At 58.8% G+C, this 57671-nt stretch carries 49 protein-coding genes (1 of these 49 only partly in view); 25 read left to right on the forward strand and 24 right to left on the reverse strand.

Annotated elements, in window-relative coordinates; all coding sequences use genetic code 11:
• The first annotated feature begins 138 nt into the window (after positions 1-138).
• Positions 139-420, forward strand: coding sequence for a GNAT family N-acetyltransferase (locus AACX99_RS07990; RefSeq protein ID WP_339410836.1), 282 nt, complete (start codon positions 139-141; stop codon positions 418-420).
• A gap of 68 nt (positions 421-488) precedes the next feature.
• Here the strand turns inward: AACX99_RS07990 and AACX99_RS07995 are convergent, their stop codons facing one another.
• Positions 489-1223 carry a phosphoadenylyl-sulfate reductase gene (locus tag AACX99_RS07995; RefSeq protein WP_339410837.1) on the reverse strand — a complete coding sequence of 245 codons (735 nt, stop codon included), beginning with the start codon at positions 1221-1223 and terminating at the stop codon, positions 489-491.
• A gap of 190 nt (positions 1224-1413) precedes the next feature.
• Here AACX99_RS07995 and thrH point away from each other — a divergent pair, with 190 nt between their 5' ends.
• Complete coding sequence (gene thrH / locus AACX99_RS08000) at positions 1414-2031, forward strand: bifunctional phosphoserine phosphatase/homoserine phosphotransferase ThrH (RefSeq protein ID WP_339410838.1); 618 nt, start codon at positions 1414-1416, stop codon at positions 2029-2031.
• Positions 2032-2163: 132 nt separating this feature from the next.
• On the opposite strand, the gene pabB is transcribed toward thrH, so the two are convergent.
• Positions 2164-3513 (reverse strand): aminodeoxychorismate synthase component I, encoded by a 1350-nt coding sequence (gene pabB, locus AACX99_RS08005; protein WP_339410839.1) that lies wholly within the window; start codon positions 3511-3513, stop codon positions 2164-2166.
• A 165-nt stretch (positions 3514-3678) separates the two neighbouring features.
• Between pabB and AACX99_RS08010 the strand changes: the two genes are divergently transcribed.
• From AACX99_RS08010 to AACX99_RS08040, 7 genes are all read left to right on the forward strand, one after another.
• Positions 3679-6396 (forward strand): LuxR C-terminal-related transcriptional regulator, encoded by a 2718-nt coding sequence (locus AACX99_RS08010; RefSeq protein ID WP_339410840.1) that lies wholly within the window; start codon positions 3679-3681, stop codon positions 6394-6396.
• Positions 6389-9112 carry a helix-turn-helix transcriptional regulator gene (locus tag AACX99_RS08015; protein WP_339410842.1) on the forward strand — a complete coding sequence of 908 codons (2724 nt, stop codon included), beginning with the start codon at positions 6389-6391 and terminating at the stop codon, positions 9110-9112. Before AACX99_RS08010 ends, AACX99_RS08015 begins: the two co-directional genes overlap by 8 nt.
• A gap of 244 nt (positions 9113-9356) precedes the next feature.
• Complete coding sequence (locus AACX99_RS08020) at positions 9357-9791, forward strand: DUF6160 family protein (protein ID WP_339410844.1); 435 nt, start codon at positions 9357-9359, stop codon at positions 9789-9791.
• Between the two features lie 88 nt (positions 9792-9879).
• Complete coding sequence (locus AACX99_RS08025; protein ID WP_339410845.1) at positions 9880-10641, forward strand: C39 family peptidase; 762 nt, start codon at positions 9880-9882, stop codon at positions 10639-10641.
• Positions 10642-10679: 38 nt separating this feature from the next.
• Positions 10680-11687 carry a transporter gene (locus AACX99_RS08030; RefSeq protein ID WP_445261844.1) on the forward strand — a complete coding sequence of 336 codons (1008 nt, stop codon included), beginning with the start codon at positions 10680-10682 and terminating at the stop codon, positions 11685-11687.
• 18 nt (positions 11688-11705) lie between these two features.
• A complete protein-coding gene (locus tag AACX99_RS08035; protein WP_339410846.1) occupies positions 11706-13298 on the forward strand; it encodes an outer membrane protein transport protein in 1593 nt (530 codons plus the stop codon).
• A gap of 9 nt (positions 13299-13307) precedes the next feature.
• Entirely contained in the window at positions 13308-14456 is a 1149-nt protein-coding gene (locus AACX99_RS08040; RefSeq protein WP_339410847.1) for a MalM family protein, read from the forward strand.
• Positions 14457-14515: 59 nt separating this feature from the next.
• On the opposite strand, the gene AACX99_RS08045 is transcribed toward AACX99_RS08040, so the two are convergent.
• The 3 genes from AACX99_RS08045 to rloA are packed head-to-tail and all read right to left on the reverse strand — an operon-like array spanning position 14516 to position 17575.
• Entirely contained in the window at positions 14516-15502 is a 987-nt protein-coding gene (locus tag AACX99_RS08045) for an alpha-L-glutamate ligase-like protein (RefSeq protein ID WP_339410849.1), read from the reverse strand.
• Between the two features lie 4 nt (positions 15503-15506).
• Positions 15507-17033, reverse strand: coding sequence for an osmotic stress tolerance membrane protein RloB (rloB, locus tag AACX99_RS08050; RefSeq protein WP_339410851.1), 1527 nt, complete (start codon positions 17031-17033; stop codon positions 15507-15509).
• A 5-nt stretch (positions 17034-17038) separates the two neighbouring features.
• A complete protein-coding gene (gene rloA / locus AACX99_RS08055) occupies positions 17039-17575 on the reverse strand; it encodes a retropepsin-like aspartic peptidase RloA (protein WP_339410852.1) in 537 nt (178 codons plus the stop codon).
• Between the two features lie 308 nt (positions 17576-17883).
• On the opposite strand from rloA, the gene AACX99_RS08060 reads away from it, so the two are divergent.
• The 5 genes from AACX99_RS08060 (at position 17884) to prpF (ending at position 24654) form a co-directional block, all read left to right on the forward strand.
• Positions 17884-18621, forward strand: coding sequence for a GntR family transcriptional regulator (locus tag AACX99_RS08060; RefSeq protein ID WP_339410853.1), 738 nt, complete (start codon positions 17884-17886; stop codon positions 18619-18621).
• The gene (gene prpB / locus AACX99_RS08065) at positions 18618-19502 is read left to right on the forward strand and encodes a methylisocitrate lyase (RefSeq protein ID WP_339410855.1); all 885 of its coding nucleotides are present in this window, start codon (positions 18618-18620) and stop codon (positions 19500-19502) included. Before AACX99_RS08060 ends, prpB begins: the two co-directional genes overlap by 4 nt.
• Positions 19503-19571: 69 nt before the next feature.
• A complete protein-coding gene (gene prpC, locus AACX99_RS08070; protein WP_339410857.1) occupies positions 19572-20732 on the forward strand; it encodes a bifunctional 2-methylcitrate synthase/citrate synthase in 1161 nt (386 codons plus the stop codon).
• A 14-nt stretch (positions 20733-20746) separates the two neighbouring features.
• Positions 20747-23356: a Fe/S-dependent 2-methylisocitrate dehydratase AcnD gene (acnD, locus tag AACX99_RS08075; RefSeq protein ID WP_339411456.1), complete on the forward strand. Its 2610-nt coding sequence runs from the start codon at positions 20747-20749 to the stop codon at positions 23354-23356.
• Between the two features lie 110 nt (positions 23357-23466).
• Complete coding sequence (gene prpF / locus AACX99_RS08080) at positions 23467-24654, forward strand: 2-methylaconitate cis-trans isomerase PrpF (protein WP_339410859.1); 1188 nt, start codon at positions 23467-23469, stop codon at positions 24652-24654.
• 22 nt (positions 24655-24676) lie between these two features.
• Here prpF and ppsR read toward each other — a convergent pair whose 3' ends face one another.
• Positions 24677-25495: a posphoenolpyruvate synthetase regulatory kinase/phosphorylase PpsR gene (gene ppsR / locus AACX99_RS08085; protein ID WP_339410860.1), complete on the reverse strand. Its 819-nt coding sequence runs from the start codon at positions 25493-25495 to the stop codon at positions 24677-24679.
• 220 nt (positions 25496-25715) lie between these two features.
• Here ppsR and ppsA point away from each other — a divergent pair, with 220 nt between their 5' ends.
• The 8 genes from ppsA to AACX99_RS08125 all read left to right on the forward strand — a co-directional run bounded on the left by ppsA (position 25716) and on the right by AACX99_RS08125 (position 33683).
• Complete coding sequence (gene ppsA / locus AACX99_RS08090) at positions 25716-28091, forward strand: phosphoenolpyruvate synthase (RefSeq protein WP_339410861.1); 2376 nt, start codon at positions 25716-25718, stop codon at positions 28089-28091.
• Positions 28092-28234: 143 nt separating this feature from the next.
• Positions 28235-29242, forward strand: a complete 1008-nt coding sequence (locus tag AACX99_RS08095) for an alpha/beta fold hydrolase (protein WP_339410863.1) — start codon at positions 28235-28237, stop codon at positions 29240-29242.
• A gap of 65 nt (positions 29243-29307) precedes the next feature.
• Positions 29308-29796 carry a ribonuclease E activity regulator RraA gene (rraA, locus tag AACX99_RS08100; protein ID WP_339410865.1) on the forward strand — a complete coding sequence of 163 codons (489 nt, stop codon included), beginning with the start codon at positions 29308-29310 and terminating at the stop codon, positions 29794-29796.
• A gap of 20 nt (positions 29797-29816) precedes the next feature.
• Complete coding sequence (locus AACX99_RS08105) at positions 29817-30812, forward strand: zinc transporter ZntB (protein WP_339410867.1); 996 nt, start codon at positions 29817-29819, stop codon at positions 30810-30812.
• Between the two features lie 54 nt (positions 30813-30866).
• Entirely contained in the window at positions 30867-31112 is a 246-nt protein-coding gene (locus AACX99_RS08110) for a CrfX protein (protein ID WP_090255899.1), read from the forward strand.
• A 2-nt stretch (positions 31113-31114) separates the two neighbouring features.
• On the forward strand, positions 31115-31930 hold the full coding sequence (locus tag AACX99_RS08115) for a mechanosensitive ion channel family protein (protein WP_339410870.1): 816 nt from the start codon (positions 31115-31117) through the stop codon (positions 31928-31930).
• 88 nt (positions 31931-32018) lie between these two features.
• Positions 32019-32618, forward strand: a complete 600-nt coding sequence (gene sigX, locus AACX99_RS08120) for an RNA polymerase sigma factor SigX (RefSeq protein ID WP_339410872.1) — start codon at positions 32019-32021, stop codon at positions 32616-32618.
• A 99-nt stretch (positions 32619-32717) separates the two neighbouring features.
• Positions 32718-33683, forward strand: a complete 966-nt coding sequence (locus AACX99_RS08125; protein WP_339410873.1) for an OmpA family protein — start codon at positions 32718-32720, stop codon at positions 33681-33683.
• Positions 33684-33878: 195 nt separating this feature from the next.
• Here AACX99_RS08125 and cobA read toward each other — a convergent pair whose 3' ends face one another.
• The 9 genes from cobA to AACX99_RS08170 form a co-directional block, all read right to left on the reverse strand.
• Positions 33879-34616, reverse strand: a complete 738-nt coding sequence (gene cobA, locus AACX99_RS08130; protein WP_339410875.1) for a uroporphyrinogen-III C-methyltransferase — start codon at positions 34614-34616, stop codon at positions 33879-33881.
• 429 nt (positions 34617-35045) lie between these two features.
• Positions 35046-36713, reverse strand: a complete 1668-nt coding sequence (locus AACX99_RS08135; protein WP_339410878.1) for a bifunctional protein-serine/threonine kinase/phosphatase — start codon at positions 36711-36713, stop codon at positions 35046-35048.
• Positions 36714-36953: 240 nt separating this feature from the next.
• Complete coding sequence (locus tag AACX99_RS08140) at positions 36954-38165, reverse strand: nitrate/nitrite transporter (protein WP_339410879.1); 1212 nt, start codon at positions 38163-38165, stop codon at positions 36954-36956.
• A gap of 861 nt (positions 38166-39026) precedes the next feature.
• Positions 39027-39473 (reverse strand): thioesterase family protein, encoded by a 447-nt coding sequence (locus AACX99_RS08145; RefSeq protein WP_339410881.1) that lies wholly within the window; start codon positions 39471-39473, stop codon positions 39027-39029.
• Between the two features lie 117 nt (positions 39474-39590).
• Complete coding sequence (locus AACX99_RS08150; protein WP_339410882.1) at positions 39591-40280, reverse strand: polysaccharide lyase family 7 protein; 690 nt, start codon at positions 40278-40280, stop codon at positions 39591-39593.
• A gap of 145 nt (positions 40281-40425) precedes the next feature.
• Positions 40426-41220, reverse strand: coding sequence for an ABC transporter ATP-binding protein (locus tag AACX99_RS08155; RefSeq protein WP_339410883.1), 795 nt, complete (start codon positions 41218-41220; stop codon positions 40426-40428).
• Between the two features lie 27 nt (positions 41221-41247).
• Positions 41248-42237 carry an ABC transporter permease gene (locus tag AACX99_RS08160; RefSeq protein ID WP_339410885.1) on the reverse strand — a complete coding sequence of 330 codons (990 nt, stop codon included), beginning with the start codon at positions 42235-42237 and terminating at the stop codon, positions 41248-41250.
• A 58-nt stretch (positions 42238-42295) separates the two neighbouring features.
• Positions 42296-43684 carry a CmpA/NrtA family ABC transporter substrate-binding protein gene (locus AACX99_RS08165; RefSeq protein ID WP_339410887.1) on the reverse strand — a complete coding sequence of 463 codons (1389 nt, stop codon included), beginning with the start codon at positions 43682-43684 and terminating at the stop codon, positions 42296-42298.
• A gap of 447 nt (positions 43685-44131) precedes the next feature.
• Positions 44132-44449: a transcriptional regulator gene (locus AACX99_RS08170; RefSeq protein WP_339410889.1), complete on the reverse strand. Its 318-nt coding sequence runs from the start codon at positions 44447-44449 to the stop codon at positions 44132-44134.
• Positions 44450-44660: 211 nt separating this feature from the next.
• On the opposite strand from AACX99_RS08170, the gene AACX99_RS08175 reads away from it, so the two are divergent.
• A complete protein-coding gene (locus AACX99_RS08175) occupies positions 44661-45053 on the forward strand; it encodes a hypothetical protein (RefSeq protein ID WP_339410891.1) in 393 nt (130 codons plus the stop codon).
• 37 nt (positions 45054-45090) lie between these two features.
• Here AACX99_RS08175 and alaC read toward each other — a convergent pair whose 3' ends face one another.
• From alaC to acnB, 6 genes are all read right to left on the reverse strand, one after another.
• Positions 45091-46317: an alanine transaminase gene (gene alaC, locus AACX99_RS08180; RefSeq protein ID WP_339410892.1), complete on the reverse strand. Its 1227-nt coding sequence runs from the start codon at positions 46315-46317 to the stop codon at positions 45091-45093.
• A gap of 119 nt (positions 46318-46436) precedes the next feature.
• The gene (locus AACX99_RS08185) at positions 46437-47801 is read right to left on the reverse strand and encodes a pyridoxal phosphate-dependent decarboxylase family protein (RefSeq protein ID WP_339410893.1); all 1365 of its coding nucleotides are present in this window, start codon (positions 47799-47801) and stop codon (positions 46437-46439) included.
• 174 nt (positions 47802-47975) lie between these two features.
• Complete coding sequence (locus AACX99_RS08190) at positions 47976-48554, reverse strand: ANTAR domain-containing response regulator (protein ID WP_339410895.1); 579 nt, start codon at positions 48552-48554, stop codon at positions 47976-47978.
• Between the two features lies 1 nt (position 48555).
• Positions 48556-49752, reverse strand: coding sequence for a CmpA/NrtA family ABC transporter substrate-binding protein (locus AACX99_RS08195; RefSeq protein ID WP_339410896.1), 1197 nt, complete (start codon positions 49750-49752; stop codon positions 48556-48558).
• Between the two features lie 215 nt (positions 49753-49967).
• Positions 49968-50177 carry a YgdI/YgdR family lipoprotein gene (locus AACX99_RS08200; RefSeq protein WP_339410898.1) on the reverse strand — a complete coding sequence of 70 codons (210 nt, stop codon included), beginning with the start codon at positions 50175-50177 and terminating at the stop codon, positions 49968-49970.
• A 132-nt stretch (positions 50178-50309) separates the two neighbouring features.
• Positions 50310-52919: a bifunctional aconitate hydratase 2/2-methylisocitrate dehydratase gene (gene acnB / locus AACX99_RS08205; RefSeq protein WP_339411458.1), complete on the reverse strand. Its 2610-nt coding sequence runs from the start codon at positions 52917-52919 to the stop codon at positions 50310-50312.
• A gap of 551 nt (positions 52920-53470) precedes the next feature.
• Here acnB and AACX99_RS08210 point away from each other — a divergent pair.
• Positions 53471-53947 (forward strand): DUF1289 domain-containing protein, encoded by a 477-nt coding sequence (locus AACX99_RS08210; protein WP_339410899.1) that lies wholly within the window; start codon positions 53471-53473, stop codon positions 53945-53947.
• Between the two features lie 62 nt (positions 53948-54009).
• Here AACX99_RS08210 and AACX99_RS08215 read toward each other — a convergent pair whose 3' ends face one another.
• A complete protein-coding gene (locus AACX99_RS08215; protein ID WP_339410901.1) occupies positions 54010-54873 on the reverse strand; it encodes a universal stress protein in 864 nt (287 codons plus the stop codon).
• A gap of 243 nt (positions 54874-55116) precedes the next feature.
• Between AACX99_RS08215 and AACX99_RS08220 the strand changes: the two genes are divergently transcribed.
• The gene (locus AACX99_RS08220) at positions 55117-55722 is read left to right on the forward strand and encodes a tRNA-(ms[2]io[6]A)-hydroxylase (RefSeq protein WP_339410903.1); all 606 of its coding nucleotides are present in this window, start codon (positions 55117-55119) and stop codon (positions 55720-55722) included.
• A 49-nt stretch (positions 55723-55771) separates the two neighbouring features.
• Here the strand turns inward: AACX99_RS08220 and AACX99_RS08225 are convergent, their stop codons facing one another.
• Together AACX99_RS08225 and lpxH are read right to left on the reverse strand one after the other, a co-directional pair.
• Positions 55772-57106, reverse strand: a complete 1335-nt coding sequence (locus AACX99_RS08225) for an SPFH domain-containing protein (RefSeq protein ID WP_339410904.1) — start codon at positions 57104-57106, stop codon at positions 55772-55774.
• Positions 57107-57214: 108 nt separating this feature from the next.
• Positions 57215-57671, reverse strand: partial view of a UDP-2,3-diacylglucosamine diphosphatase gene (lpxH, locus tag AACX99_RS08230; RefSeq protein WP_339410906.1) — the 3' portion only. Its footprint extends 263 nt past the window's final position; the window shows 457 of its 720 coding nt (coding positions 264-720); its start codon lies beyond the right edge, outside the window; its stop codon occupies positions 57215-57217.

Here is a 57671-nt window from a genome sequence, read left to right on the forward strand (position 1 = left end):
AAGCCATTGATTCGCGTGGCCTCGCAGGTTTTGGCCTGATAAGCTCATGACAATTGGCTACAACTAAACAGGTACAAGACCCTGTAACCCGTTGCTGAAAGCCAAGGGCGGGTTGCATGAGTTGATAGAGGAGTTGCGATGAGCGAGGCGTTGTCCATTCACCATGACCTGGCAGGCCATCAATTCGAGACCACTGTGGATGGTGATCGGGCGTACCTGGCATATATGGATCTCGGGAAGCAAACCCTGGATATCTATCGCACCTTTGTGCCCAATTCGTTACGTGGGCGTGGGATTGCAGCTGAGTTGACCGAGCATGCCCTGCAGTATGCCGAGCGGCTGGGCTATACGGTGATTCCTTCGTGCTCCTACGTCGAGCGTTATATGGTGCGCCGTCAGCGCCCTGCGGATAAGAGCTGAGTGATGCGCACAAGAAAAAGGCCAGTCAATGACTGGCCTTTTTTATATCTGTTCTTACATCGTGGATATCAGATTTTGGTGATTAGATTGCCGGCATGCAGGCCGCACTCTTTCTGTGTGGCTTCCTCCCACCACCAGCGGCCTTCGCGCTCATGCTGATTCGGCAGTACTGGGCGCGTGCAGGGCTCGCAACCGATGCTGATAAAGCCGCGTTCATGCAGGCTGTTGTAGGGCAGTTCCAGCATGCGGATATAGGCCCAAACGTCTTCGCTGCTCATCTGCGCCAGCGGGTTGAACTTGTACAGGGTGTTGTCGGCAGTAGAAAAGGCACCGTCGACTTCTACGACCGCAACCTGGCTACGTGTGCCCGGGCTTTGGTCGCGGCGCTGGCCAGTGGCCCAAGCCTTTACCGTAGTAAGCTTGCGGCGTAGCGGGGCGGTCTTGCGGATGCCGCAGCACTCGCCATGGCCATCCTTGTAGAAGCTGAACAGGCCTTTCTCCTTGACCATCGCTTGCAGTGCAGAGGCGTCAGGGCTGAGTACTTCGATGCTAATGCCGTAATGCTCGCGCACCTGGTCGATAAAACGATAGGTTTCGGGGTGCAGGCGACCGGTGTCCAGGCTGAACACCTTGACGTTCTTGTTGAGTTTCCAAGCCATATCCACCAGTACCACGTCTTCGGCACCGCTGAAGGAAATCCACAAATCGTCGCCAAAATGTTCGAAGGCAAGTTTGAGAATGTCCTGTGGCGATTTGTTGGCGTAGGCTGCCGCCAGCTCGGCTACATCGAAGGGGTGGCTCATCGGGCTGAATTCCTAGTTATGGCGACGTCAGGCGTCTTGTGTGGCGATGGTAGCAAAAGCCGGTTATGCGACTAAATAACCAAGTGCGGCGTTAGACCTTTATTTGGGCATAAGCCCCTGCATTGCAGAGCTGGAGGGGAGTCGCTAGAGTGCCGCCTCTCAAATAATAAATCCAAGCTAGGAGTGTCCTGTGGAAATCGCGTGTCTCGACCTGGAAGGCGTATTGGTCCCGGAAATCTGGATCGCCTTCGCGGAAAAAACTGGCATCGAATCGCTGAAAGCGACCACCCGGGATATTCCGGACTATGACGTGCTGATGAAGCAGCGCCTGCGCATCTTGGACGAGCATGGCTTGAAGCTGTCCGATATCCAGGAAGTGATCGCCACCCTCACACCTCTAGAAGGTGCGGTGGAATTCGTCGACTGGCTGCGTGAGCGCTTTCAGGTGGTGATTCTCTCGGACACCTTCTACGAGTTTTCCCAGCCTCTGATGCGTCAGCTGGGTTTCCCGACTCTGCTATGCCACAAGCTGATTACCGATGAAACGGATCGAGTAGTGGATTATCAGCTGCGCCAGAAGGACCCCAAACGTCAGTCGGTCATCGCCTTAAAGAGCCTCTACTATCGCGTGATCGCGGCGGGTGACTCGTATAACGACACCACTATGCTTAGCGAAGCACACGCCGGCATTCTGTTCCATGCGCCGGACAACGTGATTCGCGAATTCCCGCAGTTCCCTGCAGTACACACCTATGAAGACCTCAAGCGCGAGTTCCTCAAGGCGTCCAATCGCGAGCTGAGTCTATAACAAGCTCTCTATTGAAAAAGCCCGCATTTGCGGGCTTTTTTGTGGCCTGCCATCCATGGCGGCCACCCTTCGGGCCGTCGCTGGGCTACGTCAAAAACTTCTTCCGGAAGTTTTTTGTGCTCGCCGTCCAGGTCAGTCGCAGAACTGTTCTAGGGTCTCCAGCAGCACTTTGACCTTAGTAATCGACTCCTGGTATTCGGCCTGGCCGTTGGAGTCGGCGACGATGCCACCGCCGCCCCAGCAGCTGATCTGTCCGTCCTTGGCCAGCAGGCTGCGGATGGCGATTGAGCTGTCCATTTCTCCCCGTACATCCAGGTACAGCAACGAGCCGCAATACAGGGCGCGGCGAGTGGGCTCCAGTTCATCGATGATCTGCATTGCACGGATCTTTGGCGCGCCAGTAATCGAGCCGCCGGGAAAACTGCCGGCGATTAAGTCCAGGGCATCTTTATCCGCTGCTAGCTCGCCGGTCACGACGCTGACCAGATGGTGCACGTTGGGGTAGCTTTCCAGGGCGAAAAGTTCCGGCACTCGCACCGAGCCGACTTGGCAGCTACGGCCTAGATCATTGCGCAGCAGGTCGACAATCATCAGGTTTTCCGCGCGATCCTTATGGCTGTCTAGCAGTGCATCGGCTTGCGCTTGGTCTTGCTCAGGGTCGGCATGCCGTGGGCGAGTGCCTTTGATTGGTCGTGTTTCCACTTGGCCTGCGCTGATGCGTAAGAAGCGTTCAGGCGACAGGCTGATGATCGCACCGCCTCCTGGCAACGTTTGATAACCCGAAAATGGCGTTGGGCAGGCGGCGCGCAAGGCTTGGTAAGCAGTCCATGGCGAGCCCTGATAGCCCGCGCGAAAGCGCTGAGCAAAATTCACCTGATAACAATCACCGGCCTGGATATACGCCTGAATGCGCGCAAAGCACTGCTGATACTCGGCTTCGCTGATGTCGGCTTGAAAATGCGTCAGCAGCCTGAAGGGTTGCGGCGCGGGGGCAGCCGGCAAAGTGAACAGGTCAGTCAGGCGTTGACGTTCGGCGTCGTCCAGGCTTGGGTGAAATATCAGTTGGCTGCGTTGCTGCTGGTGATCGCTGATCAGCGCCCAGGGGTAAATGCCAAAGCGGGCGTCGGCCAGATCGAGATCGTCGATGGCCTGAGCCGGCAGCTGTTCCAGTCTGCGGCCGAAGTCGTAACTCAAGTAGCCAATCAGCCCGCCGACGAATGGGAGCGGATTATCCGCCGGTGGTTGGCACTCGCCTAGGCTTGCAAGGCTCTGGCGTAGGCGTTGCAGGAAAGCGTTGGCCGTTTCGTCAGGCGTCGGCGCCAACTCTGCCAATGGCCAGGCGCTAATAAGGTCATAGCGTCCACGCTGCGCAGTTGGCCGCCCGGCATCCAGTAGAACGGCGCCGGGGGCATGCATGACGCAGCTGAAGTAACGCGAAGGATCTGCAAGGTAGGGCAGAGCCTGTACAAGGCAAGTAGGCATATGACACTTTCGAGGGTGCGCGGATGCCGATTGTAGAACGTCGCCAACATTCATCCTAGAGCTCTTGCGCATGGGTTTACTCGGGATGCTGCCGCTCATTAGTATGGAAAGGTCCCCGGATGTTCGATCTGTCTCATAAAACAATAATACTATGGGATCAAAGCCATGGATGAAGTAATGGATCCTGCCGCTGGTAGCCTTTTGCGCGCAAAACTGATGCCGCCTCAGGCTTCTACGGAATATCTGGTTAGGCCGCAGCTTGATGCTGCCTTGTGCGCCAACACCCATGCGCGCGTGCTGCTATTGGCTGCTCCGGCAGGCTTTGGCAAAACCAGTGCGTTAGCCGCGTTGGCCCACGCCCGTGAACAGAGTGGCCAGGCGGTGGCCTGGTTATCGCTCGGCCCTGGCGATGACGAGCCTTCGCGTTTTCTGCTGCAACTGACCGAGGCGCTTTCCCGTCAGTTGCCGGGTTTTGGCGCAGAAGCTCTGGCTTACCTGCAGAACACCATGCGTGTGCCGGTTTCTGCAGTCATGGAAAGCCTGTTAGTGGAACTGGCGCAGCTGGAAACCACGCTGCTTCTGGTGCTCGATGACCTGCACTTGATCCAAAACGCCGAACTGCTTAGCGCGCTCAATCGCCTGATTAGATTTGCCCCCGACGGTTTTACCCTGGCTATCGGCAGTCGCTCACAGCCGGCGCTGAACCTGGCCACCCTGCGCGCCAAAGATCTGCTGGTGGAGATCGGTGAGCAGGAATTGCGCCTAAGCAAGGCGGAAACCCGCGATTACCTGCAACGTTGCGGTCTGCAACTGGACGCCGTGGCGTTTTCCGCGTTGTACAGCCAGACCGAAGGCTGGATGGTCGGTGTGCATCTGGCCAGCCTGTGGTTACGCCATCAGCCCCAGGCTGCCGCGCAGATTGCCGATATGGGCACCGACCAGGCGGCGGTGGGCGCTTACCTGCTGCGCAGTGTGTTCGAGCAGCTGCCGGCCGATAAGCAGGAGCTATTACTGGCTCTGGGTGTGGCTCAGCAGCTCAGTGGTGACCTGGCCAATGCCTTGACCGGGCGGCATGACGGCCAGCAGTTGCTGGAAGAGCTGGAGGCCATGCAGCTGTTCCTCTTGCCGCTGGACCGCGAGCGCCAGTGGTATCGCTTTCACAACCTGTTTGCCGAATTCTTGCGCGGTCGCCTGAAAGAACGCGACCCCGAGCGTTTCAAACAGCTGCATTTCAACGCCAGCCTGTGGTTCACCAATCACCATATGCAGAACCTGGCCATTGAGCATGCTTGCCTCGCCGAAGACCCGGAAATGCTCGCAGCACTGGTCGATGGTTGCGGCCTGGAACTGATCAACCGCGGCCAGCTCAACCTGATCTACAAATGGCGCCAGCATGTGCCGGATGAGATTGCCGAGCGTTTCCCCGTGCTGGTACTCGCCGATGTCTGGACCCGTGCGGCTGAGCTGGGTTTGGTGGAGGCCAATCACATGCTCGATGAACTGCTTGAGCGTTGGACGGAGGCCAAGCCTGGGGCGCCGTTGAGCGACAAGCTGCTGGCGACCTTGGCGATCAAATCAGTTATCGCCTTGCAGAAGGATGATTTGCAGACCTGCATTGCCCTGGCACGGCGGGTTGAAGTGCAGTTGGGTCAGCACACCGCCTTTCTTGAAGTGGCGATGCTGATTATCGGTGCACTGGCCAATGTGATGATCGGCCAGCCCGATCAGGCCAAACGTTTGCTGGCCCTGGCGCAGCAGCGTAATCACTTTCTCGAAGGGCGCTACCTAGATATGCAGCTGGCCAATGTCGAGGTGCTGCTGTGCCTGGAACAAGGGCAGATCCGTCAGGCCGAGCTGCTGTTCGCGCAGTTGCGTGCGCGGGTGATTCCCTGGTTTGCCGACAGGTCGCGGGCCTTGGCACTGCCGACGATCACCGAGGCCCTGATTGCCTATAACCAGGGACGCCTGGACGGTATTGAGGAACGCCTGCGTTGGGCGCTGGCCACGGTTGATGTGATCAATCCGATTGATCTGTATGCCCAGGGCATGTTGTGCATGGCCCATGTGCAGCGCATGCAGGACAACTCCAAGGATGCTTACGCCAGTCTGGTGCTGATGCAGAACCTCGCTGCACGCAACCAGTCCTGGCGTTTTTACGCCCAGGCGGTGGCCGATGAGGTGGTACAGATTCTCCAGGAGCCAGCGGCGGACCGGCTCAAGCGCGCCGAGCAAAGGCTCAAAACGGTGGATTGGAACAAGCTGGCCGAGCACTACCAGCATATGCGCTTCAACCCGGTGCTATGGGTGCGTGGTCTGACCCGTATTCGCTTGCAGCAGGCACGCGGCCATTACAGCGAAGCGCTGCATGAAATCACCCAACTGCGCGGCATGCTGCTGGATAACTGGCATGGCCTGCAGCGCCTGCGCCTCGACCTGCTGGCCGCGCTGAGTTATCAGCGTCTGGGCTACCAGGAGCGTGCGCAAAGCCTGTTGGTGCAATGTTTGATCGGCGCCGAGCGCGAGGGTGTGCGCAGCCTGTTCGTCGAGGAGGGCGAGGCTATTCGGCTGTTGTTGCAGCAATTGGAAGCCGCCGAACGCCAGCCCGCGCTGCAGGGGTTTATTCGCGGTCTGCTGGCCATCTGGCCGGGCAATAGCGCGCGGCAATCGCTGGAAGTACTTGAGGAAGGGTTGACCGAGCGTGAGCGCGAGGTGGTCTGCCTGGCGGCTCAGGGCATGTCGAATGATGAGATCGGCCAGCAACTGTCATTGGCCCTTGGTACGGTCAAATGGCACCTGCACAACATTTACGAAAAGCTCAAGGTGCGTAACCGCACGCAAGCTATCCGTCGCGCCCGTGAACTGAGTCTTCTAGACCATGAATAGCCAATCGATGCCCCGCAAGGGCAAATTGCCGTTACTGCGCACCAAGCTGTTTCCTGCTGAGTCTGCCGGTCGTCCTTTGCTGGCTCGTTCCGCCTTGCTCGACCGCTTATTCAATGCCCGTGAGCAGCGCCTGATTTTGCTCAGCGCGCCGGCCGGTTTCGGCAAGAGCACGGTGCTTAGTCAGTTTCGTCTGCGTTTGCTGGAAACCGGTGCGCGGGTGGCCTGGTTATCCTGCGATGAAGCCGATAGTGAGCCGCAACGTCTGCTGCACTACCTGATCGCGGCCATTGAAGCGCAGCTGCCGGGCTTTGGCGCGAGCACCGCACGCCTGTTGCGTGATGACCTGAGCGTGCCAAATGAGCTGCTGCTGGATTCGTTTATTGGCGACCTGAAGAGGGTCCAGGGCGACCTATACCTGATCTTCGATGACTTTCACCGGGTGCGGCATGCGGAGCTGGGGCCACTGGTCAGCTACTTCGTCAAACAGGTGCCGGGCAATGTGCGGATGATTGGCAGCACCCGCTACAACCCGCGGTTCCTTGATGAACAGCCGGTCGTTTCGCCCTGGGCGTTGTGGGTCAAGGCCGATGAGCTGCGCCTCACTCGGAGTGAGACCGAAGCCTATTTCCACGAACTCAAGCAGTTACAGCTGAGCGGTGCCGAGCTGGATTTGCTGCACCGGCGTACCGAGGGTTGGATTACTGCCTTACACCTAGTGGCGCTGGCGTTGGCGCGGCACCCCGAGCGCACCGCCTTTCTCGCTGGGCTGTCCGGGACCGAGCGCAATATTGCCGATTACCTGGCAGAGGACGTGCTGGACCATCTGCCGCAGGATCAGCAGCTGTTTCTTGACCAGACCTCGGTGCTCGACGAGTTCAATGCCGAGTTGTGCAACGCCCTGACCGGTCGCACAGATGGCGAGCAGATGCTCAAGCGTCTGCAGACCGCCCAGCTGTTTATCATCGCGCTGGACGAGCAGGGTGAATGGTTCCGCTATCACCATCTGTTTGCCGAGTTCCTGCAGGGCCGCCTGAGTCGTGCCGGTGACCCGACCCATCTGTTGCACGCTGCTGCTCGTTGGTGCGAAAGCCATGAACTGACCGATAAATCAGTCAAGTACGCCTTGCGCGCCCGTGATTACGCCTTTGCCGCCGAGCTGCTGGAACGCCAGGGTGCGACGCTGATTGCCGGTAATCAGGTGTACGGCATTCTGGCGATCCTCAAGGATGTACCGTCAGAGGTGATTCGCGAGCACCCGGTGTTCCAGATTTTCTACGCCTGGCAGCTGGCCTTCGAGCAGAAATACGCCGAGGCCGAGGCGCTGATCGAGGAGGTCAGCACGCGCTTGATGCAGGGGCGTGGCAAGCCGATGCACTTCGGCCTGGCGGTGCTGTTGGCTGTGGCGCAAGTGCTCAAGGCGCTGGTGCTGCTGTATCAGGACAAGCTGGAGGCCGCCTTGAAGGTCGCTCGGCACTGGCTGGCGCTGGTGCCGGATAACCAGCCGATTTTCCGCGCGAGCATGTCCTGTATTCAGGCCGCGGCCTATGCGCTACTGGGCGAGTTCGGCGATGCGGCCAAGTCGATTGCGGTGGCGCGCGACAACCTGGAGCAGGCCGATAGCGAATACCTGCACGCGGTGGTCAGCCTGATCGAAGCCTTGATCTGCAAGGAGATGGGTCAACCTGAGCGTGGCCGCGCTTTGGCGGAAACTGCGCGGGCTCGGGTCGAGCAGGTGTTCGGCCGCCGTAGCCGGGTCGGTGGTCCGTTGGCCCTGGCCTATGCCGACCTGCTGTATGAGCAGGATCGCCATGCGGCGATTCTCGCCGAGTTGCCGCTGGCGACCACCTGGCGCGATGTGGCCACGCCGATTGAGCTGATCAGCCGCGGCAAGCTGGTCATGGCCAAGGCGCGCTTCTTTGCCGGAGAGGGTGAGTCGGCGCTAACGGAGCTGGATGAATGGCTTGCGGGTTTGCATGGCCCAGGCTATGAGCGGGTCTACGCATTGGGCATGAGCTGTAAGGTGCAGTTCCTGCTCTGGCTAAGGAAGCCCAACGAAGCCGAGCGCACCTGTCTGCAGTTGCAGCGCCATCTGGCGGTATTGCCGTCGGGCCGCTATGCCGATGCGGAAACCGTGCAGGTCTTGTCTGAAGCACGTCTGGCTTTATCTGAACGCCGTGCCGACAAGGCGCAAGCGGTACTTGAGGCCTGCCTGGCCAAACAGACGGCCGAGCATCAGCGCGATCGGCGCCTGCGTCTTTCCTTGTTACTTTCTGTGGCGTACTGGCGCAAAGGTAACAGCGACAAGGCGTTTGCATTGCTCAAAACTACGCTTGAAGACGCCTGGGCTAGCGGCTACCGGCGCATGTTTCTCGATGACGCACTCTGGCTACTCCCGCTCTGGGACGCCTGGCACAGTGCCGAACCCAAGCGCGCCAGTGCCTGGCAGGGGCTGGCCGAGCAACTGCGCGAACAATGTCGTCGGTTGTCTATCGATCTAGAAACTTTTGATGAAAATCAAGATGTTAGTCATCGTGAGCGAGAAATTCTGCGCTTTGTCGCGGCGGGTTTATCGAACCGCGATATCGCCCAGGCAGTGCATTTGTCAGAGGCCACGATCAAATGGCACCTGCACAACCTGTTCGCCAAGCTGGGCGTACGCAGCCGTACGCAGGCGGTTTTGAAGGGTAAGAGTCTGGGTTTGCTGAGCGAGGCCTGAGGTTTTGCTGCCTGATTTGCGCCAGATGGACGCTCCATCCCTTGGATGGGCTGGCAGCCAGGGCTTGCACCAGTAGTTTTAGCGTCAGGACGAGAAGCATGGTGCTTCACGATTCCAAGCCTGGCGCGAATAGGGAAGCAGTGTCAGACCTGGTGAGCGGCGTACGCCGCTGTAGCTGAGACGGACAGGAGTCCAGAGCAGCCTGCCGGGGACAACCCATAAGTGAACTGTGGAGACAATAACAATGAAAACCCTCAAGCAATTGGCCCTCGCCACCGCTGTTCTGGCTGTTCCTTTCATGGCTCAGGCTGAGCTCAAGGCTATGGATGACACTGCTCTGGCAACCGTAACCGGTCAGGATGGCATCAGCATTTCCGGTAGCTTCAACGGCACCATCGGTAGCCTGGTCTACACGGACGGCGACACTAACGGCGGTTCGCTGCGCATGGAAACCGTCTCCTTCACTGGCTTCAACATCGACGACAACGCTCCGGTCATGGTTGACGTGGTCACCAACGGCAGCGGTACCCAGCAACTGCAAATCAGCCTGCCGACCATCACCGGTCAGCTGAGCGTTGGTGCCATCAAAATCGGTGACAGTAGCGCCGCGAGCATCGGCTCCCTGGCTGTTAACGACATGAACATGGCCGGCACCACGGTAAAAGTCTGGGGCCATTAAGTTCGCTTAGTCGTTCCGTGTAATGAAGAGCCTTACCGGCTTAGGCGGGTAGGGCTCTTCCCTTGCCGGATAGGAGTGCGGTTGGCTGATGATCGAGATTCTGCTGGGCAGCCTGATCGGCGTGTGGGGCTTTACCGAGGCGGTGGATACCAAACCGCCGGCACCGGGCACCGTGCATATCAATCAGCATCTGTTGCCGAATGGGCCCTTGCGCGAGACGGTGACGCTAGAGCCAATGAGCCAGTTGCAGTTTCGCAATGTGATTCGTCAGGCCTATGACTACAGCTGCGGTTCGGCTGCCTTGACCTCTCTGCTGGACTATTTCCTCGGTCGTAACCTGCAGGAGCGCCAGGTGATGGAGGGCCTGTTGCAGTTTGGCGAGGCCGACAAGATCGTTGAGCGGCGCGGTTTTTCCCTGCTCGATATGAAGCGGTTTGTTACGGCGCTGGGTTACAAAAGTGGTGGCTTCCGCGCGGCCTTTGCCGATCTCGACGCGCTTGAGCACCCGGCCATCGTGCCAATCGAATATGCCGGTTTTAAACACTTTGTGGTGGTGCGCGATGTGCACAACGATCACGTATTTGTGGCGGATCCGGCACTCGGCAATATCAGTTTTACCCGTACGCGTTTCGAGGAAATCTGGGATCAGAACGTGCTGTTCGTGATTTTCCCCAACGGCAATGAGCCGCCGAATGCCCTGGCCTTGAGCGAGCAGGATTTGCGCATCATTGATGACCGCACCATCAGCTTGCTGGCATTTCGCGAGTTTCCACAGATGACCAAATTCACCGAGAACCAGGCCACAGAGCTGGGTTCCGATGGCGATATTCGCTATATCCGACGCAAGTAAAACGCCCGGCATAACAATAAATATTTGGGGGCTGCGCCATGAGAGTTTTGCATTATGTATGGCTGGCCATGCTGACAGGGGCTGCCAGTTCAGCGGTGTTTGCTGACGATCCGGCTTCGGTCGACCAGGCACGTGAAGCATTGAGCAAGCAGGAAGACGACGCCGATAGCGCCAAGGCGTTGGAGGAAGTGTTTCAGGCTGCGGAAAAAAGCTACACCTTGCTGAAAAAGGGCGAGCGAACCCTGACCTATGGTTTCGATTATTCGCTGTTGCGCGATACGGTGATCGAAACCGTGCGCACTGGCAACAATGTGTTCAGTGTGATTGGCCAGAGCGAGGCACAACACACCTTTACCAACTCGTTCACCTTCGACTACGGCGTGTGGGACAACCTGACCTTCAGCGTGCGTCTGCCCATGGTCGCCAAGTACGACACCGAACGTGACTTGGATGCCTATAGCCTGGGCGATGTCTCCGCCAGCCTGCGTTGGCAGCCTTGGACCTCGTTGCGTGGCAAGCCGGTGACCACCCTGTATGCGACCCTTGGTTTGCCAACGGGTAACAGCCCCTACGACATCAATAGCGGGAGCGATCTGTCTACGGGCAGTGGCACCTACAGCTTGGGTGTTGGCGCGAATATGTCCTACGTGATTGACCCCGTCGTGTTATTCGGCTCCGTTGGTTACACCTACAACATGCCCATCACCGGCATTGGCCAGGTGCGCGGCGGTCGCTTGCTCGAAGAGGTCGACCCGGGTTCGTCATTCTCCCTGAGCATGGGTTTTGCCTATGCACTGTCCTATGACGTATCGCTGGCGACTTCTTATCAGATGTCGCATTCGTTGAAGCCAACCTTCACCTTTGCCGATGGCGAGGCTGAGGGTCGTGGACAGACCAGTGCGGTGATGAATTTCTCGCTGGGCTTGCGTACATCGCCGGAGCGCATCGTCAACGTTAACGCCGGTTTCGGTATGACCGAAGATTCGCCAGATGTGCTGTTGGGCATCTCCATGCCTTTGGATATCAAAGGCCTGAAGGCCCAATAGACGCGAGCGAACCTTCCTATGAACACGCGAATTTCGCTGCTTACGCAGGCGATTTTTTGGGCAGCCTCGCTCTGCTGCGGGCTCGCCCAGGCCCAGCTGGCGCAAAACCTGACAATTGGCAGCCCCAAGGCCATGGCATTAGGCAACGCGGTAACCGCCGATTTCACCGGTATCGATGCGGTGCATTACAACCCGGCAGCCCTGAGCAAACTCAAGGGCCGGCAAACAACGGTCAAATTCATTACCGGGATGATGGACATTCGCGCTGACTTTGATGCGCCTGATGGTTATGGCGGCAATTTTCTGGGCCTGGATAACGATTCGGTGGCTAATTCGTCCAGTCGAGCAGGTGCGGCGATGATGTATCTGCCGGGTGTTGGGGGCGCAACCGAGTTGCCGATGCTGTTTGCGCCACTGGCCGGGCTGTCCATCACTCCGCCGGGTTCAAAACTGACCTTCGCCACCAATATGTACACGCCCCAAGCGCTTGGCTTTGCCCGTGATGATGACGATCCAGGACGCTATCAGGGTAAGGAGTTGGTGATTCAGCGGCTGACTTATTTCTCACCTTCGCTGGCGTATCAAGTCAACGATGAGTTGTCGGTGGGGCTGTCTATCGGTTTTTCGCATCAGGCCATGGCGCTTAATCAGGACTTTCGTGCGCCGGGCATTCTCACCGGTTTTGTCGGGGTGGCGCAGGAGGCGCTATGCATCGTTGACGGCAACCCGTTCGAAGTTTTCCTGAATATCTGTGGCGGGGAACTGGGGCCCTTTACCGACATCGCCAATATCGACATCGATATGCAGCAGACCCTTTCACCCACTTGGAACGTCGGTTTTCTCTGGGAGCCAAACGACTGGTTTGCCCTCGGTGCGGTGTATCAGAGCGAGGCCAAGATGCGTTTGAAAGGGCGCTATGTGGTGGACTATTCGGAGAATTGGCAGGGTTTCTGGCAGGGCCTGGACGGCTCGTTTATCGGTGCGGTGTTCAATACCCTGACTCCCGATGGCTTGTTTGATAAGGAACAGGGCAATGTTTCGTTGAACATGACCTACCCGGCGCACTTTGCCAGCGGCATCAAGTTCAAGCCGCATGAGCGCTGGCAGATCAACCTGGATGTGAAGTGGACCGACTACGCCGCCTGGGACAAATTCGAGCTGGAGTTCGATCGCCAGCTGGACATCTTGACCATCGCCAGCCTGTTCTCCCCGGAGAATGCCACGTCCACGAGCATCATTCTTGACCGCGGCTATGAGTCCGTCTGGAGCTGGGCCATCGGTGTCGAATACCAAGTCAATGATCGCCTGAGCCTGCGTATGGGTTATGAGCCACGGCCTTCAGCCATCCCTGGCGACAAGGCGGATGTTCTGGCGCCTTTGGGTGACGCCAAGCTCTATGGCCTAGGGCTGGGCTACCAGTGGGATAAGGACACAGTGATTGACCTGGGCTTCAACTACCTGGTCAGCAAGCAGGACATTCCGGCGCGCTCTAGCTGCAATATCAATTGCTCATCCATCGACAGCATGGTGTACAACCCCTATGCCGATTTGGATGTGAAAACCAGCGTCAAAGCCTATGTATTGGCGTTGACCTACCGCACCACTTTCTAGGGTTCAGTTATGCGCATTGTGCTGGTGCTGATGGGTTTTTTGGCGGCTACGCAGGCCAGTGCCAGCGGCCGCTACCTGACCTGGGTCGATGACCAGGGGCGGGTGCACAACAGCTTTGTCGACAATCGTTATATGGCCCATCAACGCACTGCTGCCGGCAATATCCAGCGCAGCGATCAGGCGCGGTTGAATGAGGGTGAGGCAGCGGCCTGGCCTGGTAGTAAGAGCAGTGGTGAAAGCAAGCGGCGCTATTTCACCTGGGTGGATGCCAGCGGCAATCTGCAGAACAGCTTCTACGCCGGCCAGCAAGTGCAGGCCGGCGGTAATGAGATTCTGTTGGGCACTGGCGAGCGCTCCAGTGCCTATATCAGTTCTGACGTACTGGAAGGGCGCGATTTTGCCCGTGACGAGCAGGATGGCCGCTACTTTACCTGGGTGGATGAGCAGGGACGCATGCGTAACTCCAAGGTGCCGCCCAAGGGCGCCAAAGCGCCCACACCCACCTTGCACAATGCGCCGCTGACCCAGGGTAGGGAAGTGACCTTTGACGCCAAGCCGCAGGCCTTGCCAGGCCTGGACGGTCAGCCGACCGCCGCGATGCAGGCCTTGCTGGCCGGAACCGAAGAGAAGGCCAAGGGGCGCTATCAGGCGTTGGTCGAGCGTTGCTGTGGACAATTGAGTGAGGAGGATTTCACCCCCATCAGCGCCGATGAGCCACGTTATGAGGAATTAAATCGCTTTTCCCCCAGCCTGGATTTCCCCATGGGCAAGAGCTATTACGCCGCCCTAAAACTGCCGCGCTCGCAGTACGACTTCGGTTTGCGCATTCGCAGCTTCGCCAACAAGCAGGTGGCTTATCCCTCTTTGTTGTTCCTTGATCAGGCCAAGCAGCCGACGCGCCTAGTCAGTGATGCTGTGTACCAGCTGCATGCCGAAACCTGGTACCGCTACGCATTTATCGAAGGCACGATCCCTGTGCGTGCTGCTGCAGGGGAACACTATGTGTTGCTGCTAACCACGGACGAAGACCGCAGCCTGCAAACGCTGGACAACAAACCCTTCAAGCGCCCGCTGCAGGCGCTGGCAGTCGATGAAGCAGGCATGCAGACCCATGCACACAGCGATGAAGGCGCATTCGAGCTGGCGATTGTGCGTTAGCAAATCAAACAGCCATAAAAAACCCGGACTCGTCCGGGCTTTTTCATTTATCGGCTCAATCAGATCTGCGCAATCGAGACGTGACCAAACAGCTCTTGCGAGAAGCGCACGCGCTCTTCGGCGGTTTCGACGATGCCTTTTTTCTGCAGCTCGGCTATGCGGGCTTCGACGGCGTGGGCGCGGTGGGTCAGGCCGCAGTCGTTGGCGATCTGGATATTCAGGCCGGGGCGGGCGTTGAGTTCGAGAATCAACGGGCCTTTGTCCTGATCCAGCACCATGTCGACGCCGATATAACCCAGTCCGCATAGCTCATAGCAGCCGGCGGCCAGTTTCATGAAGCCGTCCCAGTTGGGCAACTGTACGCCGTCAACCGCGTTGGTGGTGTCTGGGTGCTTGCTGATCTTGTTGTTCAACCAGGTGCCACGCAGAGTCACACCGCTCGCCAGGTCCACGCCGACACCGATGGCGCCCTGGTGCAGGTTGGCTTTGCCACCGGACTGACGGGTTGGCAACCGCAGCATGGCCATTACTGGGTAGCCCATTAGCACGATGATGCGAATATCCGGTACACCTTCGTAGCTGATGCTTTTAAAGATCTGATCCGGGGTGACGCGGTATTCGATCAGCGCGCGGTCGCGATGCCCGCCCAGAGAGTAAAGGCCGGTGAGGATGCTGGATATCTGATGCTCGATCTCCTCGTGGCTGATGATTTTGCCCGAGACCGTTTTGTACTTGTCTTCGAAGCGGTCGGCGATCACCAAGATGCCATCGCCGCCGGCGCCCTGGGCCGGCTTGACCACAAAATCCGGGCGATCACCAATGATTTCGCGCAGCTTGTCGATGCCTTTTTCGGTCTCGATCACGCCGTACATCTCGGGCACATCAATACCGGCTTCGATAGCCCGCTCTTTGGTGATGATCTTGTCATCGACGATCGGGTACAGGTGCCGTTTGTTGTACTTCAGCACGTAGTCCGCGTTACGCCGATTGATGCCCATGATGCCTTTGGCTTCAAGGGCTTTCCACGTCTTGATCAGACCGAACATGGCATTAGTCCTTGAGGAAGGCTTTGAAGCGGAACAGTTCGGTCAGGCGGTAGCCGCGGTAGCGACCCATCGCCAGCATAAAACCTACCAGAATCATCAATACGGCCGGGAAGGTGAAGATGAAATAGCTCAGCTCCGGCACGCTCATCAGCAGGTGCGCCAGTGTCGCAGCGAACAGGGTGCCGATAGCTACTTTGAAGGCATGGCCACCGCCGCGCTCTTCCCAGGTGATCGATAGACGCTCAATAGTCATGGTCAGAATCACCATGGGGAACAGTGCCACCGACAGGCCGCGCTCAAGGCCCAGCTTGTGGCTAAACAAGCTGATGGCAGCGATCAATACCACGACGAAGGTCAGTACCACCGAAAGGCGGGGCAGCATCTGCAGCTTCAGGTGTTCCAGGTAGGAGCGCAGTGACAGACCCAGGGCCGTGATGATGGTGAAGAACATAATGCCGTAGCCCAGTTGCATCTCGCGGAAGGCCAGGGCGATCAGTACCGGGGTGAAGGTGCCGAGTGTCTGCAAACCGCCAAGGTTGCGCAGGATCAGAATCACCAGCACGCCGATCGGGATCATCACCATGATCATGAAGGTCTGCTGAGTCTGCAGTGGTAGGCCATACAGGCTGTATTCGAGGAAGTCGGCGTCGGTATTTTCGTCGGTCAGCTTGGCCAGGCGAATGGCGTTCATCTCGCTGTTGTTCAGACTGAAACTGACTTGCGCCTGTTTGCCGCCTTCGAGTGTGATCAGGCTGTTATCGCCGGTCCACCAGACCAGGCGATCAACTGGCATACCTTGCTCGCCGCTTTCCGGGTTGAAGTACAGCCATTTCTCACCATTGAAACTGCGCAGCCACAGTTCAGGGTTCTGTTGAATATCGGCAGCCAGGCGAATGGTGTGTACGCGCTCCATTGGCACATGGGCAATGGATAGCAGTAGCTCGATGACTTTGGCTTTATTCGAGGTGGAAGCATCGCCGCCCAGCAGCAGTTTGACGTTGTCGTCATTGCTGTTGTTCACGCGTTTGATGGTTTCGCTGATAAAGGTTTCAACGTCCGCCGAGTGCTGGCGAATCGGCGCGAGCAGTGCTTCGGCGGCAATTTTCTCGGCGCCCTCGACCGGGATGCTGTCGCGGAAGATAGGTCCTTTAGCCTTGGCCTGTTCACCGCTGTAGCGCTTGGTCAGCACCAGCCGGTAGTAGAGGGTCTGCTTGCCACTGGCGCGGCGGGCGGACCAGGTGACTTTGCGGTTGCCATCGGCACGGTTGATGCTCACGCCGTAGTTATTCGAGATAAAGCTCTCATTCAGGCTGACGTAATCTTGGGCCAGGGGCGGCACGAACATCTGCAACTTGACCGGCTCGCGTGGGCTGGCCTGAAATTCGACTTTGGCGTCGATGTTCCATAAATCATCAGTCTCGTCTTCGGTCATCGGAATACCGAGAATGAAAATCTGATAGGCCGTGATCAGAACGCCCAGACTCACTAGGACTATGACCAAGACTTTCAGGTGAAGGGTAAGAGAGCGCATGGAAGTTACTCGCCAAGGTTTGCGTCAGGGGCGCAGGCAGGTCTGCCTGCTGCGTATTTAAGACTCGGATCGACTAGGGCTGAAAAGCGTTTAAGCGCCTCGGAGCCTATCAACAGCGGGTATTGGAATGCGCTGCGGTCGGTCAAGTTCACTTCAATAGTGCGTAAAGCATTGCCCATGCATACATCCATATCGATCACGGGGCGTGCGGTATAGGTTTTTTCTTCATCTGGATCATAGTCCCCCGCACGCCGTTTGATTTTGCTGATGCGTGCTAAAGGGCGCTCAATTGGGTTGCTGTGGGCTTCGTCGATGGCCAGGTAGAAGCGCACCCAGGTTTCACCATCGCGCTTGAAACGCTTGATGTCGCGAGCGCTGAGTGAAGCGGTTTTGGCACCTGTGTCGAGCTTGGCGGCCAGCTTCAGATCAAGGTCGAATAATCTGACGTATTCATTAAGCCCATAGACTGTCTTTTCCGCAGCCAGGCTCAGGCTGGGAGCAAGTAGCAGGCATAGCAGCAGGATGGGGGGCTTGAATGTCATAAGTCCTGAGGGCGTGGCGTTCACGATGGGGCGAGCAAATTAATGTCGGTCGCGCGTGGTGCTATTGGCGGGCCTGGGGTTGGAGTCTAGCAGGCAGGCGGAAATTCCTCTGCAAGCGTTAAACGGGGCGCATTCTATCATGGGCTTTTTCAGTCAGGACAGGCGCTTATAAGCGTTTATGCAAGTAACGTCGCGGCTGTAGAGGACTAAAGTCGTAATGGACACTGTCAACAATGTTGTTGAGTTGTTTGACACTTTACCCTTGCAGGAGTAATTTTCAGGCACTTAATTCGCGCAGTGTTGACAATATGCTTGATGTCATTGAGCCGCTAGAGTCCAGTCAAGAAGACTCGGAAACCCTTTCCGAACAGGTTTTTCGGCGTATTCAGGCTGCCATCGTTAAGGGCGAAATTGCTCCCGGCAGCAAGATTTCTGAGCCTGAGCTGGCGCGCACCTACGGCATCAGCCGTGGCCCGCTGCGTGAGGCGATTCACCGTCTGGAAGGCCAGCGATTGCTGGTACGTGTGCCGCATATCGGCGCGCGGGTGGTCTCGCTTAGCCATGCCGAGCTGGTCGAACTCTATGAAATTCGTGAGTCCCTGGAAGGTATGGCTTGTCGCCTAGCTGCCGAGCGCATGACCCAGGCGGAAATCGATGAGCTGCGCGCTGTGCTCGACTTGCATGAGCAGGACACTGCCTTTAAAGCCGGGGTCGGCTACTACCAGCAGGAAGGCGATTTCGACTTTCACTACCGGATCATCCAAGGCAGCGGTAACAAGACCCTGACCCAAATGCTCTGCGGCGAGCTGTATCAACTGGTGCGCATGTATCGCCTGCAGTTCTCCGCCACGCCGAACCGGCCTCACCAGGCGTTCGCTGAACACCACCGCATTCTCGATGCCATTGCCGACCGTGACGGTGAGCTGGCCGAGCTATTGATGCGCCGGCATATCGGTGCCTCCAAACGTAATATCGAGCGCCACTACGCCATCAGCATGGGGCAGGGCGCGCATCCCAAGACAGCCAAACCCCGAGGTGATTCATGAGCTTGAAGAGTCCAGGCCAGCGTTTCCGCGATGCCGTTGCCGAAGAGCACCCGCTACAAGTGATCGGCGCGATCAACGCCAACCATGCATTGCTGGCTAAACGCGCTGGTTTTAAGGCTATCTATCTGTCTGGCGGCGGCGTGGCCGCAGGTTCTCTGGGCCTGCCGGACCTGGGCATCACCGGTCTGGATGACGTGCTGACCGACGTGCGTCGCATCACTGATGTGTGCGACCTACCGCTGCTGGTGGATGTTGACACCGGCTTCGGCAGCTCGGCGTTCAACGTCGCGCGCACCGTCAAGTCGATGATCAAGTTCGGCGCGGCGGCGATTCATATCGAAGATCAGGTCGGTGCCAAGCGTTGCGGTCACCGTCCTAATAAAGAGATCGTCACCCAGCAGGAAATGGTCGACCGTATCAAGGCCGCCGTCGATGCCCGCACCGATGACAGCTTTGTGATCATGGCGCGTACCGATGCTCTGGCGGTTGAAGGCTTGAACTCGGCGCTGGACCGCGCTGCCGCCTGCATCGAGGCCGGTGCCGACATGATCTTCCCGGAAGCCATCACCGAACTGGCCATGTACAAGACCTTCGCCGACCGGGTGAAAGCACCGATTTTGGCCAATATCACCGAATTCGGTGCCACGCCGCTGTATACAACCGAAGAGCTGGCTGCGGTGGATGTCGGCCTGGTGTTGTACCCGCTGTCGGCCTTCCGCGCTATGAACAAGGCGGCCGAGAACGTCTATATGGCCGTGCGCCGCGACGGCACGCAGAAAAATGTGGTCGACACCATGCAAACCCGCATGGAGCTGTACGAGCGCATCAATTATCACGCCTTCGAGCAGAGCCTCGACGCGCTGTTTGCCGCCAAAAAATAACCGGAACGCAGGCAGTAGCCGCCGGCTTAAAAAGAACAACCGACCGGATCGGATGAGGAGAGATTAGCGATGAGTGCGACCCCAGAAACCACCCCAGGCTTCAAACCGAAAAAATCCGTGGCCCTGAGCGGCACCGCCGCCGGTAATACCGCGCTGTGCACGGTCGGCCGCACTGGCAACGACCTGCATTACCGCGGTTATGATGTGCTCGACTTTGCCAATCGCTGCGACTTCGAAGAAATCGCCCACCTGCTGGTGCACGGCAAGCTGCCCAACGTTGCTGAGCTGGCTGCCTACAAGGCTAAGCTTAAAGCGCTACGTGGTATTCCGGCAGCGCTCAAGGTGTCTCTCGAACAACTGCCGCCGTCGGCGCACCCGATGGACGTGATGCGCACCGCGGTGTCGGTGCTCGGTTGTGTGTCACCGGAGAAGGATGATCACAACCATCCGGGGGCTCGCGATATCGCTGACAAGCTGATGGCTTCGCTGGGTTCCGCGTTGCTCTATTGGTATCACTTCAGCCACAACGGCAAGCGTATCGATGTGGAAACCGACGACGATTCCATCGGCGGTCATTTCCTACATTTGCTGCACGGTGAGAAGCCACGAGAGTCCTGGGTGCGCGCCATGCACACCTCGCTCAATCTTTACGCTGAGCACGAATTCAACGCCTCCACCTTCACTTCACGGGTGATCGCCGGCACTGGTTCGGATATGTATTCCTGCATCGCCGGCGGCATCGGCGCGTTGCGCGGGCCGAAACACGGCGGTGCTAATGAAGTGGCCTTCGAGATCCAGAAACGCTACGACAACGCCGATGAGGCTGAGGCCGATATCCGCGCCCGCGTGGAGAAGAAGGAAGTGGTGATCGGTTTCGGTCACCCGGTCTACACCGTGAGCGATCCGCGTAACAAGGTGATCAAGGACGTGGCCCGCGAGCTGTCGGTAGAGCAAGGCAACATGAAGATGTACGACATTGCTGAGCGTCTAGAGAGCACCATGTGGGAAGTCAAGAAGATGTTCCCCAACCTCGATTGGTTCAGCGCCGTCAGCTACCACATGATGGGCGTGCCGACGGCCATGTTTACTCCACTGTTCGTTATCGCCCGCACCTCCGGCTGGTCCAGCCATGTGATCGAGCAACGCATCGACGGCAAGATCATCCGCCCCAGCGCCAACTATGTGGGCCCGGAAGATCTTAAGTTCGTGCCGCTCAAGGATCGCAAATAATCATGAACAGCCCGCTGAATACTCAGTATCGCAAGCCTCTGCCCGGCACTGCGCTGGACTACTTCGACACCCGTGAGGCGGTGGATGCCATCGCCCCCGGGGCCTATGCCAAGCTACCCTACGTATCCCGTGTGCTGGCCGAGCAGTTGGTGCGGCGCTGTGAGCCGGCCGCGTTGACCGATTCGCTCAAGCAGCTGATCGAGCGCAAGCAGGACCTGGATTTTCCCTGGTATCCGGCTCGCGTGGTCTGCCACGACATCCTCGGTCAGACCGCTCTGGTCGACTTGGCCGGCCTGCGTGATGCCATCGCCGAGAAAGGTGGTGATCCGTCCAAGGTCAACCCGGTGGTGCCGACCCAGCTGATTGTCGACCACTCCTTGGCTGTGGAAGCGGCGGGCTTCGACCCGGACTCCTTTGCCAAGAACCGCGCTATCGAAGACCGGCGCAATGAGGATCGTTTTCACTTTATCGAGTGGACCAAAACCGCGTTCAAGAACGTCGACGTGATCCCGGCCGGTAACGGCATCATGCACCAGATCAACCTGGAGAAAATGAGCCCGGTGATTCAGGCGCGCGGCGGTGTAGCCTTCCCAGACACCTGCGTGGGCACCGACTCGCACACCCCGCACGTCGATGCCCTGGGTGTTATCGCCATTGGCGTTGGCGGTCTGGAAGCCGAAACCGTGATGCTCGGCCTCCCGTCGATGATGCGCCTGCCTGACATCGTCGGTGTTGAGCTGACTGGCAAGCGCCAGCCCGGCATTACCGCCACCGATATCGTCTTGGCCATTACCGAGTTTCTGCGCAAAGAGCGCGTAGTCGGAGCCTGGGTCGAGTTCTTTGGTGCAGGTGCCAACAGCCTGACCATCGGTGATCGCGCGACCATCTCCAACATGTGCCCGGAATACGGCGCCACTGCCTCGATGTTTTACATCGATCAGCAAACCATCGATTACCTCAAACTCACCGGTCGTGAGCCAGAGCAGATCGAGCTGGTCGAGAATTACGCCAAGACCTCCGGCCTGTGGGCCGATGCATTGGTCGGCGCCGAGTACGAGCGCGTGCTGAGCTTCGATCTGTCGACTGTCGTGCGCAACATGGCCGGTCCGTCCAACCCGCACAAACGCCTGCCGACTTCGGCACTGCAAGAGCGCGGTATCGCTGGCGATGCCATGCTGGCGGCGTCCAAGATCGAGGAAGCCGAAGGTCTGCTGCCTGATGGTGCGGTGATCATCGCTGCCATCACCAGCTGCACCAACACCTCTAACCCGCGCAACGTGGTTGCAGCTGGCCTGCTGGCGAAAAAGGCCAACGAGCTGGGCCTGCTGCGTAAGCCGTGGGTCAAGACGTCCTTCGCTCCGGGGTCCAAGGTCGCCAAGCTGTACCTGGAAGACGCCGGCCTGCTGACCGAGCTGGAAAAACTCGGCTTCGGCATCGTCGGCTATGCCTGCACCACCTGCAACGGCATGTCCGGTGCACTGGACCCGGTAATCCAGCAGGAAATCATCGAGCGCGACCTGTACGCCACCGCCGTGCTGTCGGGTAACCGTAACTTCGACGGTCGCATCCACCCCTACGCTAAGCAGGCCTTCCTGGCCTCGCCGCCCCTGGTGGTGGCCTACGCCATCGCCGGTACCGTGCGCTTTGATATCGAGCAGGGCGTGCTGGGCACCGATAAAGCGGGCAACCCGATCACCCTGAAGGACCTGTGGCCGAGCGACGAGGAAATCGACGCTATCGTTGCCGCCTCGGTGAAGCCGGAGCAGTTCAAGCAGATCTACATCCCGATGTTCGATCTGGGCACCATTGTCGAAGCTGAAAGCCCGCTGTACGACTGGCGCCCGATGTCCACCTATATCCGTCGTCCGCCATACTGGGAAGGCGCGTTGGCCGGCGAACGGACGCTCAAAGGCATGCTGCCGCTGGCGATCCTGCCGGACAACATCACCACCGACCACCTGTCGCCGTCCAACGCGATCCAGATGAGCTCGGCCGCTGGTGAATACCTGCACAAGATGGGCCTGCCGGAGGAGGACTTCAACTCCTACGCCACCCACCGCGGCGATCATCTGACGGCGCAGCGAGCCACGTTCGCCAACAAAGAACTGGTCAATGAAATGGCCGTTGTTGATGGCGTTGTGAAAAAGGGTTCGCTGGCACGCGTCGAGCCGGAAGGCAAAGTCATGCGCATGTGGGAGGCGATCGAAACCTATATGACCCGCAAGCAGAACCTGATCATCGTTGCCGGTGCCGACTACGGCCAGGGCAGCTCCCGTGACTGGGCAGCCAAGGGTGTGCGCCTGGCCGGTGTGGAAGTGATTGTGGCCGAAGGCTTCGAGCGCATTCACCGGACCAACCTGGTCGGCATGGGCGTGCTGCCGGTCGAGTTCAAGCCGGGTACTACCCGCCTGACCCTCGGCCTCGACGGCACTGAAACTTACGACATCCAGGGCGATGTGTCGCCACGCTGCGAGCTGACCCTGGTGGTCAATCGCCGCAATGGTGATGTGATCAAAGTGCCAGTGACCTGTCGCCTGGACACTGCGGCCGAGGTGCATGTGTATAAGGCGGGTGGCGTGCTGCAGCGTTTCGCCCAGGACTTCCTCGAAGGCGCCGTCGCCTGATCCCGTAGGGTGGATGGCGCTTTTCCATCCACCGTTTTCGCGCACAGGTGGTGGATCGGTGAAGCGTGATTCACCCTACGGCAATTTCACTCTTCAGCCAGGATCAAGCCATGGCTCATCTACCCCAGATTAGAATTCCCGCCACCTATATGCGTGGCGGCACCAGCAAGGGCGTGTTCTTCCGCCTGCAGGACCTGCCACCAAGCTGCCAGGTGCCGGGGGCGGCACGCGATGCGCTGTTTATGCGGGTGATCGGTAGTCCCGATCCGTATGCCGCGCAGATTGACGGCATGGGCGGCGCCACCTCATCGACCTCCAAGTGCGTGATCCTGTCGAAAAGCAGCCAGCCGGAGCATGACGTCGACTACCTCTATGGCCAGGTCTCCATCGACAAGGCCTTTGTCGACTGGAGCGGCAACTGCGGCAACCTGTCTACCGGTGCCGGCGCTTTTGCCATCCATGCCGGGCTGGTCGACCCTGCGCGTATTCCGGATAACGGCGTGTGCGTGGTGCGTATCTGGCAGGCGAATATCCAGAAAACCATCATCGCCCATGTACCGGTCAGCAATGGCCAGGTGCAGGAAACCGGCGATTTCGAGCTGGACGGCGTGACCTTTCCCGCTGCCGAGATCGTGCTGGAGTTTCTCGATCCATCCGATGATGGCGAGGAGGGTGGCTCGATGTTTCCCACCGGCAACCTGGTCGACGACCTGGACGTGCCAGGTGTCGGCACTTTCAAGGCGACCATGATCACCGCCGGTATCCCGACCGTGTTCGTCAATGCCGAAGACATCGGCTACAGCGGCACTGAGCTGCGTGAGCAAATCAACGGCGACCCTGAGCAACTGGCGCGCTTCGAGAAAATCCGTGTGGCTGGCGCCTTGCGCATGGGCCTTATCAAAACAGCGGAAGAGGCACTGACCCGGCAGCACACGCCGAAAATCGCCTTTGTTGCCAAACCCAAGGATTACGTTTCGTCCAGCGGTAAGACAGTACGGGCTGCGGAAATCGATCTGCTGGTGCGTGCGCTGTCTATGGGCAAGTTGCATCACGCGATGATGGGTACCTGCGCGGTGGCCATCGGTACTGCAGCAGCGATTCCCGGCACCTTGGTCAATCTGGCAGCAGGTGGCCGTGCATGCGAGTCGGTGCGTTTCGGTCATCCATCCGGCACCTTGCGCGTTGGTGCGCAGGCGGCTCTGGTCGACGGTCAGTGGACGGTGACCAAGGCCATTATGTCGCGCAGCGCACGGATATTGATGGAAGGTTGGGTTCGCGTACCAGGCGATATTTTGTAGATTAATGAGAAGGTTATGCGGGTTATTTGAGGCGACGCTCAACACCTTTTTCCACTAGGATTTTCGCGGAGATTTCCTCAACCGAAAAATGGGTGGAGTTGATATAGGCGATGCTCTCGCGGCGGAACAGGTTTTCCACCTCGCGCACTTCGAACTCGCACTGGGCGAAGCTGGCGTAGCGGCTGTTGGGTTTGCGTTCGTGGCGGATAGCGGTAAGGCGGTCCGGGTCGATGGTCAGGCCAAACAGTTTGTCTTTGTACTTCTTCAGCGACGCTGGCAGCTGCAAGCGCTCCATGTCGTCTTCGGTCAGTGGGTAGTTGGCCGCGCGGATGCCGTACTGCATGGCCATATACAGGCAGGTCGGGGTTTTGCCGCAGCGTGATACGCCGACCAGGATTAGGTCAGCCTTGTCGTAATAGTGGGTGCGCGCACCGTCGTCGTTGTCGAGGGCGAAATTGACTGCCTCAATGCGTTCCATGTAATTCGAGTTGTGGCCGATGGAGTGCGATTTGCCGACCGAATACGAGGAGTGAGAAGTCAGTTCTTGTTCGAGCGGCGCAAGGAAACTCGCAAAAATATCGATCATGAACCCTTCGGACTCTGCCAGGATGTCGCGAATGTCCTGGTTGACGATGGTGTCGAAGATGATCGGACGAGAGCCGTCTTTCTCTGCGGCGCTATTGATTTGTTGTACCATTGCGCGCGCTTTTTCCACGCTGTCGATGTAGGGGCGCGTGAGTTTGGTAAAGTCGATGGTTTCAAACTGAGCCAGCAGGCTTTGGCCCAGGGTTTCGGCAGTGATGCCGGTGCCATCAGAGATGAAAAAAGCGGTTCGTTTCATTTGCGCCATGGGCCTTAAGCTGAGGACGAATCTTGGCTATCATAGGCCCGCCGTTGCAGGGCCGATCTGGTCGGCATTGTTACTTATTTTCCAGGGCCAGGCCACAATCGTGCGGGCATGTATGCCGCCGAACTTTCCCTGCCTTAAGATGGTCTGTTCAAGCTGTAAGCAATCTTGGACAGGTTCTGAGCTTTTCCAACAATTTAGTGGAGAGATCACCTTGGTAGAGTACGTAGTTTCCCTCGATAAGCTCGGCAATCATGATGTTGAGCACGTAGGGGGCAAGAACGCCTCCCTGGGCGAGATGATCAGCAATCTTGCTGGTGCCGGAGTTTCGGTGCCCGGTGGTTTCGCCACCACAGCCCAGGCCTACCGAGACTTTCTCGAGCTGAGCGGCCTGAATGCGCAGATTCATGAGGCCTTGGATGCCTTAGATGTTGATGACGTCAATGCCCTGGCCAAAACCGGTGCGCAGATCCGCCAGTGGGTGATGGATGCCTCCTTCCCTGAGGAGTTGAACAGCCAGATCCGCAGCGCATTCGCCGAAATGGCTGGCGGCAACGAGAATATGGCCGTTGCTGTGCGCTCCTCGGCCACAGCCGAAGATCTGCCGGATGCTTCCTTTGCCGGTCAGCAGGAAACCTTCCTGAATATTCGCGGCGTGGACAACGTAATCCGCGCAGCCAAAGAGGTATTCGCCTCGCTGTTCAACGACCGCGCCATCGCCTACCGCGTGCATCAGGGCTTCGACCACAAACTGGTCGCCCTGTCCGCCGGCGTGCAGCGCATGGTGCGTTCGGAAACTGGCACGGCTGGCGTGATGTTCACCCTGGATACCGAGTCGGGCTTCCGCGACGTGGTGTTTATCACCGGCGCCTATGGCCTCGGTGAAACTGTGGTGCAGGGTGCGGTCAACCCGGACGAGTTTTACGTGCACAAGCAGACCCTGGAAGCAGGGCGCCCGGCCATTCTGCGTCGCAACCTGGGCAGCAAAGCGATCAAGATGATCTACGGCGACGAAGCAAAGGCCGGCAAATCGGTCAAGGTGGTCGATGTGGATCGCGCCGAGCGTGCGCGCTTCTGCCTGACGGATGCCGAGGTCAGCGAGCTGGCCAAACAGGCGATGATCATCGAGAAGCACTACGGCCGCCCGATGGATATCGAGTGGGCCAAAGACGGTGACGATGGCAAGCTGTATATCGTTCAGGCGCGCCCTGAGACCGTTAAAAGCCGCACCAATGTCAATGTGATGGAGCGTTACCTGCTCAAGGAAACCGGCACCGTGCTGGTGGAAGGTCGGGCAATCGGTCAGAAGATCGGTGCAGGCCGCGTGCGGGTTATCCATGACGTGTCCGAAATGGACAAAGTCCAGCCTGGCGATGTGCTGGTTTCCGACATGACCGACCCGGATTGGGAACCGGTGATGAAGCGCGCCAGCGCCATCGTCACCAACCGAGGCGGGCGTACCTGCCACGCGGCGATCATCGCCCGTGAGCTGGGCATTCCGGCGGTCGTCGGCTGTGGTAACGCCACCCAGGTGCTGAAAGACGGCATGGGTGTGACAGTTTCCTGCGCCGAGGGCGACACCGGCTTTATATTCGAAGGCGAGTTGGGCTTCGATATCCGCAAGAATTCGGTCGATGCAATGCCGGATCTGCCGTTCAAAATCATGATGAACGTCGGCAACCCCGACCGCGCCTTCGATTTCGCTCAGCTGCCCAACGAAGGTGTCGGCCTGGCGCGTCTGGAATTCATCATCAACCGCATGATCGGCGTGCACCCCAAAGCGCTGCTGAATTTCGCGGGCTTGCCGCCGGAGATCAAGGATAGCGTTGAAAAACGTATCGCCGGTTACGACGATCCGGTCAATTTCTACGTCGAGAAGCTGGTCGAGGGCATCAGCACTCTGGCTGCGGCGTTCTGGCCGAAGAAGGTCATCGTGCGCCTGTCGGACTTCAAGTCCAACGAATACGCCAACCTGATCGGCGGCAAGCTGTACGAGCCGGAAGAAGAAAACCCGATGCTGGGTTTCCGCGGCGCCTCGCGCTATATCAGCGAATCGTTCCGCGATTGCTTCGAGCTGGAATGCCGCGCGCTGAAGAAAGTGCGTAACGAGATGGGCCTGACCAACGTTGAAATCATGGTGCCGTTCGTACGGACCCTCGGCGAAGCCAGCCAAGTAGTTGATCTGCTGGCGCAGAATGGTTTGGCGCGCGGACAGGATGGCCTGAAAATCATCATGATGTGCGAACTGCCGTCCAACGCGATTCTGGCGGAAGAGTTCCTTGAGTTCTTCGACGGTTTCTCTATCGGCTCCAATGACCTGACTCAGCTCACTCTGGGCCTGGATCGTGACTCCGGCATCATCGCGCACCTGTTCGATGAGCGTAATCCGGCGGTGAAGAAGCTGCTGAGCAACGCCATCCAGGCCTGTAACAAGGCGGGCAAGTACATCGGTATCTGCGGTCAGGGGCCATCGGATCATCCGGATCTGGCGCGCTGGCTGATGGAGCAGGGCATCGAAAGCGTGTCGCTGAACCCGGATTCGGTACTTGATACCTGGTTCTTCCTGGCCGAAGGACAAGCGCCGGCCTGATAGAGCTGTTAAACCTCGATTCAAGGGCGGGTTGATCCTGCCCTTTTTTGTGCCAGTACATACCTGTGCTGCACTCCTCCGGGCCGTCGTTTGCGACGTGAAAGAATTGCTCCCGGCAATTTGTTGTACCAGAGCGAAGATAGATGCAAAGCAGCAGTGAGCTTTTCCCCGTCGCCTTGATCAGCGCGGAGTTGCGTGGCGATTTTAGCGAGGATGTCTATCGCCTTAAACCTGGCAATAGCCCGGACAGCAGTGTCGAGCTGGCCCTGACTCGCCTCGGCCGCGCCGGATATGAGCAGGATCGTGGCGTACCGGTGATTCTGCTTCCCGGCAGTTTTTCTAATCGACGTTTCTGGTATTCGCCCAAATGCATTGGCCTGGGACCTTACCTGGCGCGTGCCGGTTTTGATGTGTGGATCGCCGAGATGCGCGGCCATGGCTTGTCGCCGCGTAATCGCGACTATTCGCGCAACACAGTCAGTGACTACGTGCGCTACGACCTGCCGGCCATTGCCGATTTTATTTACGAGCAAAACCCGCAAAAAGCCCACTGGCTGGGGCATTCGCTTGGCGGGATTACGCTCGCCGGGGCGCTCGGTGGGCATTACCTGAGTGAAGACAGAATCGCCTCCGGCGTACTGTTCGGCAGTCAGGTCAGCCGGGTTTATTGGCCGCTGAAATTGCCACCGCTGGAGTGGGGCAGTCGCTTACTGCTTAAACGTTTCTCGGTAATTTCCGGCCCGCGGCTCAAGCGTGGTCCGGAGGATGAGCCGATTGGCCTGGCGCTAGAAAGCCTGCGCTGGCATGGGCTATTCGGCCGTTTTGGTGATGCTGAACGCGATTGGTGGGCTGGTCTGGCCGAGGTGCGTGTACCGATCATGGCTGTGGCTGCGCTGGGCGATCAACAGGATCCGGCTTGGGCATGCGAAAAGTTGCTCAAGCAATTTGGCTCGCCCTTGAGCGAGTTTCTTTGTTTAGGTAAGAAACATGGCTTTAGCGGTGATTTCGGCCATGTCGAAATGCTCGTCAGCAAAGAAGCGCAACGCGAGGTCTGGCCGCTGGTTGAGCAGTGGTTGCTTAAGAGTCCGCAGGTGGCTGCTGAGGTTGAAAGTGCCGAGTTAGAGCGCAACAAAGCCGTTTTGCCAGATTAAGTTTTGCGACTAGTATCTGGCCTGCACTGGTCTATACGTCCATCTCTCTTTCAAGGAGTTTTGCCATGCACTACATCACCCCTGATCTATGTGACGCCTACCCGGAGCTGATCCAGGTGGTTGAACCGATGTTCAGCAACTTTGGCGGCCGCGACTCCTTTGGCGGCGAGATCGTCACCGTCAAGTGCTTCGAGGACAACTCGCTGGTCAAGGAGCAGGTCGACCAGCCGGGCAAAGGCAAAGTGTTGGTAGTCGACGGTGGCGCCTCCATGCGCCGCGCGCTGCTGGGCGATATGCTCGCCGAGAAAGCTGCGAAGAATGGCTGGGAAGGCATTGTGGTGTATGGCTGTGTGCGCGATGTCGACGTACTGGCGCAAACCGACCTGGGCATCCAGGCCCTGGCCAGCCACCCGATGAAAACCGACAAGCGCGGTATCGGTGACCTCAATGTCGCGGTGACCTTCGGTGGCGTGACCTTTCGCCCAGGCGAGTTTATCTATGCCGATAACAATGGTGTGATCATCTCGCCGTCTGCGCTGCAGATGCCGGAGTAGGGCGCTTGCAGGAAACGGTCATGCACGAAGGTGACGGCGCGCAATGGGGCCTGGTGCACGCTTTTGTTCTTGATGGTCATGGCGGCGCCCGCAGTATTTCCCGTCAGGAGCTGCACGGGTTGGTGCTGGGCGAGCAGGAAAGCCTCTGGTTGCATTGGGATCGCAGTCATCCGCAGACGCAAACGTGGCTGCGCACTGACAGTGGCCTGAGCGCTTTTGCTTGCGATCTGCTGCTGGAAGAGAACACCCGTCCGCGGCTGCTGGCACTGCCTGAACAGCAATTGCTGCTGTTTCTACGCGGTTTGAATCTCAACCCTGGGGCCGAGCCCGAGGACATGGTCTCGGTGCGTATCTTCGCTGATAGCCAGCGGGCAATTTCTCTGCGCTTACGGCCGTTGCGCGCGACTGAAGACTTGATCGAAGATCTGCTGGCAGGGCGGGGGCCGAAAACCTCAGCTGAGCTGATTCTGCGTCTGGCGCATTACCTGACCGATAAGGTCGAGCGACTAGTCGGTGAGTTGTCCGAGCAGGTTGATGATCAGGAAGAGCGCGCTGATGCGCTGGAGAGTCAGCCGCCTGATCATTCTGTACTGCTGCAAATCCGCCGCCGAGCTGCCAGTCTGCGACGTTTTCTGGCGCCACAGCGCGATATCTACGGACAGCTTACGGCCAGTGCACAAGCCTGGCTGGTGGGTGCTGACAGCAGCTACTGGAACGAGCTGAATAACCGTCTGACGCGTTACCTCGAAGAGCTGGAGTTGAGCCGTGAGCGGGTCAACCTGCTGCTGGAGGCTGAAAATCGGCGCATGGATGAGCGGATGAACCACACCATGTACCGCTTCGGCATCATCACAGGAATATTCCTGCCGATGAGTTTTCTCACCGGCTTGCTCGGCATCAATGTCGGCGGTATTCCAGGCTCTGAAAGCCCTTATGGGTTTCTTCTGGCGTGCTCGCTGATGGCACTGGTAGCGCTGGTGCAATGGCTGCTGTTTCGTCGCTTGCGCTGGATCTGATGTGACTTGCCCCGTACTCACCTCGTCTAGCCGACACATCCTGTGAGGTGCGCCATGCACGATCCCTTTGAAGAATCACTGCGCGATTTGCTCAAGTCGCCCACCTCGAGTCACGACGATGATGCCTGCCTGCATCGCGTGCTGAAAACCGCCAATCGTCAGGTCGGCGCCGGTGATCTATTTGCCCTGATGGGGCATTGGGCCGGCGCGCTGATGCTGGCGCTGAATAATGGTTCGGCGCATGTGGCGCCGGTCTCGCGTCGTAAAACCACCGATTCAACTGTTAATAAGGCTGACTGAGCATGGAATTTACTCAAGTTCTGGTTGACGCGATGGCCAGCGTTTGGACCCCGATTGCCGCCTTTATCCCGCGCTTGTTTGGCGCCATGGTGGTGGTCCTGCTCGGTTTTGTGGTGGCTAAGTTCCTCGACACGCTGCTGTCCAAGCTACTTGGCAAGATCGGCCTGGATCGTCTGATGGCCGGTACGGGGCTGACCAAGCTGTTGAGCCGTGCCGGTATTCAGGTGCCGGTATCGACCTTGATCGGCAAGATCGTTTACTGGTTCGTGCTGTTGATTTTCTTGGTTACTGCCGCTGAGTCTTTGGGGCTGGAGCGGGTTTCCGCAACCCTGGATGTGCTGGCCTTGTATCTGCCAAAAGTGTTCGGCGCTGCACTGGTATTGCTCGCCGGCGTGTTGCTGGCGCAGTTGGTCAGCGGCCTGGTGCGTGGTGCGGCGGAAGGCGTTGGGCTGGACTATGCGAGCGGGCTGGGTCGCGTTGCCCAGGGTCTGGTGATCATCATCAGTATCTCGGTGGCGATCGGTCAGCTTGAGGTGAAAACCGACCTGCTCAATAACGTGATCGCCATTGTGTTGATCTCGGTGGGGCTGGCTGCCGCCCTCGCGCTGGGCTTGGGCAGCCGGGATATTGCCAGCCAGATTCTGGCCGGCATTTATGTGCGCGAGTTGTATGAGGTTGGGCAACAAGTGCAGGTTGGTGCGGTCGAAGGGCAGATCGAGGAAATCGGTACGGTTAAAACCACGTTGCTGACGGAAGCTGGTGAACTGGTTTCAGTGGCCAACCGTACTTTGCTCGAGCAGCAGGTAAGCAGCCGCTAAGGCCAATCCCTGCTATTGTATGCGGCCAATCCGCAGCCTGATTTGCAGGCTGCGCTGGCTTATGTCCTGACTGTCGGCCCGACTCGTTTTGAATAAAGCCCACTCTGCGTCTCTGCGTTACGATCCCCGCGAACTCTCGGACGAAGAGTTGGTGGCGCGTGCCCATGACGAGTTATTTCACATTACCCGCGCCTATGAAGAGCTGATGCGCCGTTACCAGCGCACTTTATTCAATGTGTGCGCGCGTTATTTAGGCAATGACCGTGATGCGGACGATGTCTGCCAGGAGGTCATGCTTAAGGTCTTATATGGCCTAAAGAACTTTGAGGGTAAATCTAAGTTTAAAACTTGGCTGTACAGCATTACCTATAACGAGTGTATTACTCAATATCGCAAAGAGCGGCGTAAACGTCGTCTTATTGATGCCTTAAGTTTGGATCCGCTCGAAGAGGCATCCGAGGAAAAAACACCAAAGCCTGAAGATAAAGCTGGCCTTGACCGTTGGTTGGTGCATGTAAACCCGATAGACCGGGAAATACTGGTGCTACGTTTTGTCGCAGAGCTGGAGTTTCAAGAGATTGCCGACATTATGCACATGGGCCTGAGCGCCACGAAAATGCGCTACAAACGCGCACTTGATCGTCTGCGCGATAAATTTTCAGATAGCTCTGAAACTTATCTTGAATAAAGCCATCTTAGCTAACGGTTAATTCTGATAGAATTTCCGGCTGAGTTGTCTTGTGTTTGTCAGACAACTTACTGACCACCAAGATAGGGAACATTAGTAATGAAATTGAAAAACACTTTAGGCGTTGTCATTGGCTCGCTGTTGGCCACATCCTCCCTCAGCGTTTTGGCTCAGGGTCAAGGCGCTGTCGAAGTGGAGGGTTTTGCTAAGAAAGAAATGTTCGACAGCGCCCGTGACTTCAAGAATAACGGCAACCTGTTCGGCGGTAGCATCGGCTACTACCTGACTGATGATGTTGAACTGCGCCTGGCTTACGACGAAGTGCACAACGCTCGTGGCGAAGACGGCCGCAACATCAAGGGCTCCAACACCGCTCTGGATGCTCTGTATCACTTCAACAACGCTGGCGACGCACTGCGTCCTTACGTTTCTGCCGGTTTCTCGGATCAGAGCATCGGTCAATCCGGCCGCGGTGGTCGTAACGGCTCTACCTTCGCCAACATTGGCGGCGGTGCCAAATACTACTTCACCGACAACTTCTACGCCCGTGCAGGCGTTGAAGCTCAGTACAACATCGACCAGGGCGACACCGAGTGGGCGCCAAGCGTCGGTATCGGCATGAACTTCGGTGGCGGTAGCAAGCCTGCTCCGGCTCCGGTTGCTGCAGTTGAACCGACTCCAGAGCCAGTGGCTGTTGAAGAGCCGATGGAACTGGTTCGCGTTGAGCTGGACGTTAAGTTCGACTTCGACAAAGCCAGCGTTAAAGAAGAAAGCTATGGCGACATCAAGAACCTGGCTGACTTCATGAAGCAGTATCCACAGACCACCACCGTGGTTGAAGGTCATACTGACTCCAAAGGCAGCGACGCTTACAACCAGAAACTGTCCGAGCGTCGTGCAAGCGCTGTTCGTGACGTGCTGGTCAACCAGTACGGCGTAGACGCTGCTCGCGTTAACGCTGCTGGCTACGGCGAAGCTCGCCCGGTTGCTGACAATGCTACCGACGCTGGCCGTGCTGTTAACCGCCGCGTAGAAGCTGAAGTAGAAGCTCAGATCAAGCAGTAATCGATCTGGCTGTATAGAAAACCCGGCTTCGGCCGGGTTTTTCTTTATTGGTCCGCCAACCCGAGCGGCCACCCTGCGGGCCGCCGCTACGCGACGTTAAAAATGATTCCCGATCATTTTTTGCCTGCAAAAAGCCCTGCTATAAAAAAAGCCCGCTTGTGGCGGGCAAGGGGAACTTCGCGGAGCGCGAAGCGGTTAGGCGCGGATAGCAGCGAGCTGCATGTTAGGTTGAGCCGCGACTTCGCCAATCACTAGAATGGCCGGACTTTTCAATTGGAAGTCGTCGGCGGCTTGTTGCATAGCTGCGAGGCTGCTGCGGCACTCACGCTGTTGTGGCAGCGAGGCGTTTTCGATCATGGCCACCGGCATGTCGGCGCGCATGCCCCCTGCCAGCAGGCTTTCGCGGATTTCCGGTAGTTTTGCCACGCCCATATACACCACCAATGTGGTGCCGCTTTGAGCCAGGGCTGACCAGTTCAGACTGCTGTCGTCCTGAGTATGCGCGGTAACCAGAGTTACTCCGCGCGCTACGCCACGCAGAGTCAGGGGGATGCCGCAATTGGTCGCTCCGGCCAGGCCTGCGGTGATGCCGTTTACCATCTCCACCTCGATGCCGTGCTCGCTCAGCCAGTCGGCTTCTTCGCTGCCACGGCCGAATATGCAGGGGTCGCCGCCTTTCAGGCGCACCACGCATTTACCTTGGCGGGCATAGCGAAGCATCAGGCGGTGGATAAACGCCTGCGGAGTGGAGCGGCAACCACCGCGTTTACCTACTGGCATGATCCGCGCGTTGTGGCAGTGCTCCAGTACTGCGGGATTGACCAAGTCATCAATCATTACGATCTCGGCCTGGTTCAGTGCTTTGACCGCCTTGAGGGTCAGTAGCTCCGGGTCACCGGGGCCGGCGCCTACCAGCCAGACTTTTGCGCTCATATTGATCTCCTCAACCCTAGTGCATCACCAGCAGTGGTTTGATTTGGCTATGCAGCAGCCATGTTGCAACGGTCATTTAGGTGGCCAGCAATCTGCTGAATAAAACTCACGTAAAACAAAAAATTGCCGGGAGCAATTTTTGCCGTCGCCCCGCGACGGCCCGTAGGGGCGCCATGGATGGCTGGCCACAAAAAAGGCGTCCCGCTAGTTACCTAGCGAGGACGCCTTTGTCCAAGTCCCGTTCTATCGGGAAGTGCAGCCTTCTTCGTTGAGGCCGCGCTTTATTAAATTGTGCGATTACCAATGCAGAGCCTGTGCCAACTTATGTGGTACGTATTTTCAAGGCTTATCAGCGAGTTACAGCTAATTTGCGAAGTTTTTACGCACCGTTTAAAGGCGCCTTGCGCAGTATTGGTGCGCAAGGCGTCTTTAACGCAGCAGCCCGATTAGCAGGGCCAGGTTCAGCAGCAGGGAAAACAACGCCACGCCGCGCCAGACCAGCAGCGGTTCACGTTCCAGCAGTGGCCGTGGCCGGCTGCTAAGGGATTTTCGTTCCGCCTGCTCCAGGTTGAGCAGCCATTCTTCGGCGGTTTCATAGCGCTGTTTCGGATCGGCACTAAGGGCTCGGTTGAGGCTGTCGTCGACCCAGCTGGGTAAATCTGGCCGGTAGCGGCTGGCTGGAGTCGGCTGGCCGAAGCGCGGATGCTGGAAGGCTTCAATTTCGCCATAGGGGTAATGCCCAGTGAGCAGAAAATACAGGGTGACGCCTGCACTGTAGAGGTCCTGCTGTGGGCTGGGGGATGCACCTGTAAAGGCTTCGGGGGCAATGTAGCTGGGGGTGCCGGGCAGTTCGCAGGTTTCATCACGGGTCAGGCCGGGACAGTAGGCCAGGCCAAAATCCAGCACGCGCAATTCGCCGTCGTCGCCCCATAAGAGGTTTTCCGGCTTGATATCGCGGTGCAGGATATTGCGCCGATGCAGCATACCCAGGGCTTTGATCAGCCGCGGGGCGATGTCCAGCCATTCCGGTAGCCCCAATGGGCCGCTCAGACGCAGGTGTTCGGCCAGGGTTTGCCCTGCGTACTCACGCTGCACGTAATACAGATGCTGACGCTGCGGTAGCGGATGTATTTCGGCGAAGAAGCGCCCGGCTACGCGGCGCAGAAACCATTCTTCGAGCAACAGCGCAGGCCCGGCATGCGGCTCATCGGTACGTCCCAGTGGCAGGGTTTTCAGCAGCCAGCGCCGTGCCTGGGCATCGCGCACCCGATAGACCAGCGATTGGCGCGACTCGGCCAGCAGTCGTTCGACCTGCCAGCCTTCGAAGTCCTGACCATCACGTAGTTTGGGCGGTAGTGGCCAGTGCTGCAGTTGCGCCAAGGTGTCGGCCAGATCGCTTTGCGGCAATGCATCGACGCGCAGCAGCAGGGCGCTGGCATTGTCCTGGCTACCGGCCAGGTGCGCAGCATTGACCAGTGCACGGCTGGCGGCTGGCAAATCCTGTTCATCATGGAGAATGCGCTGAATGCCCGCATCGCCCAAGGTGGCCCAGATACCGTCGCTGACCAGTACGTAACATTCACCTACTCGCAACTCGCCATCGAGGTAATCCATCACCAGGTGTTGATCCAGGCCCATGGCGCGTTTAAGCACATGTTGCATACCTGGCTGCTCCCACACATGGTCTTCGCTGAGGCGCTCGAGTATGCCGTCCAGCCAGCGATAGGCCCTGCAGTCACCGACATGCGCGAGGGTAAAACGCCGGCCGCGCAGGATCAGTGCGCTCAGTGTGGTGAGCAGCGGCTGGCCGCCGCCATTGGCTTGCAACCAACGGTTGTGCGCGACCAATACGCGGTCCAGCGAGTGAGTAACTGCCCAGGTTTCTGGCGTGGAGTAGTAATCCAGGGCCAAGGCCTGCAGGGTGGCGCGCGCCGCCAAGCCGCCGTCGGCGCATTGGCTGACACCATCGGCTAGAGCGAACATATAGCCCTTGCTGGCCGCCAGTGCCGGCGCCGGGGTGACCACGCGAATAGCGTCCTGATTCTCGCTGCGAGGGCCGGTGGCGCTGGCTTCGCCGAAGGTCAATTGCAAGGCCATGCAGAGGTTCCTGGATAGACGGCTGAAGAAGCGCTGAGGCAAAGGCGAGGCTGGTGAGGCAGCTAAGGAGAGCCGCTGCCGACTTCTCCCGCCTTTCCTGACCAGTGCAATAAGCGCTGCCAGTCAGCCTCGCCTTTGCCTCAATGCTCCAATGGTTTGGGGTAGGGTGGATCGCGTTTTAGCGATCCACCGTTGCTTGATGGTGGATGAGAAAGGCGTCATCCACCCTACATTCGGAAGTTACACGCGGGCTGCGGTCACTGCTGCGCTGCCCCAGGTGGTGCGCCAGCGCAGTTTGACCCCATAGAGGCCGAACCAGGCCAGTACACCGAGGCTGGCGAACATCCAAAGGCCTAGCTGGTAATCACCGGTCTGCTGCTTGATGGTGCCCAGGCCTGCAGCGAGGAGGAAGCCACCGATGCCGCCGGCCATACCGATCAGCCCGGTCATCACGCCGATTTCCTTGCGAAAGCGCTGTGGCACCAGTTGGAACACTGCGCCGTTACCCGCGCCAAGGCCGAGCATCGCGGTGACGAACAGGGCCAGTGCGGCGGCCGAACTTTCCAGATTGAAGCCGACTGCGGCAATGCTCAAGGACGCTAGGGTGTACATCATCAACAACGAGCGAATACCGCCGATACGGTCGGCCAATGCCCCGCCGAGGGGGCGCATCAGGCTACCGGCGCAGACGCAGGCGGCGGTGTAGTAGCCTGCGGTCACCGGGTTCAGGCCGTACTGGTCGTTGAAGTAACCGGGTAGGGCGCTGGCCAGGCCGATAAAGCCGCCGAAGGTCACGCTGTAGAAAAACATAAACCACCAGCTGTCGCGGTCACCCAGGGCTTTCAGGTAGTCGGCCAGGGCTTTGGGCTTGGGCCGCTCGGGGGCGTTCTTGGCCACCAGGGCGAAGATCAGCAGGGTGGCCAGCAGTGGGATCAGTGCCCAGCCGAAAACGTTCTGCCAGCCGAACAGGGCCGCCAGACCGGGGGCGAACAGCGCGGCCAGCACCGTGCCGGAGTTGCCCGCACCGGCAATGCCCATGGCCTTGCCCTGATGCTGTGGCGGATACCACTGCGAGGCCAGCGGCAGGGCGACGGCGAATGCGGCACCGGCAAAACCGAGGAACAGCCCAAGTAACAAGGCATGTTCATAGCTGCTGATGCCAATCTGCCAGGCGCAGAACAGCGCCACGATGACGATCACCTGACCAACCAGGCCAGCGGTTTTAGGTGATAGGCGATCGGCCAGAAAACCCATTAGCAGGCGCAGCACGGCGCCAGCGAGAATCGGCGTGGCGACCATCAGGCCGCGCTGTTGCGCGGTCAGGTCGAGATCGGTGGCGATCTGCACAGCCAGTGGGCCGAGCACGTACCAGACCATAAAGCTCAGGTCGAAATACAGAAACGCGGCGAACAAGGTTGGGGTGTGGCCGGATTTCCAGAAACTTGTATTCATCGAAAACCTCATTCAGCAAAAAAGGGTCCCGGTGGGGTGCGGTGCGCCATGGTCGTGGACACGGCGGCCGCAACCCATCGGGGAGGCGGTGTACTTGTGGTACGCCACCCTGAGGAACAGGGGCTGTTGACGCTTCGACGCGATTGCGGCGCAACATCAACAGACCCTCCGCCACAGCTGGGTTGAGAGAGTTACTAGCGCGAGTCCTGGATCGCAGGGCAGGTGCCAGCCCCAAACACTGGGGCGTAAAACGCAAAACGCCGCATAAGCCGAACGCCGTGGGGCGTGGTCTATGCGACGTCTTTGTCGTTTGTTGAGCAGCCGCCATTGGCTACCTGTAACAGGGCTATAGCAAGAGCTGCGCCAACCGCGCAAAACCCTGCATTAACGGGCTTTCAGTTGTTAGATGGCTGCGGCTGTGCTGCAAAAGGAGGCGTTAACAGAGAGGCTTGCCCTTGAATAGGGCGCAGAGTGTATTCCAGGTTCTGGCAAACCAGGCTGGGCAAGCAGGCCGCGATGGACCTTGGTCGCAGTGGGTCAGCTGGTAAGCGTTAGCGCGCTGCAGCGTGAGTCACTTGGTTTGACGTCGGTGGCGGCAATTGCAGCCTGGGTGGGTAAAGGAAGGGTTAGGAGGGCCAGAGCGAGTAGGTTGCTCAAAAGTCCGGCGTGGCGGACATGGCTGCGCGTGGTCGGCATAGCAATTTCCCCTGCTTTTGTTGTTATGCCTAAGGCGTAGCAGAGGATGTGCCAGCTGTCACGGCGATGGCCGGATAATTGAGCAATTAATGTTCAACCCAGCATCTTTGCTGCGATCAAGCGTGATCAGGTCGTTAATCGCCCGCTTATGCGTGTAAACCCTGGCTACTTGCCCAGCCAGTTGACCTTGCTGAATTTTCCGCTGAAGGTTGCCGGCATCTGCACCACCTTACCCAGTTTGTAGTTGAAGAACACAAAGCCGGATTTGGCCATGGCCACCAGCGCTCCGTCGGCTGGGCGGGTGATGCGGAAGGTGATGTCGCCGCCATAATTATTGAAGTCCATCACGCCGACCTCGAACAGCAATTGGTCGCGGGCGTGGGCTTCGGCCCGGTAGGTGGTGGCCAGATCGGTGACGATAATGCCGGTGCCGTCTTCCTGAGTTTCTTCGATGCCGAACTCAAACAGAAAACGCGCCCGCGCCTCGGAAATCATCGAGATCATCGAATCATTGCCCAGGTGGTTGGCGGCGTTGATATCGGTTACGCGTACGGTCAGGTGGGTGCTGTAGCAGAACTGGTCTTCAGGAAACTCAAGGGTCAGGCGGGCCATGGGTAAGATCGCTTTCGAGAAAGGCGGTCAGTTTACCTATTCGCACCGGGCGCCATCCATGGCAAATACGCTGGCGCTAATTACTGCGCAACAACGCGCTAGGGCACAGGGAAAGCGCTAGCGGTGCAGGCTGTTAAGCCAGTAGAAGGTCACCCGGGCACCTTCAGTGCTCGGACCGTGGTTGTCCTGAACGTAGGCGCCAGCTTTGAAGTAGAGCAGCTGCGTGCTCCAGTATCCGCTCAGTTGTTGGTAGAACGAGCCATTATCGCCATGAGTGCTGGTGACTTTGACGCCAAGCTTGCCGCTTGGGGTGATGCGCAGCTCATAGCTGAAGCGCTGGTTCAGCTGAATGTTCTCCGCCAGCAGGATGTTTTGCACTGTTCTGTCGCCTGGGCGTTTGCGCAGCAGCAGTTCAAGGCGACCTACTCCGCGTAGATAGTGGTACTGCAATTTCAGCAGAGGATCGTTGTTGCTACCGGGTTGATCCTTACTGTGCACCTGGGCGATCACGATCTTGTTCTTGCTGGGTACCTGATTAACCGTAAGCACTGCGTTCAGGTAGTTGTCAGCACTGGCGTGGTGCCAATTGCTCAAGTTGCCATCGGCTTGGGTCTCGCGCAGTTCGCTGCGTGGGTAGCGGGCGTCGGCGGTGTGCGAGCCATTGACCGGCACCCAGAACGTCACGCTGTCGTCGGCGTTGCGGCGGAAATACTGGCTGCTGTAACCATTGTTGAGGCGGGCGGTGCTGATTGTGGCAGGGGCTGGGTTAGTGGGCGTCGAAAGGTTCCAGGTGGTCAGGTCAAGCACAGGTCATCCTTACAATCGGGGTTATTGGGCTCCTGTTCGGCGGACATTGGCGGGCGAAGTTCATTCAGGCTGACCAGTGGGGCGATGCCTTGTTGGCAGCCCAATCGCCATGGTGCATTTGGCTATTTGGGCTGCGGATACGTAATCAAGCGGCGGGGCGGATTTGCTTCTGGTAGAGAAACTCCAGCACGGCCGCGCGGTACTCGTGGTAGCGCGCGTCATGGGCCATGGCGATACGCTCGCGCGGGCGCTCCAACTTCACCTCAAGGATTTCGCCAACGCTGGCGGCCGGGCCGTTGCTCATCATCACGATGCGATCGGACAGCAGCACGGCTTCGTCGACATCGTGGGTGATCATGATCACCGTGTTGCCGAGGTCGGCGTGGATTTCCATCAGCGAGTCCTGCAGATGGGCGCGGGTCAGGGCATCGAGCGCGCCGAAGGGCTCATCCATCAGCAGCACCTTGGGTTGCATGGCCAGGGCGCGGGCAATGCCGATGCGCTGCTTCATGCCGCCGGAGATTTCGCTCGGGCGTTTGCCCTTGGCGTGGGTCATATGCACTAGAGACAGGTTGTGCTCGATCCAGTCGCGCATTTCGCCGCGGCTTTTTTCGCCTTTGAAAACCTGGCGTACGGCCAGCTCAATGTTCTCGTAGCAGGACAGCCAGGGCAGCAGGCTGTGGTTCTGGAACACCACGGCGCGCTCTGGGCCGGGCGAGTTGACCTCGCGGCCGTCGAGGATAACCCCGCCGGTGGTGGCTTGATACAGCCCGGCGACGATGTTCAGGACGGTGGATTTACCGCAGCCGGAGTGGCCGATCAAGGAGACGAATTCACCCTTGTCGATCTTCAGGTTGACGTTCTGCAGTGCGCAATACAGGCCCTTGTCGGTGGGGAAGTCGATGCCGACGCCGGACAGTTCGAGGTGTGGACGGTTCATGTGAGGCTCCTCAGTTCTTCGGTACGCTTAGCGCAGGTCGGCGTTTTTGTCCCAGCTGACGCGGCGTTGCAGCGCGAGCATCAGGCGGTCGAGGGCGAAACCGATCAGGCCGATGACAATCACCGCCACCATGATCCGTCCCAGGGAATTGGAGCTGCCGTTCTGGAACTCGTCCCAGATGAATTTGCCCAAGCCCGGGTTCTGCGCGAGCATTTCCGCGGCAATCAGCACCATCCAGCCGGTGGCCAGCGACAGGCGCAGACCGGTGAAAATCATCGGAATGGCGGCCGGCAGCACGATGCGGCGCACGTGGCTGAGTGGCGAAAGGCTGAGTACGCGGCTGACGTTTTGCAGGTCCTTGTCCAGATTGGCCACGCCCACTGTGGTGTTGATCACAGTGGGCCACAGGCAGCACAGCGCCACGGTTACCGCCGAAGTGACGAAGGATTTGGCGAACAGCGGATCGCTGCTGGTGTACACGGCGCTGACCACCATGGTTACCAGTGGCAGCCAGGCCAGCGGCGACACCGGTTTGAAAATCTGGATCAGCGGGTTAATCGCGGTGTAGATCGGTTTGCTCAGACCGCAGATGATGCCCAGTGGAATGGCGATGATCGAGGCAATCAAAAAGCCGGTCATCACCGTGTACAGGCTGGTGAGTATCTGTTTGAAAAAGGTCGGCTTGCCGGTGTAAGGGCGAATGCTGACCTTGGCGTCCGGGTTCTTGGCCAGCTTTTCGGCATTACGCACCTCTTGACGCTCGAAGAAGGCATCGGCCTTTTTCTGCTCGCGCAGGTGCTCGTTGACCAGGGCGCCAAACTGGCTGGCTACCTGGGTCGGTGCAGGAAATTTGCCAAGGCTGGTGTCGATGGTACCCGCCACCAGCTGCCAGAACAGCAGAAAGGCCAGGGCGCCGATAGTCGGCATCAACAGGTTTGGCAGCCAGCGCTTGAATGCAGCAGCGCGGGCGGTTTTCAGGGTGTCCTGAATGGTCTGGGCGACGGCTGGATTACTCATCGTCATATCCTTTGGTAACGATGGGGGCGGCAGGTGCGGCCCCCGGGCGACGGATGGGTTAGAGCGTGGAGTCGGCTTTCAGGCCAATCTTGAATTGCTCGATGTAGGCGTTGGGTTGGCGCCCGTCATAGCTCAGGCCATCGATGAACTCATTGGTCGGCGCACGGAAGCCTTCTTCGTTGGCCGGTGGAAAGTCTTCGGCCTTGGCCTTGCCTTCAGCAATCAGTTCGTCGGCAGCGCTGCGGTACACCGCCGGCAGGTAGACCTGTTTGGCAATGTCGAAGTACCAGCTGTCCGGCTTGGCATCGCTGACTTGGCCCCAGCGGCGCATTTGCGTCAGGTACCAGATGGCATCGGAGTAGTAAGGGTAGGTGGCGTTGTGGCGGAAGAACACGTTGAAGTCCGGTACGTCGCGCTTGTCGCCTTTTTCGTACTCGAAGGTGCCAGTCATGGAGTTGGCGATCACCTTGGCATCAGCCCCGACGTATTCAGGGCGCGCGAGGATTTCCACGGCTTCGGCGCGGTTGGCGTTGTTGTTTTCATCCAGCCACATCCCGGCGCGGATTAACGCTTTGACCAGGCGCTTATGGGTTTCCGGGTTGGCGTCGGCCCACTCCTTGGAGACTCCGAGGACTTTTTCCGGGTTGTTCTTCCAGATTTCGTAGTCGGTGATTACCGGCACGCCAATACCTTTGAATACGGCGGCCTGGTTCCATGGTTCGCCCACGCTGTAACCGCTGATGGTGCCGGCTTCCAAAGTGGCAGGCATTTGCGGCGGCGGGGTGACTGAGAGCAGAGCGTCGGCGCTCAGGGTGCCGGTGATGTCGCCCTTGGCTGGGGCGTAATAGCCCGGATTGATACCACCGGCAGCCAGCCAGTAGCGCAGCTCATAGTTGTGGGTGGACACCGGGAACACCATGCCCAGGTTGAACGGCTTGCCCTTGGCTTTGTATTGCTCGATCACCGGCTTGAGTGCATCGGCCTTGATTGGGTGCACCGGTTTGCCATTTTCCATCGGCACATGCTTTTTCATTTCTTCCCACACCGCATTGGACATGGTGATGCCATTGCCGTTGAGGTCCATGGAAAACGCGGTCACGACATCGGCTTTGGTGCCAAAGCCGATGGTGGCCCCCAGGGGCTGACCGGCCAGCATGTGCGCGCCGTCCAGTTCGCCGGTGATCACCCGATCCAGCAGTACCTTCCAGTTGGCTTGCGCTTCTAGGGTGACGTAGAGCCCCTCATCCTCGAAAAAGCCTTTTTCATACGCGATGGCCAGCGGCGCCATGTCGGTGAGTTTGATAAAGCCGAGTTTGAGCTCGTCTTTTTCCAGCTCGGCAGCCAGGCTGATTTGCAGGCTAAGTGGGTTGAGTAACAAAGCGGCAGCGCAGCCGAAGCCAGTCAGGGTCTTTTTCAGTAGCGAACGGCGAGCGTTGAAGTTACGCATGGTGAATCCTCAGGTCTCAGAAACGAAAAAAGACGTCAACGGTCAACGCCGCCCAGTGAGAGCAGGTTGCCTTTGACGTCTTTGTCTATTCGTCCCGATCACCGCCGTTGGCGATCCGAAGACGGGTGTAAGGTCTTGAGAGGATCGTTGCAAGGGGCTTGCCAATTTTGCGCGTGTTATTGCGCATGAGGCGCGCAAAGCGCCTTATTTGCTTCTCGAATAGCCCAATAAATCTTTTTAACTACATAGGCTTAAGACTGTTATCTAACTGTGATTGTAGTAGTTGAACCATTGAGTGAGCAGGTAGGCGATGGCCATTTGAGTGGCCACCAGGCACCGTTCTGAGTCATAGCTGTACAGCTATTCACATATTTGAACGCTTTTGGTTCGCCAGCAATCTGGGCGGCACTGAGCGCCACATCCTCAAGAAATCGCACTCAGTAATCTTTACTGCGCAGCAGGTCGGCGCTGCGCTTCTTCTGTGAACTCCTTGAGCCAGCGCAACACCTCTACCGCCTCCCAGCGCGACGGATCGAACATGGCATAGGCCAGGCCTTGATAGCCGACCACATCCAGCTGCCGGTGATAGCCGGCGCGCTGCAGCAAGGCTTCGATCTCGGCAAAGCAGGTGTTGAAGTGCACCCGGGAAAACGGCGTCTTGCCCTCGGTGACGATGCCTTCAAGCTGCAATTCATTGACGGTGGCCCGGACTTTCTCCAAGGGCATACGGTTTACGCTGTGTTTCAGCTGCAGTACGTCGAGCATCTGGGTACTCCTGTTAACGCCTTGTATGGACCCGATCTGCCGGGCGGCATGGTTGGCTGGATGGCATGACCAAGGGTAATCGAAAAATACTGTACAAATAAACAGTATTCGATAATAGTAAGCCCAAGGCCCTAACCGGCACCTACTCGATCACTCGCGCCATCTGCCCGCAAAGCCAATGGCCACAGGCACTGCAGAGGAGTCACGAACAATGCAACAGATGCTGATGACAATTGTGCTATTGGGCCTTCTGGCCGGTTGCGCGCAACCGCAGCTTGATCAACCTCGGGCAAATGGCACCTACCTGGTGATCGAGAATGGTCAGGCCTGGGCCGTGCTGGTATCTGACGGCAAGCGCGTGGAAGAGCAGGGCACGGTGGTGGATGTGATCAGACTGCCCAGCGAGAACTCTGTCGTGGCGGCCAGTTATGTGATCGAAACGGCCAATTGCGGCCGCGTGCAGTGGCTGAGCGAACGCTCTGATGCGGCCGATGGCATGACTAACCTGATGTCGCTGCACAGCAACAATCAATTGGGGCAGAGCGGCTGCGTCATTACCAGTGGGCTGAGCAAGGTTTGGACGGTGCTGGATTACTCCGGCTGAAACGAAAGAGGACACCCCTAAGGTGCCCTCTGTTTGTTTATTCGTCGACCTTGGCCTTCTTGCCAGGTAACAGGCCATCGGCGCGGAACATCGTCTTGATCCCGCGAATCGCCTGGCGGGTGCGGTCCTGGTTTTCGATCAGGGCAAAGCGCACATGGTCATCGCCATAATCGCCAAAGCCAATGCCCGGCGAGACGCAGACCTTGGCCTCTAGCAGCAGCTTCTTGGCGAATTCCAGCGAGCCGAGCTTGGCGTACTGCTCGGGAATCTTCGCCCAGATATACATCGAAGCTTTCGGATTTTCGACCATCCAGCCCAGCTCATGCAGGCCTTTGACCAGCAGATTACGGCGCTGGCGGTATTGCTCGGCAATGTCACGCACGCATTGCTGATCACCTTCAAGCGCCGCAATAGCGGCTACCTGCAGTGGGGTGAAGGTGCCGTAGTCGTGGTAGCTCTTGATTCGTGCAAGGGCGTTGACCAGCTCTTTATTGCCGACCATAAATCCGATGCGCCATCCGGCCATGTTGTAGCTTTTGGACAGGGTGAAGAACTCCACGGCAATGTCCTTGGCACCCGGAACTTGCATGATCGAGGGGGCTTTCCACCCGTCGTAGACGATGTCCGCGTAGGCCAGATCGTGGACCACCAGCACGTCATATTGTTTGGCCAGGCTCACCACACGCTCGAAAAAATCCAGCTCGACACATTGCGCTGTGGGGTTGGACGGAAAGCCAAGAATCATCATCTTCGGTTTGGGAATCGACTCACGAATCGCTCGTTCCAGTTCGGCGAAGAAGTCTACGCCAGGCACCAGCGGTACCGAGCGTACCTGGGCGCCGGCCAGTACAGCGCCATAGATATGAATCGGGTAGCTGGGGTTGGGCACCAATACGGTGTCGCCGTGATCCAGGGTTGCCAGCATCAAATGCGCCAGCCCTTCCTTGGAACCGATGGTGACGATGGCTTCGCTTTCCGGGTCGATTTCGACCGTATAACGGTCTTTGTACCAGCGCGAAATCGCGCGGCGCAGACGCGGAATACCACGCGAGGTGGAGTAGCCGTGAGTGTCTTCGCGCTGGGCAACCTGGACCAGCTTCTCGACGATATGCGCCGGCGTCGCGCCGTCTGGGTTGCCCATGCTGAAGTCGATGATGTCTTCACCGCGACGGCGCGCGGCCATCTTCAATTCGGCGGTGATGTTGAAAACGTAGGGGGGGAGTCGATCGATGCGCGCAAAGCGGCGCGGAGCTTGGTCAGCCATGCTTTCCTCGGTACGTAAGCGCCCGGAACCGTCCGAGCGACGTTGGCCAGTGCGCTGGCCAGGCGGCGAAGATAAGCGCTGCCTGGGGGCTTTGTCGAGCCCCCAAGCGGCGCTGGTGTTCATGCCGGAATCTGGCGCTTCAGGCGCAGCAGCAAATCGGCCAGCAATTCGATATCGGTATCCATGGTGCGCCACGACGAGACACTAAGGCGAAAGGCCGGGCGGCCCTGCCAAATTGTCGGGCCGAACCAGACTTCGCCGCTGGCCTGCGCCGCTTCGCGGATGGCCACGGTCTGTGCGTCGCTATCCCCGCGTACCAGCACTTGGTTGAGTACCACGCGGTTGAGCAGCGGGTAACCGCCATCGCGCAGGTGTTCGGCCAACTGGCCGGCTTGGCGAATATGCCGGTCGATCAGTTCGCGCAGGCCATCGCGGCCAAGGTTGGCGAGGGCCGCCCAGATTGCTACGCCACGGGCGCGGCGGGAAAACTCCAGCGTCAGGTTTTTCTGCGCATCCTTGCTCGCGCTGGCATAGGCGGCGTCGCTATTCATCGCCGTGGCCAGGGCATCGGCATCACGGCAGATGGCCATGGCGCCGTCGTAGGGTGTGTTCAGCCATTTGTGGCCGTCGCAGGTCCAGCTGTCGGCCAACTCCACACCAGTGGCCAGATGCGCAGAAGAGGAGGCGCGGGCCCACAGGCCGAAGGCGCCGTCCACATGCACCCAAGCGCCGGGGGCTTTGGCTTTGGGAATCAGCTCGGCGAAGGGGTCGAACTCGCCGGTGTTCACCTCTCCGGCCTGCAGGCAGAGGATGCTCAGGTCATCCAGGGTCGGCAGCTGCGCCGGGTCGATGCGGCCCTCGGCATCGGTGGGGGCGACGATCAGCCGGTTCATCCCGAAGCCAAGTATGCGTAGGGCCTTCTTCACCGTGATGTGGCAGGTGGCGGAGACCACCACGCGTACTTCCGGCGCGCCGATCAGGCCATCACCATCAAAGTCCCAGCCCTTGCGCGCCAGTAGCGCGCGGCGGGCGGCCGACAGGCTGGCCAGGGTGCAGGCGGTGGCGCTGGTGCCGAAGCCGACGGCGCTGCTGCGTGGCAGATCGAGGGCCTCCAGCACCCAGCGTCCGGCGGTGCGCTCCAGCACATCGGCGACCGGGGCATTGTCGAAGGAGGACGCGCACTGGTCCCATGCCAGCACCAGGCGTTCCGCCGCTGCGGCAGCCGGCAGCGTGGCGCCGATGACGAAGCCGAAGTAGCGCGGGCCGTTGCTGGCCACGGTGGCGGGCGAGCCGATTTCGTCCAGCTGGCGTAGCACCTCCTGATCATTCAGGCCCTGTTCGGGTAAGGGCTGCTCGAAGGCCAGCAGCGCGGCGATGGCGGAGGGTGAGGGGTAGACCGGACGGCTGTCGATGCCATCGTAATAGCCGAGAGCGCGGCGATCCGCGTCGGCCAGTAGTTGGCGTTCTTCATGGGAGGTGGGCATGACGTTCTCGGCGATGGGCGATGGATGCCTTCACCTTAGCCAGTCAGGGCCTGCCAGCGCAGATACACAGTTGCTGGGAGTGAGCCATACAGTTGAAGCAGCTACGGCACTGATGGGGTAACAGTGCCGCGTTGACCGATACAGTTGTGGCCCCTAGGCCGGGCTCCGGTGTTCTCATCCGCCGAGCATGTCATGCATGGCGATGATCTGTTCGGCCACCTGCGCCAGTTTTTGCTGGCGGCTCATGGCCTGACGGCGCATCAGCGTGTAGGCCTGTTCCTCATCGCAGCTCTTCATCTTCATCAGCAGGCCTTTGGCCAACTCGATGCGCTTGCGTTCGGCCAACTGGGCATCACGTGCCTGCAGTTGTGCACGCAGCGCCTGGTCGCTCTCGAAGCGGGCCATGGCCACATCGAGAATCGGCTGCAGGCGCTGGGCGTGGATGCCTTCGACGATATAGGCGCTGACGCCGCTCTGGATCGCTTGGCGCATCACGCCGGGGTCGTGCTCGTCGGTGAACATGACAATCGGCCGCGGTAGATCGCGGCTGACCAGCACTACCTGTTCCATCACGTCGCGGCTCGGCGATTCGGTGTCGATCAGAATCACATCAGGGCGCACAGCCTCGACCCGTTCCGGCAGGTCGATGGTCAGGCCGGATTCATCGATGACCTCGAAACCGGCTTCGGTCAGGGCAGTTTTCAGGCGGCCGACCTTCTTCGCAGTGTCGTTGATCAGCAGGATGCGCAGCATGTTAACGGCTCTCCTGTTGGGCGCTGAGTGGGGCATCGGTCAGGGCATGCAAGGCAAAACTGCGCGCGTAGCCGGCTGGGTCACTGCCGTCCCAGACTTGGCCGTCGAGCAACTGGCTGCTGCGCATGTCACTTGGTATATCAATACCGAGTGCTTCGGCAGCCTGGCGATAGAGGTCTAGCTGCTGCACTTGGCGAGCGATGACCAGGTAGTCTGGATCTTCGCGCAGCAGGCCCCAGCGGCGGAACTGGGTCATAAACCACATGCCATCGGACAGGTAGGGCTGGTTGACCGCGCCGCCTGCGTGAAAGCGTAGTGGATGGGCGTCCTGCCAAGCATGGCCGAGGCCGTCCTGGTACTGGCCGAGAAAGCGCGGCTGGATCGCTGACAGCGGCGCGTCGACATACTCGCTACCACTGAGCAGTTGCGCGGTGCTGCGCTGGTTTTCCTCGCTTTCATCGATAAACCGGCTGGCCTCCAGCATCGCCATGATCAAGGCGCGAGCGCTGTTGGGGTGTTGTTCAGCAAACTCACGGGTACAACCCAGGACTTTTTCCGGGTGATCGGGCCAGATCGCCTGGCTAGTGGTCAGGGTGCAGCCCATCTGTTCATCCACTGCCTGGGCGCTCCAGGGTTCGCCGACGCAGAAGCCATCGATACGCCGGGCCTTGAGGTGGGCGAGCATTTGCGGTGGCGGTACGACGACGCTGTCGACATCGCTGAGCGGGTGAATGCCCTGGCTGGCGAGCCAGTAATTCAGCCACATGGCGTGGGTGCCGGTGGGGAAGGTTTGGGCGAAGGTCAGTTTTGCGCCAGACTGGTGCGCGCGTTGCGCCAATGCGCTGCCAGTGCTCACGCCAGCGGCTTGCAAGGCGGGCGACAAGTTGATGCTCTGACCGTTCTGATTGAGGCCCATCAGCACCGCCATATCGGTGGCAGGCGCGCCACCGAGGCCCAGTTGCACACCATAGATCAGGCCGTAGAGGCTATGGGCCGCATCCAGCTCGCCGCTTAGCAGTTTATCGCGCAGAGTGGCCCAGGATGCCTGGCGCTGCAGGTTAAGCGTCAAGCCATGCTTCTCGGCGAAGCCTTGGGTGGCAGCCACAATGACCGATGCAGCGTCTGTGAGGGCCATAAAGCCGATATTCAGTGCCGGTTTCTCTGGTGTATCGCTGCGGCTGATGTCGTGCTCAATCATGATGCGTTTTTCCTGTGCCCACACAAAAAGGTGCCGTACCAACCGCCGACTTCCATCTGCGATTAGAACGACACCATTGTCTATTCAAGCCGATTCCGCCGTTGGAAAGGCTAATGCCTTAACTCATAGCAAGGCGTATGCCAGAGCACGGGCTGGGCTACAGGCAGAACAAACCCCGCCGTAGCGGGGTTTGCTTTGGATCTGGAAGAGTTGCCTTAACGCTCCAGCATTTGCCTAACCGAGCTTTGCGGGATTTGCTGTTTACGGCCTTCGCTGTCGGTGAATTCGATCATGCCAGTGCCTTTATCCAGCTTCGGCTTCCCATCGCTGGTCAGTAACTGCCCGTCGGTAGTGCTGATGATGTATTCACTGCTGCAGCCGGCCAGGCTGAGCACGCAGAGTGCGGCAATAATCCAGTGCTTCATTAGCCTCTCCTGATAGTCCGTGGTGCATTGTTGCACCCCCATGTCAGAAGGTAGCTGCTGGGCTTTGCCTGGCAAGCCAGGCAGCAAGAAAAAGCCCCGCACTAGGCGGGGCTTCTCTGACGCGGGTAACGCTTAGGCTTGAACGACCGGGATCTGGGCGTTCGCAGCGGCTTCACGGAACTCGGCGATCTGGTCGAAACTCAGGTAGCGGTATACGTCCGCTGCCATGGTGTCGATTTTCTTCGCGTAGACCATGTATTCCTCAACAGTCGGCAGTTTGCCGGTGATGGCTGCAACAGCGGCCAACTCGGCCGAAGCCAGGTAGACGTTGGCACCATCGCCCAAACGGTTGGGGAAGTTACGGGTGGAGGTCGACACCACGGTGGAGTTCGCCTCAACGCGTGCCTGGTTACCCATGCACAGCGAGCAGCCCGGCATTTCCATGCGCGCGCCGGCTTTGCCGTAGATGCCGTAGTAGCCTTCTTCGGTCAGCTGATGCTGGTCCATCTTGGTCGGCGGCGACAGCCACAGACGAGTCGGCAGGGTGCCGTCGACTTTTTCCAGCAACTTACCGGCCGCACGGAAGTGACCGATGTTGGTCATGCACGAACCGATAAACACTTCGTCGATCTTCTCGCCCTGAACGGAGGACAGCAGACGCGCGTCGTCCGGGTCGTTCGGTGCGCAGAGCACCGGCTCGTTGATATCGGCCAGGTCGATTTCGATGATTTCGGCGTACTCGGCGTCCTTGTCGGCTTCCATCAGCTTCGGATCGGCCAACCAGGCTTCCATCGCTTGGGCGCGACGTTCCATGGTGCGGGCATCGCCGTAGCCTTCGCTGATCATCCAGCGCAGCAGGGTGATGTTCGATTGCAGGTATTCGGCAATAGCCTTTTCCGGCAGCTTGATGGTGCAACCGGCGGCGGAGCGCTCGGCGGAGGCGTCGGACAGCTCGAACGCCTGTTCAACGGTCAGCTCGTCCAGACCTTCGATCTCGAGGATGCGGCCGGAGAAGATGTTCTTCTTGCCTTTCTTCTCGACGGTCAGCAGGCCTTTCTGGATGGCCACGTAAGGGATGGCATGGACCAGGTCACGCAGGGTGATGCCCGGTTGCAGTTTGCCCTTGAAGCGCACCAGTACCGACTCCGGCATGTCCAGCGGCATTACGCCAGTGGCAGCGGCGAAGGCAACCAGACCGGAACCGGCTGGGAAGGAGATGCCGATTGGGAAGCGGGTGTGCGAGTCGCCACCAGTGCCGACGGTATCCGGCAGCAGCATGCGGTTCAGCCAGCTGTGGATGATGCCGTCGCCAGGACGCAGGGACACGCCGCCACGGGTGCGGATGAAATCCGGCAGGGTGTGGTGGGTGGTGACGTCGATTGGCTTCGGATAAGCCGCGGTGTGGCAGAACGACTGCATCACCAGGTCAGCGGAGAAGCCCAGGCAAGCCAGGTCTTTCAGCTCATCGCGGGTCATCGGGCCAGTGGTGTCCTGGGAGCCGACGGTGGTCATCTTCGGTTCGCAGTAGGTGCCAGGACGCACGCCTTTGCCTTCCGCCAGACCGCAGGCCTTGCCGACCATTTTCTGCGCCAGGGTGAAACCCTTGGTGCTAGCAGCAGGTGGCTCCGGCAGCTTGAACAGGTCGGTTGGGCCCAGGCCCAGTTCGGCGCGCGCTTTCTCGGTCAGACCGCGACCGATGATCAGCGGGATACGGCCGCCAGCGCGGACTTCGTCGAGCAGTACCGGAGTCTTCATTTCGAAGGTGGTCAGGACTTCGTCGGTGCCGTGCTTGCAGACTTTGCCAGCATGCGGATAGAGGTCGATCACGTCGCCCATATGCATGTTGGAAACGTCGAATTCGATCGGCAGAGCGCCGGCATCTTCCATGGTGTTGTAGAAGATCGGGGCAATTTTGCTGCCGAAGCAGAAGCCGCCCGCACGCTTGTTCGGCACGTACGGGATGTCGTCGCCGAAGAACCACAGCACCGAGTTGGTGGCGGATTTACGCGAGGAACCGGTGCCGACTACGTCTCCGACGTAGGCAATCGGGAAACCTTCGCCGCGCATGGCTTCGATCTGCTTCATCGGGCCGGTGACGCCTTGCTCGTCCGGCACGATGCCGTCACGGGCCATTTTCAGCATGGCCAGGGCGTGCAGCGGGATATCCGGGCGCGACCAGGCGTCTGGAGCCGGCGACAGGTCGTCGGTGTTGGTTTCGCCAGTCACCTTGAATACGCGCAGGCTGATCTTGTCGGCCAGGGTCGGGCGGTTTTTGAACCACTCGCCGTCAGCCCAGGATTGCAGCACGCCTTTGGCGTGAGCGTTACCGTTCTTGGCTTTTTCCGCGACGTCGTGGAAGGCATCGAACATCAGCAGGGTGTGCTTCAGTTGCTCGGCAGTCACGGCAGCCAGTTCGCTGTCGTCGAGCAGCTCAACCAGGGTGGCGATGTTGTAGCCGCCCTGCATGGTGCCGAGCAGCTCAACGGCGTGCTTCTTGTCGATCAGCGGGGAAGTGGCTTCGCCTTTGGCAAGGGCAGAGAGGAAACCGGCCTTGACGTAGGCGGCTTCGTCGACGCCAGGCGGCACGCGGTTGGTGATCAGGTCGAGGAGAAAGGCTTCTTCGCCAGCGGGCGGGGTTTTTAGCAGCTCGATCAGGCCTGCGGTTTGTTCGGCGTTCAGCGGCTGGGGCACGATACCCTGAGCGGCACGCTCTGCTACATGTTTGCGATAGGCTTCAAGCACAGTTATTACCCTCATCAGTGGTCCCAAAGAGTTGTCCGGGACGCGATCCAGAAAACAACAAACCAGGCGCTTCTTGGCTTTATGGGCCGTTCAGCCGAGGTTGTGCTGCTTTCTTGCAGAAGCTGTTTTCAAAGTTTTACGCCGGCAGGATGGGCTGGATGAGGGCTGGTGCCGACACTTGAAGGGTGGCTCAAGGGTCAGCACCAACATCGAACCTGCAGGATTGACTGTGCTCGTGACGCTTTGAAAACAGCTTCCAACGGACGTTGCTGCCTCTAAAAGGCCGGCCGATTCTACTGGAAAGCTTTGACAAAGTTAAGCCAAAGGCCCCGCTTATATGGGGGGAATCTGCCTTAGACAAAGGGCTAACAGGCCGCTGAAAAGTTACTGCACTCGGCAATGCGGCGTTGAAGTCAGCTTCAGAGTGCTCATGTACAGCTCGTACATTGCGCCTCTTCAGCTGACGTCACCTTGCCTTGCTGTCGGCTCGCTACATTTTTCAGCGGCCTGTTAAGATGCCAGCCTGTCCGCCAGTACCCATGCCTTTCGTTATGTCCAACCAACGTATCAAAACCCCTTGTGTCGGCCTGTGTTCCACTGTGTACGGCGATTTGGTCTGCCGTGGCTGCAAGCGCTTCCATCATGAGGTGATCAACTGGAACGGCTATAACGACGAAGAAAAGCGCGCCGTGTGGCTGCGCCTAGAGGTGCTGTTGGTGCAGGTTATGGCGGCTAAAGTGGAGGTTTTCGATGCGGATCGCCTACGGATGCAGCTGGAACAACGCAGGATTCGCTTTGTGCCGCAGCAATCGCCGTATTGCTGGGCCTACCAGCTGATCGCCCGTGGCGCGCGGGTAATCAGTCAGTTGGAGGCTTATGGCATGGTGCTGCTGCCAGAGTTTCGCTATTGGAGCCTGCCGGAATTGCGTGACGCGATTGATCGCGAGTTCTTTCTGCTGTCCGAGGCGCATTACGAGCGCTATATAGCGCCGCGCTTTCTCCTCGAAGGGCTGGAGATAAGAGTCTGAGTAGGTCTTTTAAATGAAAAAGCCGCCTGTTTAGGCGGCTTTTTTGTTGAGCTGCAGTTGAGTTAGCGCTGGGCGACCAGCTCTTCCAGGTGGGCGATGATGTCGTCCGGCTTGAGCACCAGGATGTCGCTTTCCAGCGAGTCGAGAATTACCTCAGCTGTATTGCCAATCAGCGCGCCGGAAATTCCGGTGCGCGCCACGGTGCCGATCACCGTCACGCCAGCGTTGAGGCGGTGCGCAGCCTGGGGGATCAGCACATCGGCCGGGCCTTCGGCGATATGCAGGCGCTCATCACTGATCTCGTATTCAGCTTGGAACGCTTTGCATTGCTCGCGGTAGCGCGCCTCGATGGTTTCCTTGAGCTGGAAAGTCGGGTCGGCAGCAGAAAGCATGGGCGTCGGGTGGGCGCTGATCACATGCAGTTCGGCCTTGGCCAGGGCGGCGATATCAAAGCCATGGCTGACGATGCTGGTGTGCAGGGTGCGGTGTTCGCTGTCGGCATTACCGACATCGACCGCCGCCAGGATGGCAGTGCCGGCCCAGGATTTTTCGGTTTTCACCATCAGCACCGGCGCCGGACAGTAGCGCAGCAGTTTCCAGTCATCGGGGGTGAGCAGGGCTTTTTTCAGCGGGTTATCGGGGAAGTGCTGCTTGATCACCAGGCCGCAGCCCTCGGCTTGCTGCACGTTGATGATGGTCTGGTGCAGGTTTTCATCCCAGGCCTGTTGGCTGGTGGTGCTGAAGCCTTCGCCGTTGAGCAAGCCGGTAAGATCGCGCAGGTAGCCGCTGTGATCACTTTTCTTGTCGCACACCAGTAAGTGCAGGTGCGATTGAGTAACGCCAGCAATCAGTTTGGCGCGTTTCAGGGCCAAGTCTTCCGTGTGATTGGGCTCCATCACTACCAAAATGCTGCGAATAGCTTGCATGATCATCTCCATGTGCAGTCAGTTGTACTGTTTATCACTATAGATCGCCGCCACTGGCTTGCTGCTTGATCGGTGTCAATCGAGTGGCTGTTCGCGCGCTCATTCGTATAATGACGGCCTTCAAGCCGCACCATCCAAGCCCGCCCATTTTTGTGAATTTATGTATCTGTTAGCCGAAATCGATAATTTGCTGCGTTGCGCCACTCATCAGCCCTGGCACGGCCGGACGCCGAGCGTGCGCCCATGAACCTGCCGGAAATTCACGAGTTTCTCGGCTGCCGCACGCCGGATGGCTGGATCACCGCCGCTTTGGCGGACCAGCAGACCCTGTTGATCGACCATAAAAACTGCGAATTCAAGGCCGCGAGCACTGCGCTGAGCCTGATGGCCAAGTACAGCACCTACGTCGACCTACTCAACGCCATGTCGCGTCTGGCCCGTGAGGAGCTGGTGCACCATGAGCAGGTGCTGCGCATCATGAAGCGCCGCAAGATCGGCCTGCGCCCAGTCTCGGCGGCGCGCTACGCCTCAGGCCTGCGTAAGGTGGTGCGCACCCATGAGCCGCACAAACTGGTGGACACCCTGGTGGTGGGCGCCTTTATCGAGGCACGCAGTTGCGAACGCTTCGAGGCCCTGGTGCCGCACTTGGATGAAGAACTGGGCAAGTTCTACTTCGGCTTGCTGAAAAGCGAGGCGCGGCACTTTCAGAACTACCTGAAACTGGCTTATCAGTACGGCGAGGCGCGTGATGTAGACCAGGCCATCGAACGGGTGAGGGTGGCCGAGCGCGAGCTGATCGAGTTTCCGGACACTGAGTTCCGCTTTCACAGCGGTGTGCCGCCGCTCTAAAACAAAAAAGCGCCCAGTAGGGCGCTTTTTTGTAGGCCGTGTGCGGTGCTTACTGCTGCACTTTCAGGTCTAGCGCCAGATCGCGCGCCGCCTTGGTGGCCAGTACGCCCATCAGCTGGCCAATTTCATCCTGGCGGCTGCTTGCGCCGTCATTGCTGCCGCCCATCATTACGCTAGGTACTGGGGCTTGCGCGGCTGCCTGTGCCCAGACCTTGTTAATTTCGATCAGGGCATCCAACTTGGGTTGCAGTGCGCCATCGGCCTTGATCACCGCTTCGCGGGCGTAGGCTTCGGCGTCAGCGGTGATTTTTGTCGCATCGGCGGTGATCGCCGCCTTGTCGCGTAGCAGTTCGGCGGTCTGCTTCTCGATCTCGGCCCGGCCTTTTTCGCGCTCGGCGTTGATCCGTGCCAGTTGTTTTTCGGTTTCCGCTTGGGTGGTGCGCTCGATCTGATCACGCAGGGTTTCCTGGCGGCGCGCTTCCACCTCCTTTTCACCGCGGGCGGTCACCAGCAGCTTTTCTTCCTCTTCCTTCAAGCGGTTCTGCCGCGCAACCGCCAGCTCAGCCAAGGCTTGCTGCACTTTGACCATGCGCTGTTTGTATTGCGGGTTGGGATCGACGTTAGTGATGCGCGCCTCGACCACCTCAACGCCATATTTGCGGAACTGCTGCTGTTTGCGTACAGGGATGCCCTTGCTGTCCATCACCTTTTCAGTGATGAACTGGCTGACATTGTTGTCGCCGAATGCGCCCTGTTCGGTGCCGGCTTGCAGGATGGCGGTCTGGCTTGGCTGATGACCGCGCGGGCCGCGGATTTCCTTGCGCTTGATCAGGTAGAGGCCGTCATTGAGCTGGTTCTCGAACTCAGCGGCGAACTCGCTACGCGCGCCGGCGTAGAAATCGTCAGCGCTCATCAATGAGGCGGTGGCCTGTAGGGTTTCCTTGATAGCCGGCACCAGAGCAGTTTTGATGAAATTTTCTGGATTACGGTATTCCTGGGCGATCTTCAGGAACTGTTCACCCGCCGGTAGGCGAAAGCGTGCGGATGACTCGACCTTGGCGTCGACGTTGCCGAGAAACACGATGGGGAAGGCTTCGATGGTCGCGCCGAGAGAATCATTGTCGCTGCTGTCATCGATGGCCAGGGCTTCGGTGAGTACCGATTGCACACTCAGGGCCTTCTTCCAGGCAGTGGCGCGGCCGAACCATTTGGTGGCATAGCCAACGTCGTCGACCACTTTCTCTTCGCCGAAGATGGTCCGCACATGGGTGGCGAAACCGGCTTCGTTATAGAAGAACACACTGTTGAAGGTGACAAAGCTGAGCGCAATAACTGCAACCGGCGCGATGGCGTATTTAAAAAGATGTTCCTTGCTGAGCAGCATGATCGGTCCCTGATGGCATTTTGAGGGCGCTGATCCTGAGGACCGGCGCAAAATCCGTCAAGGGGGTGCAGGGCGGCACTTTGTGCGCGCTATCAAAGTTCACGCGGGTTACAGATCGAAGGCGCTTTGCTGCAAGCCTTGGCGGTCTGCCTGCAGTGCCCAGCCTTGTTTATCCCAGTCGCCAAGCACAATGCGTTGGGCGGGTTGGCCGTTGACCTGTAACTGATGTGTGGCGGGGCGATGGGTATGGCCGTGAATCAGCGTACGTACGCCGTGCTCGGCCATGATGTGCGGCACTTCATCCGGGGTGACATCGACAATCTCGCTGGCTTTCATCCGCGTTTGCGTGCGGCTTTCATTGCGCAGCTTGCGCGCCAGTTTTTGCCGAGTACTCAACGGTAGGTTGCGCAGGATAAACAGTGAGATCGGGTTGCGCAGCCAACGGCGCAGCTTCATGTAGCCAATGTCCTGAGTGCACAGGCTGTCGCCGTGCATCAGCAGCACGCGCTCGCCATTCAGTTCAATCACGCAAGGGTCGGGCAACAACGTGCAGCCCGCTTCGCGG

Source organism: Pseudomonas sp. EA_35y_Pfl2_R5, assembly GCF_963970805.1.
Classification (GTDB): domain Bacteria; phylum Pseudomonadota; class Gammaproteobacteria; order Pseudomonadales; family Pseudomonadaceae; genus Aquipseudomonas.

Bases quoted from the DNA above. Each gene is read 5' to 3' on its own strand.
- AACX99_RS07990 (WP_339410836.1), top strand. From the start codon at position 139: ATGAGCGAGGCGTTGTCCATTCACCATGACCTGGCAGGCCATCAATTC.
- AACX99_RS07995 (WP_339410837.1), bottom strand. From the start codon at position 1,223: ATGAGCCACCCCTTCGATGTAGCCGAGCTGGCGGCAGCCTACGCCAAC.
- pabB (WP_339410839.1), bottom strand. From the start codon at position 3,513: ATGCCTACTTGCCTTGTACAGGCTCTGCCCTACCTTGCAGATCCTTCG.
- AACX99_RS08010 (WP_339410840.1), top strand. From the start codon at position 3,679: ATGGATGAAGTAATGGATCCTGCCGCTGGTAGCCTTTTGCGCGCAAAA.
- AACX99_RS08015 (WP_339410842.1), top strand. From the start codon at position 6,389: ATGAATAGCCAATCGATGCCCCGCAAGGGCAAATTGCCGTTACTGCGC.
- AACX99_RS08020 (WP_339410844.1), top strand. From the start codon at position 9,357: ATGAAAACCCTCAAGCAATTGGCCCTCGCCACCGCTGTTCTGGCTGTT.
- AACX99_RS08025 (WP_339410845.1), top strand. From the start codon at position 9,880: ATGATCGAGATTCTGCTGGGCAGCCTGATCGGCGTGTGGGGCTTTACC.
- AACX99_RS08030 (WP_445261844.1), top strand. From the start codon at position 10,680: ATGAGAGTTTTGCATTATGTATGGCTGGCCATGCTGACAGGGGCTGCC.
- AACX99_RS08035 (WP_339410846.1), top strand. From the start codon at position 11,706: ATGAACACGCGAATTTCGCTGCTTACGCAGGCGATTTTTTGGGCAGCC.
- AACX99_RS08040 (WP_339410847.1), top strand. From the start codon at position 13,308: ATGCGCATTGTGCTGGTGCTGATGGGTTTTTTGGCGGCTACGCAGGCC.
- AACX99_RS08045 (WP_339410849.1), bottom strand. From the start codon at position 15,502: ATGTTCGGTCTGATCAAGACGTGGAAAGCCCTTGAAGCCAAAGGCATC.
- rloB (WP_339410851.1), bottom strand. From the start codon at position 17,033: ATGCGCTCTCTTACCCTTCACCTGAAAGTCTTGGTCATAGTCCTAGTG.
- rloA (WP_339410852.1), bottom strand. From the start codon at position 17,575: ATGACATTCAAGCCCCCCATCCTGCTGCTATGCCTGCTACTTGCTCCC.
- AACX99_RS08060 (WP_339410853.1), top strand. From the start codon at position 17,884: ATGCTTGATGTCATTGAGCCGCTAGAGTCCAGTCAAGAAGACTCGGAA.
- prpB (WP_339410855.1), top strand. From the start codon at position 18,618: ATGAGCTTGAAGAGTCCAGGCCAGCGTTTCCGCGATGCCGTTGCCGAA.
- prpC (WP_339410857.1), top strand. From the start codon at position 19,572: ATGAGTGCGACCCCAGAAACCACCCCAGGCTTCAAACCGAAAAAATCC.
- prpF (WP_339410859.1), top strand. From the start codon at position 23,467: ATGGCTCATCTACCCCAGATTAGAATTCCCGCCACCTATATGCGTGGC.
- ppsR (WP_339410860.1), bottom strand. From the start codon at position 25,495: ATGAAACGAACCGCTTTTTTCATCTCTGATGGCACCGGCATCACTGCC.
- AACX99_RS08095 (WP_339410863.1), top strand. From the start codon at position 28,235: ATGCAAAGCAGCAGTGAGCTTTTCCCCGTCGCCTTGATCAGCGCGGAG.
- rraA (WP_339410865.1), top strand. From the start codon at position 29,308: ATGCACTACATCACCCCTGATCTATGTGACGCCTACCCGGAGCTGATC.
- AACX99_RS08105 (WP_339410867.1), top strand. From the start codon at position 29,817: ATGCACGAAGGTGACGGCGCGCAATGGGGCCTGGTGCACGCTTTTGTT.
- AACX99_RS08110 (WP_090255899.1), top strand. From the start codon at position 30,867: ATGCACGATCCCTTTGAAGAATCACTGCGCGATTTGCTCAAGTCGCCC.
- AACX99_RS08115 (WP_339410870.1), top strand. From the start codon at position 31,115: ATGGAATTTACTCAAGTTCTGGTTGACGCGATGGCCAGCGTTTGGACC.
- AACX99_RS08125 (WP_339410873.1), top strand. From the start codon at position 32,718: ATGAAATTGAAAAACACTTTAGGCGTTGTCATTGGCTCGCTGTTGGCC.
- cobA (WP_339410875.1), bottom strand. From the start codon at position 34,616: ATGAGCGCAAAAGTCTGGCTGGTAGGCGCCGGCCCCGGTGACCCGGAG.
- AACX99_RS08135 (WP_339410878.1), bottom strand. From the start codon at position 36,713: ATGGCCTTGCAATTGACCTTCGGCGAAGCCAGCGCCACCGGCCCTCGC.
- AACX99_RS08140 (WP_339410879.1), bottom strand. From the start codon at position 38,165: ATGAATACAAGTTTCTGGAAATCCGGCCACACCCCAACCTTGTTCGCC.
- AACX99_RS08145 (WP_339410881.1), bottom strand. From the start codon at position 39,473: ATGGCCCGCCTGACCCTTGAGTTTCCTGAAGACCAGTTCTGCTACAGC.
- AACX99_RS08155 (WP_339410883.1), bottom strand. From the start codon at position 41,220: ATGAACCGTCCACACCTCGAACTGTCCGGCGTCGGCATCGACTTCCCC.
- AACX99_RS08160 (WP_339410885.1), bottom strand. From the start codon at position 42,237: ATGAGTAATCCAGCCGTCGCCCAGACCATTCAGGACACCCTGAAAACC.
- AACX99_RS08165 (WP_339410887.1), bottom strand. From the start codon at position 43,684: ATGCGTAACTTCAACGCTCGCCGTTCGCTACTGAAAAAGACCCTGACT.
- AACX99_RS08170 (WP_339410889.1), bottom strand. From the start codon at position 44,449: ATGCTCGACGTACTGCAGCTGAAACACAGCGTAAACCGTATGCCCTTG.
- AACX99_RS08175 (WP_339410891.1), top strand. From the start codon at position 44,661: ATGCAACAGATGCTGATGACAATTGTGCTATTGGGCCTTCTGGCCGGT.
- alaC (WP_339410892.1), bottom strand. From the start codon at position 46,317: ATGGCTGACCAAGCTCCGCGCCGCTTTGCGCGCATCGATCGACTCCCC.
- AACX99_RS08185 (WP_339410893.1), bottom strand. From the start codon at position 47,801: ATGCCCACCTCCCATGAAGAACGCCAACTACTGGCCGACGCGGATCGC.
- AACX99_RS08190 (WP_339410895.1), bottom strand. From the start codon at position 48,554: ATGCTGCGCATCCTGCTGATCAACGACACTGCGAAGAAGGTCGGCCGC.
- AACX99_RS08195 (WP_339410896.1), bottom strand. From the start codon at position 49,752: ATGATTGAGCACGACATCAGCCGCAGCGATACACCAGAGAAACCGGCA.
- AACX99_RS08200 (WP_339410898.1), bottom strand. From the start codon at position 50,177: ATGAAGCACTGGATTATTGCCGCACTCTGCGTGCTCAGCCTGGCCGGC.
- AACX99_RS08210 (WP_339410899.1), top strand. From the start codon at position 53,471: ATGTCCAACCAACGTATCAAAACCCCTTGTGTCGGCCTGTGTTCCACT.
- AACX99_RS08215 (WP_339410901.1), bottom strand. From the start codon at position 54,873: ATGCAAGCTATTCGCAGCATTTTGGTAGTGATGGAGCCCAATCACACG.
- AACX99_RS08220 (WP_339410903.1), top strand. From the start codon at position 55,117: ATGAACCTGCCGGAAATTCACGAGTTTCTCGGCTGCCGCACGCCGGAT.
- AACX99_RS08225 (WP_339410904.1), bottom strand. From the start codon at position 57,106: ATGCTGCTCAGCAAGGAACATCTTTTTAAATACGCCATCGCGCCGGTT.